Annotated in this window: 45 protein-coding genes, 1 tRNA gene and 1 CRISPR repeat array (1 of these 47 only partly in view); of the genes, 21 read left to right on the top strand and 25 right to left on the bottom strand. The window is 60.0% G+C overall.

Features of this window, described 5'->3' with window-relative positions:
• Positions 1-107: 107 nt before the first annotated feature.
• Both CRI94_RS16090 and CRI94_RS16095 read right to left on the bottom strand, forming a co-directional pair.
• Complete coding sequence (locus CRI94_RS16090; protein WP_098078408.1) at positions 108-3,824, bottom strand: multifunctional oxoglutarate decarboxylase/oxoglutarate dehydrogenase thiamine pyrophosphate-binding subunit/dihydrolipoyllysine-residue succinyltransferase subunit; 3,717 nt, start codon at positions 3,822-3,824, stop codon at positions 108-110.
• Positions 3,825-4,044: 220 nt separating this feature from the next.
• Positions 4,045-5,121 carry an NAD-dependent epimerase/dehydratase family protein gene (locus CRI94_RS16095; protein ID WP_245846232.1) on the bottom strand — a complete coding sequence of 359 codons (1,077 nt, stop codon included), beginning with the start codon at positions 5,119-5,121 and terminating at the stop codon, positions 4,045-4,047.
• A 462-nt stretch (positions 5,122-5,583) separates the two neighbouring features.
• Here CRI94_RS16095 and CRI94_RS16100 point away from each other — a divergent pair, with 462 nt between their 5' ends.
• The gene (locus CRI94_RS16100; protein ID WP_098078412.1) at positions 5,584-6,021 is read left to right on the top strand and encodes a BON domain-containing protein; all 438 of its coding nucleotides are present in this window, start codon (positions 5,584-5,586) and stop codon (positions 6,019-6,021) included.
• Between the two features lie 106 nt (positions 6,022-6,127).
• Here CRI94_RS16100 and rlmD read toward each other — a convergent pair whose 3' ends face one another.
• Complete coding sequence (gene rlmD, locus CRI94_RS16105) at positions 6,128-7,531, bottom strand: 23S rRNA (uracil(1939)-C(5))-methyltransferase RlmD (RefSeq protein ID WP_098078416.1); 1,404 nt, start codon at positions 7,529-7,531, stop codon at positions 6,128-6,130.
• A gap of 221 nt (positions 7,532-7,752) precedes the next feature.
• Positions 7,753-8,448 (bottom strand): response regulator transcription factor, encoded by a 696-nt coding sequence (locus CRI94_RS16110; RefSeq protein WP_098078602.1) that lies wholly within the window; start codon positions 8,446-8,448, stop codon positions 7,753-7,755.
• Positions 8,449-8,900: 452 nt separating this feature from the next.
• Here CRI94_RS16110 and CRI94_RS16115 point away from each other — a divergent pair, with 452 nt between their 5' ends.
• Entirely contained in the window at positions 8,901-9,197 is a 297-nt protein-coding gene (locus CRI94_RS16115; protein ID WP_098078419.1) for a hypothetical protein, read from the top strand.
• Between the two features lie 17 nt (positions 9,198-9,214).
• On the opposite strand, the gene CRI94_RS16120 is transcribed toward CRI94_RS16115, so the two are convergent.
• Positions 9,215-9,694, bottom strand: a complete 480-nt coding sequence (locus tag CRI94_RS16120) for a ComEA family DNA-binding protein (RefSeq protein ID WP_098078422.1) — start codon at positions 9,692-9,694, stop codon at positions 9,215-9,217.
• 258 nt (positions 9,695-9,952) lie between these two features.
• On the opposite strand from CRI94_RS16120, the gene recO reads away from it, so the two are divergent.
• The 3 genes from recO to CRI94_RS16135 all read left to right on the top strand — a co-directional run bounded on the left by recO (position 9,953) and on the right by CRI94_RS16135 (position 12,668).
• Positions 9,953-10,717, top strand: coding sequence for a DNA repair protein RecO (gene recO, locus CRI94_RS16125; RefSeq protein ID WP_098078427.1), 765 nt, complete (start codon positions 9,953-9,955; stop codon positions 10,715-10,717).
• 416 nt (positions 10,718-11,133) lie between these two features.
• Positions 11,134-11,772: a LexA family protein gene (locus CRI94_RS16130; protein ID WP_098078431.1), complete on the top strand. Its 639-nt coding sequence runs from the start codon at positions 11,134-11,136 to the stop codon at positions 11,770-11,772.
• A 272-nt stretch (positions 11,773-12,044) separates the two neighbouring features.
• On the top strand, positions 12,045-12,668 hold the full coding sequence (locus CRI94_RS16135; protein WP_098078436.1) for a class I SAM-dependent methyltransferase: 624 nt from the start codon (positions 12,045-12,047) through the stop codon (positions 12,666-12,668).
• 181 nt (positions 12,669-12,849) lie between these two features.
• Here the strand turns inward: CRI94_RS16135 and CRI94_RS16140 are convergent, their stop codons facing one another.
• Both CRI94_RS16140 and CRI94_RS16145 read right to left on the bottom strand, forming a co-directional pair.
• Positions 12,850-14,295 carry a DASH family cryptochrome gene (locus CRI94_RS16140; protein ID WP_098078440.1) on the bottom strand — a complete coding sequence of 482 codons (1,446 nt, stop codon included), beginning with the start codon at positions 14,293-14,295 and terminating at the stop codon, positions 12,850-12,852.
• A gap of 297 nt (positions 14,296-14,592) precedes the next feature.
• Positions 14,593-14,766: a DUF2256 domain-containing protein gene (locus CRI94_RS16145; RefSeq protein WP_098078443.1), complete on the bottom strand. Its 174-nt coding sequence runs from the start codon at positions 14,764-14,766 to the stop codon at positions 14,593-14,595.
• 257 nt (positions 14,767-15,023) lie between these two features.
• Here CRI94_RS16145 and CRI94_RS16150 point away from each other — a divergent pair.
• Positions 15,024-15,096, top strand: a tRNA-Ala gene (locus tag CRI94_RS16150).
• A 99-nt stretch (positions 15,097-15,195) separates the two neighbouring features.
• On the opposite strand, the gene CRI94_RS16155 is transcribed toward CRI94_RS16150, so the two are convergent.
• From CRI94_RS16155 to CRI94_RS16170, 4 genes are all read right to left on the bottom strand, one after another.
• Positions 15,196-16,875, bottom strand: a complete 1,680-nt coding sequence (locus CRI94_RS16155) for a PepSY-associated TM helix domain-containing protein (protein ID WP_098078447.1) — start codon at positions 16,873-16,875, stop codon at positions 15,196-15,198.
• A gap of 46 nt (positions 16,876-16,921) precedes the next feature.
• Positions 16,922-17,203: a hypothetical protein gene (locus tag CRI94_RS16160; protein WP_098078450.1), complete on the bottom strand. Its 282-nt coding sequence runs from the start codon at positions 17,201-17,203 to the stop codon at positions 16,922-16,924.
• Between the two features lie 61 nt (positions 17,204-17,264).
• Complete coding sequence (locus tag CRI94_RS16165) at positions 17,265-17,612, bottom strand: hypothetical protein (RefSeq protein ID WP_098078454.1); 348 nt, start codon at positions 17,610-17,612, stop codon at positions 17,265-17,267.
• 58 nt (positions 17,613-17,670) lie between these two features.
• The gene (locus CRI94_RS16170; RefSeq protein ID WP_098078457.1) at positions 17,671-20,025 is read right to left on the bottom strand and encodes a TonB-dependent siderophore receptor; all 2,355 of its coding nucleotides are present in this window, start codon (positions 20,023-20,025) and stop codon (positions 17,671-17,673) included.
• A gap of 587 nt (positions 20,026-20,612) precedes the next feature.
• Between CRI94_RS16170 and CRI94_RS16175 the strand changes: the two genes are divergently transcribed.
• The 9 genes from CRI94_RS16175 to CRI94_RS16215 all read left to right on the top strand — a co-directional run bounded on the left by CRI94_RS16175 (position 20,613) and on the right by CRI94_RS16215 (position 34,118).
• Entirely contained in the window at positions 20,613-22,313 is a 1,701-nt protein-coding gene (locus tag CRI94_RS16175) for a potassium channel family protein (RefSeq protein WP_098078605.1), read from the top strand.
• 428 nt (positions 22,314-22,741) lie between these two features.
• Positions 22,742-24,994, top strand: coding sequence for a catalase/peroxidase HPI (gene katG / locus CRI94_RS16180; protein ID WP_098078460.1), 2,253 nt, complete (start codon positions 22,742-22,744; stop codon positions 24,992-24,994).
• A 314-nt stretch (positions 24,995-25,308) separates the two neighbouring features.
• Positions 25,309-26,280, top strand: a complete 972-nt coding sequence (locus CRI94_RS16185; RefSeq protein WP_143815454.1) for a hypothetical protein — start codon at positions 25,309-25,311, stop codon at positions 26,278-26,280.
• A gap of 381 nt (positions 26,281-26,661) precedes the next feature.
• Entirely contained in the window at positions 26,662-27,345 is a 684-nt protein-coding gene (locus CRI94_RS16190) for a M23 family metallopeptidase (protein ID WP_098078469.1), read from the top strand.
• 271 nt (positions 27,346-27,616) lie between these two features.
• A complete protein-coding gene (locus CRI94_RS16195; RefSeq protein WP_098078475.1) occupies positions 27,617-28,543 on the top strand; it encodes a mechanosensitive ion channel family protein in 927 nt (308 codons plus the stop codon).
• A 428-nt stretch (positions 28,544-28,971) separates the two neighbouring features.
• Positions 28,972-29,529: a DUF421 domain-containing protein gene (locus tag CRI94_RS16200; protein ID WP_098078479.1), complete on the top strand. Its 558-nt coding sequence runs from the start codon at positions 28,972-28,974 to the stop codon at positions 29,527-29,529.
• A gap of 55 nt (positions 29,530-29,584) precedes the next feature.
• Positions 29,585-30,508 carry a metallophosphoesterase gene (locus tag CRI94_RS16205; RefSeq protein ID WP_098078482.1) on the top strand — a complete coding sequence of 308 codons (924 nt, stop codon included), beginning with the start codon at positions 29,585-29,587 and terminating at the stop codon, positions 30,506-30,508.
• An 804-nt stretch (positions 30,509-31,312) separates the two neighbouring features.
• A complete protein-coding gene (locus CRI94_RS16210) occupies positions 31,313-33,049 on the top strand; it encodes a L,D-transpeptidase family protein (protein WP_143815455.1) in 1,737 nt (578 codons plus the stop codon).
• Between the two features lie 67 nt (positions 33,050-33,116).
• Complete coding sequence (locus CRI94_RS16215) at positions 33,117-34,118, top strand: D-Ala-D-Ala carboxypeptidase family metallohydrolase (RefSeq protein WP_098078490.1); 1,002 nt, start codon at positions 33,117-33,119, stop codon at positions 34,116-34,118.
• Between the two features lie 454 nt (positions 34,119-34,572).
• Here CRI94_RS16215 and CRI94_RS16225 read toward each other — a convergent pair whose 3' ends face one another.
• From CRI94_RS16225 to CRI94_RS16270, 10 genes are all read right to left on the bottom strand, one after another.
• Entirely contained in the window at positions 34,573-35,688 is a 1,116-nt protein-coding gene (locus CRI94_RS16225) for a Gfo/Idh/MocA family protein (RefSeq protein WP_098078499.1), read from the bottom strand.
• 308 nt (positions 35,689-35,996) lie between these two features.
• Positions 35,997-36,965 (bottom strand): hypothetical protein, encoded by a 969-nt coding sequence (locus CRI94_RS16230; protein ID WP_098078503.1) that lies wholly within the window; start codon positions 36,963-36,965, stop codon positions 35,997-35,999.
• Between the two features lie 411 nt (positions 36,966-37,376).
• Positions 37,377-38,081 (bottom strand): iron-sulfur cluster repair di-iron protein, encoded by a 705-nt coding sequence (ric, locus tag CRI94_RS16235; protein WP_098078506.1) that lies wholly within the window; start codon positions 38,079-38,081, stop codon positions 37,377-37,379.
• Between the two features lie 252 nt (positions 38,082-38,333).
• Complete coding sequence (locus tag CRI94_RS16240) at positions 38,334-39,152, bottom strand: ABC transporter permease subunit (RefSeq protein ID WP_098078509.1); 819 nt, start codon at positions 39,150-39,152, stop codon at positions 38,334-38,336.
• Positions 39,149-39,940: an ABC transporter ATP-binding protein gene (locus CRI94_RS16245; RefSeq protein WP_218919412.1), complete on the bottom strand. Its 792-nt coding sequence runs from the start codon at positions 39,938-39,940 to the stop codon at positions 39,149-39,151. Before CRI94_RS16245 ends, CRI94_RS16240 begins: the two co-directional genes overlap by 4 nt.
• Entirely contained in the window at positions 39,937-41,217 is a 1,281-nt protein-coding gene (locus CRI94_RS16250; RefSeq protein ID WP_098078517.1) for a nitrous oxide reductase family maturation protein NosD, read from the bottom strand. Before CRI94_RS16250 ends, CRI94_RS16245 begins: the two co-directional genes overlap by 4 nt.
• Before the next feature lie 39 nt (positions 41,218-41,256).
• On the bottom strand, positions 41,257-41,790 hold the full coding sequence (locus tag CRI94_RS16255; protein ID WP_179862361.1) for a nitrous oxide reductase accessory protein NosL: 534 nt from the start codon (positions 41,788-41,790) through the stop codon (positions 41,257-41,259).
• A 1-nt stretch (position 41,791) separates the two neighbouring features.
• Positions 41,792-42,508 (bottom strand): hypothetical protein, encoded by a 717-nt coding sequence (locus tag CRI94_RS16260; protein WP_179862362.1) that lies wholly within the window; start codon positions 42,506-42,508, stop codon positions 41,792-41,794.
• A 101-nt stretch (positions 42,509-42,609) separates the two neighbouring features.
• Positions 42,610-44,619, bottom strand: coding sequence for a Sec-dependent nitrous-oxide reductase (gene nosZ / locus CRI94_RS16265; protein WP_098078523.1), 2,010 nt, complete (start codon positions 44,617-44,619; stop codon positions 42,610-42,612).
• 50 nt (positions 44,620-44,669) lie between these two features.
• Entirely contained in the window at positions 44,670-45,077 is a 408-nt protein-coding gene (locus tag CRI94_RS16270) for a c-type cytochrome (protein ID WP_245846233.1), read from the bottom strand.
• 356 nt (positions 45,078-45,433) lie between these two features.
• Between CRI94_RS16270 and CRI94_RS16275 the strand changes: the two genes are divergently transcribed.
• Both CRI94_RS16275 and CRI94_RS16280 read left to right on the top strand, forming a co-directional pair.
• A complete protein-coding gene (locus CRI94_RS16275) occupies positions 45,434-45,952 on the top strand; it encodes an RrF2 family transcriptional regulator (protein WP_245846234.1) in 519 nt (172 codons plus the stop codon).
• Positions 45,953-46,367: 415 nt separating this feature from the next.
• A complete protein-coding gene (locus CRI94_RS16280) occupies positions 46,368-47,621 on the top strand; it encodes a hypothetical protein (protein WP_143815456.1) in 1,254 nt (417 codons plus the stop codon).
• Between the two features lie 204 nt (positions 47,622-47,825).
• Here CRI94_RS16280 and CRI94_RS16285 read toward each other — a convergent pair whose 3' ends face one another.
• From CRI94_RS16285 to CRI94_RS16300, 4 genes are all read right to left on the bottom strand, one after another.
• Positions 47,826-48,473, bottom strand: a complete 648-nt coding sequence (locus CRI94_RS16285; protein ID WP_143815457.1) for a hypothetical protein — start codon at positions 48,471-48,473, stop codon at positions 47,826-47,828.
• 122 nt (positions 48,474-48,595) lie between these two features.
• On the bottom strand, positions 48,596-49,093 hold the full coding sequence (locus CRI94_RS16290) for a hypothetical protein (protein WP_098078540.1): 498 nt from the start codon (positions 49,091-49,093) through the stop codon (positions 48,596-48,598).
• Between the two features lie 123 nt (positions 49,094-49,216).
• The gene (locus CRI94_RS16295; protein ID WP_098078544.1) at positions 49,217-50,083 is read right to left on the bottom strand and encodes a hypothetical protein; all 867 of its coding nucleotides are present in this window, start codon (positions 50,081-50,083) and stop codon (positions 49,217-49,219) included.
• Positions 50,084-50,131: 48 nt separating this feature from the next.
• Entirely contained in the window at positions 50,132-51,415 is a 1,284-nt protein-coding gene (locus tag CRI94_RS16300) for a multiheme c-type cytochrome (protein ID WP_143815458.1), read from the bottom strand.
• Between the two features lie 493 nt (positions 51,416-51,908).
• Positions 51,909-53,949: direct repeats of the CRISPR family, unit length 28 nt; unit sequence GATGACCCCACGCGAGTGGGGATAGACC.
• Between the two features lie 751 nt (positions 53,950-54,700).
• Between CRI94_RS16300 and CRI94_RS16305 the strand changes: the two genes are divergently transcribed.
• The 4 genes from CRI94_RS16305 to cas3 all read left to right on the top strand — a co-directional run.
• Positions 54,701-55,399 (top strand): ABC transporter ATP-binding protein, encoded by a 699-nt coding sequence (locus CRI94_RS16305; protein WP_179862363.1) that lies wholly within the window; start codon positions 54,701-54,703, stop codon positions 55,397-55,399.
• A complete protein-coding gene (locus CRI94_RS16310) occupies positions 55,381-56,745 on the top strand; it encodes a hypothetical protein (RefSeq protein WP_098078554.1) in 1,365 nt (454 codons plus the stop codon). The genes CRI94_RS16305 and CRI94_RS16310 overlap by 19 nt, the downstream gene beginning before the upstream one ends.
• A gap of 129 nt (positions 56,746-56,874) precedes the next feature.
• Positions 56,875-57,396 (top strand): 3'-5' exonuclease, encoded by a 522-nt coding sequence (locus tag CRI94_RS16315; protein WP_179862364.1) that lies wholly within the window; start codon positions 56,875-56,877, stop codon positions 57,394-57,396.
• A gap of 196 nt (positions 57,397-57,592) precedes the next feature.
• Positions 57,593-57,671, top strand: partial view of a CRISPR-associated helicase Cas3' gene (cas3, locus tag CRI94_RS16320; RefSeq protein WP_245846235.1) — the 5' portion only. It continues 2,672 nt past the right edge of the window; 79 of the gene's 2,751 nt are visible here — the first part of the coding sequence; the start codon lies at positions 57,593-57,595; the stop codon falls past the right edge of the window.

Raw genomic sequence — 57,671 nt, forward strand, 5'->3', positions numbered from 1 at the left:
GCCGAAACGCCGCAACGTTTCAACGCTCCAACGGGTGAACGTTAAAACGCCCGCCCCGGCCGGAAGCCAGAGCGGGCATAGCATCCACTCGAATGTTGAGCGTCGGTTTAGGCGTCGAGGCCGAGTGCGGCCATGACCACTTTCTCTTGCTCGTGCTTATGCACCTTGGCGGAGCCGGTGGCCGGGCTGGCGCTGGCGGGGCGTCCGACGTACTGGACCTGCTCCTCGCACGTGCCGTGGATGTCGGCCAGCAGCTCGTCCAGGCGCCAGCGGAGGAAGGACCAAGCGCCCATGTTCTGCGGCTCTTCCTGGACCCAGAACGTTTCCGCATCCTGGTAGCGCTCAAGCTGCTCACAGAGATCCTCTTCCGGGAACGGATAGAACTGCTCGACCCGGGTGATGGCCACTTTGTTCTGCAACTCGTCGTGGTTTTCAAGCTCCTTGACGAGGTCGTAGTAGACCTTGCCGCTGCAGATGAGGTGACGCTCCGTGGTCGACGGATCCGTCTCAGCCGGGATGACTTCCTGCACGCCGCCGTCCGTGAGTTCGTCGGGCGTCGACACGCACATCGGGTGACGCAGAAGACTCTTCGGCGTCATGACGATGAGCGGCTTCTTGACGTCGCGCTTGACCTGGCGGCGAAGGGCATGGAAGTAGTTCGCCGGGGTGGAGAAGTTGGCGACGACCATGTTCTGCTCGGCGCAGAGCTGCAGGAAGCGCTCGAGGCGGGCGGAGGAGTGCTCCGGTCCCTGACCCTCGAAGCCGTGCGGCAGCAGTGCGACGAGGCTGGAGGTCTGTCCCCATTTCTCCTCGGCGGCGCTGATGAACTGGTCCCAGATGATCTGTGCGCCGTTGGCGAAGTCACCGAACTGCGCCTCCCACATGACGAGCGCCGACGGGTCGGCCACTGAGTAGCCGTATTCGAAGCCGAGGACGGCGTACTCCGACAGCAGGCTATCGTAAATCAACAGAGGCGCCTGATCGGGCGAGAGATTATTGACCGGGGTGTACTCGTCGCCGTTCTCCTGATCGATCAGCACAGCATGGCGCTGACTGAACGTGGCGCGTCGCGAGTCCTGACCGGTCAGGCGGATCTTGGTGCCTTCCTGAAGAAGCGACCCGAAGGCGAGGATTTCAGAGAACGCCCAGTTGATCCGTTCCTGCTCGTAGAAGAGGTCATCCCGCTTCGCGAACTGACGCTTCAGCTTGGGATGGACGTTGAAGTCGTCCGGCAGGTTGGTCAGTGCATCGACGACGCGCTCAAGATGATCGCGCTTCGCCCGGGTGTCGACCTCGGGGAGGCGGGCATCCGCCTTGCGGCGTGCTTTGCGCTCGATCGTCGTCTCTGCGTCCTTCTCCTCAAGATCCTTCGTACGGTCGAAGGCCTCCTGCAGGCGGTCGCGATAATCGTCGAGCATCTGCTCGGCCTCGTCCGGCTCCAGTTCGCCGCGGCGGAGCAGGAGCTCCGTGTAGAGCTTGCGGGGCGAGCGCTTCTCCTCAATCTTCTCGTAGAGGAGCGGCTGCGTGAAGGTCGGCTCGTCGCCCTCGTTGTGGCCGTGGACGCGGTAGCACATCATGTCGATGACCACATCCTTGTTGAAGCGCTGCCGGTATTCGAAGGCAAGGCGCGCGATGCGTACGCAGGCTTCGGGATCGTCGCCGTTGACGTGGAAGATCGGCGCCTCGATGGCACGTGCCAGATCCGTCGCGTATGTCGACGAGCGAGCGTCTTCCGGGACGGTGGTAAAGCCGATCTGGTTGTTGATGACCAGGTGGACCGTGCCGCCGGTCTTGTAGCCGCGGAGCTGGCTCAGGTTGAGCGTTTCTGCAACCACACCCTGCCCCGGGAACGCCGCGTCGCCGTGGACGAGGAGCGGGAAGACCTTGTCGTAGTACTCGCCGTCCGTGTTGGACGGGTGGTCGCCGCGCATCAGGTTCTGCTTCGCGCGCACCATGCCTTCCACCGTCGGGTTGACGGCCTCGAGGTGGCTCGGGTTGGAGGCGAGCGTGACGTCGATGTCTTCGCCGTCCATCGACGTGAAGGTGCCCTCGTTGCCAAGGTGGTACTTCACGTCGCCCGATCCCTGCGTCGTGTTGGGGTCGATGCTTCCCTCAAACTCGGAGAAGATCTGCTCGTACGGCTTGCCGATAATATTGGCGAGCACGTTGAGGCGGCCCCGGTGAGCCATGCCCATGACGACCTCCTCGAGCCCCTGATTGGCGGCGTCGGAGAGGATGGTGTCGACGATCGGAATCATCGTCTCGCCACCCTCCAGCGAGAAGCGCTTGTGCCCGATATACTTCGTGTGCAGGAAGCGCTCGAACGACTCCGCCGCGTTGAGCTTCTGCATGATCCGAAGCCGCTCTTCTTTCGAGAGCGTCGGCTCGTCGTTTTGCGGCTCGATGCGGCTCTGGATCCACTTCTTCTCTTCCGGATCGGAGAGGTGCATGAAGGCCGTGCCGATCTTCCGCGTGTAGGCTTCGCGGAGGACCTTCAGGATCTCGCGGAGGGGAAGGCGTTCTTCTCCGCCCAGACCGCCGGTGATGAACTCGCGGTCGAGGTCCCAGACGGTGAGGCCGTACGTGGCGGGATCGAGCTCGGTGTGGTATTGCCACTCGTAGCCGAGCGGGTTCGTGTCCGCCTGCAAGTGGCCGCGGACGCGGTACGCGCGAATGAGCTGCAGGACCGACGCTTGTTTCTCCGTCATGTCCAGCTCATTCTGCTGGCCGGGCTGACCGAGTTGCGGAGTCGAGTCGCTGAGCATGCGGAACGGTTGGTACGGCACGCCCAGATCCGAGAAGAGCTGGTTGTAGAAGTCGTGCTGCCCCATGAGCTGCTCCTCAATGTAGTTGAGGAACGCGCCGCTTTCCGCACCCTGGATGACGCGGTGGTCGTACGTGGACGTGAGCGTCATGACCGGCGAAATACCCGCTTTGCTCACCACGCTGTCGGCGTATCCGCGGTACTCCGGCGGGTAGCCGATCGCGCCAGCACCAACGATGACGCCCTGTCCCGGCATGAGGCGCGCGACACTCATCGACGTGCCGATCATGCCCGGGTTCGTGAGCGTCGCGGTCGTGCCCTCGAAGTCTGAAATCTTGAGGTTGCCGTTCCGCGTCCGGTTGATCAGGTCGTTGTACGTGCCGAGGAACTGGGCGAAGTTCATTGACCCAGCGTCCTTGATGTTTGGCACCATCAGCGTGCGCTTGCCGCGCCGCTCGATGTCGATCGCCAGACCGAAGTTGATCTGCTTCGGCATGATGTGCTGCGGCGTGCCCTCCTCGTCTCGAGAGAAAGTGCTGTACAGCGACGGCTGTTCTTTCAGCGCCTGCACGACCGCGTAGGCGATGATGTGCGTGAACGACACCTTCTCGCCACCGACCTGGCGCTGGTAGTCGTTCAGCAGCTTCCGGTTTTCGAGGAGAAGCTTCACCGGCATGCGGCGAACGGAGGTCGCCGTCGGGACGCCGAGGCTGTCCTCCATGTTCTCGACGATCTTCGCCGCCGGCCCACGGAGCGCCTGCACCTCGACCTTGTCCTCGGCAACGGCTGGAGCGGACGCCGGCGTGATCGGGGCGCCATCCCCGGTCGGCTGCTTTGCCTCGGCAGGCTTGGCCTGCTTATCGGGGGCAGAGGGGGCGGCCGCAGTCTCACCATCACCTTTTGGTGGCGTTTCCTTCGTTGGCGTCGCCGCGACGAACGACTCATCGGGGTGGTAATCAGCAAAGAAGTCCCGCCAGCTTTCGCTTACGCTGCTGGGATCCTCTTGGTATTGCTTGTACAGCTCTTCAATGTAGCCCGTATTGAATCCGAGGGAGCTCACAGTGGACCGGGGGTTTGACGTAAAAAGGGAACAATCACGACCGCTTCAGCACCCATGCGTTACGAGGCATCGCGGGCAAGGATTCGGGCGGGTTCCGATTGGCGGAAGCCGAATGTAGAATTCAAAAGACCGGGAGGTCTGGAAGTGCGGAGGTTTGGACGTGTGGACGTTTGGAAGTGTGAGGGTATGAGAGTACGAGAGCACATGAGCTTAGGGCGTTTTACAGCCAGCCTCGGTCTTTGTACCAATCGATCGTGTTGGCGACGCCGTCTGCCAGGTCGATCTGTTGGTGGTACCCGATTTCACGTTTTGCCTTGTCGCTGGAGCAGATGGTGCAGGCGTGTCGGATCTCCTTCGTCTTCTCGCGATTGAGCGCGGGGTAGTCGCCGGTGAGGCGTCCGAAGAGCTCCGATGCCGCGCCTACGGCGCCGACGAGCGGCGTGGGAACCGGAACGGTGAGAGCCCAGGTATCGAGGGCGGATGTGGCGGCGTCTTTGACGTCGTTCCACGAGTACGCGCGCTCGCTCCCGATGAAGTAGGTCTCGCCTTCGGCGTCCTCGTGCATGGCGGAGTCGACCATGCCCCGGGCGAGGTCCTTCACGTGCACCAGGCTCACCGCGGGTTTCGACGCGGGACCCGCAACGGGGCAGATGTGGCGCTGGACGGACTGAAAGAACTGCAGGATATCCCGATCCCGGGGTCCGTACACGGCCGGCGGACGCACGATGGTGATTGGGAGCACGTCCGCGTACGACTCCGTCATCTGGTGGGCGCTCCGGATCGCCTGCTCCATCTCGGCCTTGCTCCGCCCGTAGCGGCTGACCGGCTGCAGCGGCATGTCCTCGGTGGCCACGTCCGCTTCGCACCGACCGACCGCCGCCAGACTGCTCGTTACCAGCACGCGATCGACGTTCGGTGCGGCATGCTTGACTGCGCCAAGCAGGTTCATCGTGGCCTTGACGTTGGCCTCCTGCAGGGCGTCGTACGTTCGGGCCCGCGTCCGCCCGCCGACATGATAGACGCGGTCGACGCCATCGAGAGCCTCCCACAGCATCTCGATATTCGACAGCTCGCCCCGCACGTACGTGATGCGGTCCGGGGCTTTTGCTCGGATCTCATCCAACCACTTCGGCTCCGATCGGACGAGGCAGCGGATCTCGGAGACCCCGCGACGCAGGAGCTCTTCGACGAGGTGACTTCCCACGAATCCGGTGCCTCCGGTGACGAATGCGGTGCCGGACAGGTCATCACTGCCTTTGGAGGCGGACATCGACTCGTACTGCGCGTAGGTGGTCACGGGGCGGGAACGGATTGGTCAGGAGAAACACCGTATCGCGTAAGCGCCGAGCCGTGGAAGGTTCGGGACTGGAATTGCGAAGCGGGAAGTGCGAAAGGCGAAGTGTTTACATCGAACCGTCGCGCCGGACCATGAGCGCTTACACATCCACACATCCGAACCTTCAAACTTCCATACCTTCAGAACCTGTTTGGTGGATGAATCGGTAGCCGACACGAGCGAAGCGACTGACGCAGTAAACACAGTGGGCGAAGCCCGTGTGGAGCGCTCAGGCGAGTCATGTAGCGGAGCTACTTGGCAAGTGAAGTAGCTGCACAGGGCGAGATCCACGAAGTCGCAGACCAGAGACTGTCCGCCAAACAGGTTCTCAAACCTCCACACCGTTTTCCCTCGGACACATCCGATCGCACAGCCCGTAGGTATTCGCGTGCATCGAACTTTTGTCACCCACCTTCCCAGCTCATGGCCACCTTCGACTTTCCCCGCGAGTACGGCGTCGACCTGAATGCCAAGACGACCTTCGGTAGTGCCCGTGCGATTCAGAAACGGATCGAGGACGTCGTCTCCGGACAGATTAAGGATTTTCTCGTGATGGACGAAGGCAAGGAGGTCACGCTTATCGGGGAGGCGCCGTCGCAAGCTGTGCGCGAGACGGCCATTCTGCTCGCCGGCAACGTGAAGGGCACTGCCCGCGTCAATGACGACGCGTTGATGGTCCAGAACGCGGAGACGAAGCCGGAGGTGTCGTTTCACCGGGTCGAAGAAGGCCACACGCTGGCGAGCATCTCCGAAGCGGAATATGGCGACGCCGGCAACGCCATCCAAGTCCGTCAGGCGAATGATTTCCTGCTGGACGGGAACGAGGAGGTTGAACCGGGGCAGACCATCCGGCTACCGTAAGTGGGGTATGGGCTGTGGGGTTGGGGGGCACGGATTTGTTCAAACCAATCGTATGGGCGCATCGCAATGCGCCCATACGGCGTGTTTTTTACCCCATCCCCACATTTCATTTCCGGGTGCAGCGGACGACGTTCTCGATGTGCGGCGTGTGGGGGAACATGTCGACCGGCTGGACGCGGTCGATGCGGTAATAATCCTTCAGCAGGTCGAGGTCGCGCGCCTGCGTCTGCGGGTTGCAGCTCACGTAAACGAACCGCTCTGGATGGAGGTCGGCAATCTGCTGGACGACCTTCTTGTGCATGCCCGCGCGCGGCGGGTCAGCGATCACCACGTCCGGTCGGCCGTGTTCGGCGATGAAGGACGGCGTGAACACATCCTTCAGGTCGCCGCTGCGGAAGGTGCAGTTGTGGATGTTGTTCATCGCCGCGTTGGTGCGGGCGTTGTCAACAGCCGCCTCGACCATTTCGACGCCAATGACCTTGTCGACGCGCTGCGAGAGGAAGACGGAAATCGTCCCTGCTCCGCAGTACAGGTCGTAGACCCGGTCGGTCGGCTTGAGGTCAGCAAAGTCCCGCGCCACCTCGTACAGCGTCTCCGCCTGGGTCGTGTTGGTCTGGAAGAAGGCGCTGGGGCTGATTGCGAAGCGATACCCGCCGATGACGTCGTAGATGACGCCCGAACCAAAGATCGTCCGCTCGCGGCCCTGCGGGTTCTGCGACTTGCCCTTATGGTTGGTGTGGATGAACGTCGACACCTCGGGGAATTCCTCCTGCAGAAAGGACGAGACGGCTTCGATGCGCTCCTCGTCGTAGCCATTCGTGACGAGGTTGACCATCACGTCGCCGGTGTGCTCACCCGTGCGGATCACGAGATGACGGAGAAAGCCGGTATGGTTTCGGATGTCCCACGGCTTCCAGTCGCGTGCCTTCGCGAAATCCCGGATGCCATTCAGTAGCTTCGGCGTCACGGCCGACGGCAGGTGGCATTCCTGCAGATCCAACACCTTAAAGAAATTGCCGGGCACGTGGAGGCCGACCGCGAAGTCGGTGTCGAAGTCTTGCCCGCTGTCGATTTCTGCCGACGTCAGCCACCGGTCGGCGCTGAAGTCGAAGTCCATCTTGTTGCGGTACCGGTACGGCGAGTCACAGCCGATCACCGGGGGCACCTCGATGCCGGAAAAGTCGCTGTTATAGGCAAACGTCTCCTCGACGCTCTGTCGCTTGGCTTCGAGCTGTGCTTCGTACTCGACGTGCTGCCACTTGCAGCCGCCGCACTCGTCGGCGTACCGGCAGCGGGGCTCCGTTCGGAGTTCGCTGGGCTCGATGACCTCGTCGATCTTCGCCTCCGCATAGCTCTTCTTTTTCTTGAAGACGTACGCCTTCACGCGGTCGCCGGGGACCGCGCCGTGGACGAAGACGACATAACCATCGACACGAGCGAGAGATTTTCCTTTGTCGGCGAACTTTTCGATCTCCAGCTCGATATGCTGGCCGCGTTTGATGCTGGCCATGGGCGTCAGGGTGCTACGGGGAAAAAGCAGGTGGATGCCTTCCTGGAAGCGTGTCCGAGAAGGGGAGCGCCTCACGGCTGCCGGTGGGCTTCGGTTCCCCTTCACTGCGTCAGTTGGTGGCGTGGAAAACGAAAAAAGCGAGCATCCGGAAAAATCCCGATGCTCGCTCGAACGCTATTTATGGGTAGAAACGCAGGCTCTTACTCAACCGCGACAACGAGTTAACCCGCAAACTTGTAGCCGATGCCGTACACCGTCTCGATGAACTGAGGCTCGGTGGGGTCCGGCTCGATTTTCTTGCGGAGTGACGCGACGTGGCGGTCGATCGTGCGGGTCGTGATGTCGCCGCTGATTCCCCATACGTCGCGTAGAAGCTGCTTCCGGCTCACCGTTCGACCGCGGTGGTTGATGAAGTACTCCAGGATGTCGAACTCGAGCGACGTAAACTCGACCTCTTCTCCATCTTTAATGGCGGTGTGGGTGTCGAAGTCGACTTTGACATCGCCGAATGTGAAGGCGTCGTCGTCCACCTCCGAGGAGCGGCTCCGCTCGAGCACGGCCCGGACGCGTGCCGCGAGCTCTTCTGCGTTGAATGGTTTCGTGACGTAGTCGTCCGCGCCCAGGTCGAAGCCCCGGAGCTTGTGCTTGTCCTGTCCCTTGACCGTCAGCATGATGACCGGGGAGTCGACCCCTGCCTTTCGCGCTTCACGGAGCACATCGAAGCCGTCCTTCTCCGGAAGCATCACGTCGAGCAGCACCACGTCGTACGGGGGAAGCGTTGTGATTTGCTGCATCGCTTCCGATCCGTCGGTGGCGCGGGTCACGTCGTAGCCTTTGATCGAGAAGAAGTCTTCCAGGCCGGTCCCGACTTCAGGATCATCCTCAACGATCAAAATTCGTGCGTTCGTGGTTTCCATCGAGGCAAAAGCGGCAAGTGAGAGAAAGCGCGCAGAACCTGCTTGGTTGATCAATCTACAACGTCGCATCGCTCGGGGCGGAGCAATCGGGTGCCCTCGAGTTCGCCGAAGATATTTCCCCAAACAGGTTGTTATCGCATCGACGGCCGGCACCGCGGAATCACCGGCAATCAATAAGTGAAAGTAGGAAATAGATCCGGTAGATGCAGGCCGATTACGTCGTCATACGGCGAAACCCGCACCGTCCTGTCAGGATCCACGCCACATGTTACTCCACTAACAATGGAGCATATCAGACAAGCCTCAATTCATGGTGGATTCGTCCGTGGCTCTGGTTCGCATCGCTACAGGCACGAACGGAAGCTTCTCGCCGTCGTTTATGCTTTGAACCGTACGCTGCGCCGCAGTGTGCGATTGTTTTTACGGATACAGCGGTTTCCCCGCGCAAGCCTATGGATGGCAGCGTACTTTTTGACCCTAAATATCTTCCGATCATTCTGGCCACGCTGATCGGATTCAGCATTCTGGCGGCCGCGCTACTCGTGCCCGTGTGGAGATTTTTGGAGCGGGAGGAGAAGGTCGCAGAGAAATGGACGCCCGACCAGATCGCAGAGCACATCGAGAACATTCGATCGGAGTACGAGGAGAAGGAGCAGGAGCAAGCCCCCTCGGAACGGGCTTTTTCGGATGTCGGATCACAGGCCCCGGCGGATCCAGAGACGCCGGCAGATAAGGCATCGGATCACTGAGTCAGAGGGCCGATCGTTTATGGCGTATCCACGACGATGAGCGGACGAACGTCCTCAAGCGTTTTCGGGCCAATGCCTCGTACGGCCGTCAGCTGCTCGACGCTTGTAAACCGACGCTTTTTCCGATACGCGATCACGCGGCCGGCCAGGGACGGACCGATCCCCGGTAGCGACTGAAGTTCGGCTGACGAAGCGGTGTTCAGGTTAATCGTGCCCGGTGATTCAGCGACTGTATCCGAGTCGTGCAAGTTCTCCTCCTCGGGTGGCCCGGAGGTGCCGGATTCCGTGAGATTCGCCTCGGCTGTGAGTGCCGCGGTCGTGTCCGCAGCATCCAGCGAATCCGTAAGAAGGAGGCTTCGGTCGACCGGGGGAACGTTCTGCTTCTGAACGTACTGGATGACCAGTCCGGTGAAGAAGAGGGCGAGAACCGACAGAATCGCCAGGGCTTCGCGTCGGGTGATGGCGAGCCGCTGTTGAAGGAGGTGAAGCCAGTGCATGGGAGGCCAGTTGGAGCGGGAGGGCGGAGCACGAGTAGGATAATGTTATCGTGCGTGCTCCTTTATCTAGACACATCGAGGCCCGGTATCATAACATCGGGGCGAGTCTCGATGGGGTTTGTGCTCCCTGACGCCGGTGTGATTGGAACGCTGGTCCGTGGAAGGCTGGTTACCTCAAAACAGATGTGTCTCTACGGCTTGCTTGCGCAGTTAAAACGAGCGCTCGTGCATTCGCCATTCTATATCGTGTAATGACCCATGGCCAAGCGTGACATCATTCGGAGTCAGGCCATCGTTTTGCGGGGCATGGACTACAGCGAGACCAGCCGGATCGTGACGCTGTTCACGAGAAAGCAGGGCAAGATCAGTGTAATGGCGAAGGGCGCGCGTCGGACGAAGAGCTCGTTCGGGTCGACGCTCCAGCCGATGGCGTACACGCAGGTCGTGTACTATTACAAGCCGACGCGGACGCTGCAGATGTTGACCGAGAGCAGCCACGTCACCGCGTTCCACGACCTGAATCGCCGCCTTGAAAAGATCACGATCGGGTTACGCATCGTGGAGCTCGTCGATGCGCTCATGGAAGAAGAGGACCGTCAGCCGTCCGTCTTCGCCCTCGTCCTACAGGCCCTGGATGCACTTAACCGGGCCGAGGAGCGGATCGACAACCTGTGGCCCTTCGTGCAGTTACGCATCGCTCGTGCGCTCGGTGTTGCACCATCGATCGACCGCGAGAACGTCGAGGCCGTGACCGATGCCGGCGGGATCCTGTCGCTGGCGAACGGCGGGGTGTACCCACGGACCGCCCGCCCGAGTCACGCCCGAACAGCCTCTCGCGCCGCACTTCGAGCATTCGCTATTCTCGCTCGAGCCGACATCGACGTCATCCTCCGCATGGACCTGGACGAGCAGACCCGAGCGCGCGTCCACCGGCTCGTCGCCGAATACATGGAGTTCCACTTCGAGTCCGCGTACCCGACCCGCAGCCGCGACGTCATCGCCCAGCTGAAGTCTGGGGGATGAGGTTTGGACGTTTGAAGGTATGGAAGTATGAGAGTGTGTGGGTGTGAGAGCGAGAGAGGAGAGGGCGAAAGGGTGAAGGGGAGAGAGGGGTGAAGTGTGGACGTTTGGAGGTGTGAACGTGTCGAGGTTTGGGAGCAAGAGAGGCGAGCGAAACGAGAAACGGGTTACAGCGATGATTCGAAGCGGCCCAGCACTATCCCCAACTCTGAACCTTGAACACTGAACTTTGAACCCTCCGAAGGAGACGCGCTTGACCTTTTGCGGTGGGGTGGCTACTCTTACTGTGTGGATCATATGTTCCGGGCTGCAACGCCGCCAGAGGCCGGTTTTTTGTCTCTTGTCGGTTTGGGCAGCGGTCGGCTTCTGGGCCGGCCATTCCGTTCGCCGAGTCGTGCGACAGATCACGCCGTCAACCCATGGGTCGAAAAAAACTCACCGCCAAGCAGCACGAGTTTCTGCAGTTCCTGATCGATCACACCCAGGAGCATGAGGTGTGGCCGACGTATCGGGAGATTATCGATCACTTCGGGTACCGCTCCCCGAACAGTGTCACGCAGAATCTGAAGGCGCTGCACCGGAAGAAGCATCTTGTCCGCGACAGTCAGGGATACCACCTGGCTCCAAAGCATCGGGACGACGAGGAGGACACCGGCATCCCGGTTCGGGGCATCATCTCTGCCGGTACGCTGCAGGAGGCCGTCGAGGCGGATCTGGGCACGATCACGCTCGACATGATCTTCCCCAACATCGATCGCCTCTTCGCGATTCGCGTCTCCGGTCAGTCGATGCAGGGCGCCGACATTCGCGATGGCGACTACGTGCTTCTCATCGACGACGACATCCCTGAGGGTGGAATCGGGGCCGTGCTCTACAACGGGGAGACGTCACTGAAGCGCGTGTACCATGACAAAAACGGCCTCCGGCTCGAGCCCTGCAATCCGGAGTACGACGACATCCACATCCACCCCGATGTCTTCGAAGAGGTAACCATTCTCGGTCGCTACGTCGGCCATGTCAACGAGCGCGGCATTTTCAAGCGTCGCTCTGCCGCGTAGGCGAGATGGGGAGGGGGAGCAAGGGGTAAGGGTGAGGGAGAGAAAGAGGGAATGGGGGAATGGGGGAAAAGAGGCTTGATGCGAGTGCTACTGCTCGATTCGGGCGCTGAAATTAGGTCCTTTTCCTCGAGGAGACTGCTAACCCGAATGCCTTCAGGCGTGCAGGACGCAGGTTTTCCTGCCGAAAGAGTTCTGAAAGCTTTAGATGTCTGCCCTGAAGCTTGTGAGCGCGATTGGGAAGTCCTGTCACTGTCACTTCATCTCGACGTCTTATGTCTATTCCGAACTGGTCCTCTCATGTCCGTCGCGGTGGGGGATTCTGGAGTGACGGTCGGTGGTATGATCTTCACCTGGAGCGCCGTATGCCGCTGGCGCTGCCGATGCTCGAAGAGTTGCGGGATGCTCTGCCACCTCTGCCGGCAGGGACGCGGGTTTGTGACCTGGCCTGTGGCACGGGCAACGGCGCGGTGACCGTGTTGAGCGCGTACCCAGAGGTCCACATCACGCTCCTGGACGAGGACCCCGACCTGCTCTCGGTCGCGCGGGAAAAGGTGGATCCGCTTACGCTTGACGTCGAGGTGCTGCAGACAACGATCGATACCGACGGTGAAGCAATCCCCGGTGGGCCGTACGATGTGGTCATTGCCTCCCTTGCCCTCCACGCCATTGTCGGACACGACGTTGAGCGTGCGGAGGCCGAGTCTCGCTATGAACTTCTCTTTCGCAGCATCGCCGACGGTTTGGTCTCTGGCGGACACTGCTTCGTCGGCGATCACGTCGGCACACTCCCGCTCTTCGCCCAGCTCAAAGCCATGGAGCGCGCCGGCTTTCGCGACGTCGACTGCGCCTGGCGCCAGGACGACTTCTTCGTCGCTGCAGGAAGGCTCGGGGAATAGCAATCGGGGGATGAGGTATGCGCTGTGGGGGAGGAGAATACGCTCTTGATCCATAACTCTGGCGTTCGGCACGATGGTTCTGGGAAAATCCACGGTCCGCAAAATTAACGTTCCTACGTTCACACGTCCATACGCTAACACATCCACACATCCAAACCTCCAGATGTCCACACCGAACGGATCACCGTTCTCCTCGGATGCGCTCGTAGGTTTTCTCCAGGTCGACATACGGCTCGGGGTAGTCGGCGCCAATGATGCAGCCGTACTCTTTCTGTTCCTCGCGGCTCATCGTGTGCGGCTCGTGGATGTATTGATCCGGCACGTCGGATAGCTCGGGCAGCCAGTGGCGGACGTAGTCGCCGTCGGAGTCGTAGCGCTGCGCCTGTTTGACGATGTTGAAGTAGCGGGAGCGCGGGTCATTGCCGACGCGGGAGTTGTATGCCCAGTTGCCCCAGTTGCTGGCGACATCGTAGTCGACCAATCGTGACTCGAAGTACGCCGCGCCCATGCGCCAGTCGAGCTTCAGGCTCTGGGAAAGCATACTGGCGACGTTCTGCCGGCCGCGGTTCGACATGAAGCCCGTCGTATTGAGCTCACGCATGTTGGCGTCAATGAACGGGATGCCCGTTGTCGCCGTCGCCCACTTCTCGAACGACTCGTCGTGGTAGGTCCAGTCGATGTCGTTGTCGTTGAGTCCGCCGGGGTGGAACAGCTTCGGCCCGGCCTTCCAGGTGACGTACGTGAAGAAGTCGCGCCAGATGAGCTCGAAGACCATCCAGTAGGTCGACTTATTGCTGACGCGCCGGTCCTCGTAGCGCTGGACCTCCTCGTAGATCTGTCGCGGCGTAATGCAGCCGTGCGCGAGCCACGGGCTGAACTTCGACGAGTAGCCTTCGCCCAGCAGGCCGTTGCGCGTCGCCTTGTATTCCTTCAGGTGATCGTCGCGCCAGATGTATTGCTGAATGCGGTCGAGGCCGCGCGTCTCGCCGCCCTTCCAGGGGAGCACGCCCCGCTCGTCGGCCGTCGCGTTGCCCTCGACCCCGAGATCCTCATTTGTCGGTATGGTGCCGGGATCCAGGTCCTCCGGCAGGGGGGCGAGCGTCTCCGGCGGATCGATTGTCGGGCGCACCTCCGACTGCTTCTGCAGCTTCTTCCGGAACGGCGTGAACACGTCCGGCACGTCGTCCGCGCTCTCGAACGGCGCATCGTCCAGGTGGTAGAGCGTCTTCCCCCAGAAGTAGGCCGGCTGTGCGTTGGTGTTGCGGAGGGCCTCCTCAACCGCGTTCTCGACCTCCTTTTCCTCCGTGCCCACCTCCTCGAACATGTACACGTCCGTCGCACTCGTCTCGCGGACCAGCTCGGGCAGCACGTCCTCCGGTTTCGCATGGCGCACCACGAGGTCCGCACCCAGACCCTTGAGTGACTCCCGCAGGTCGGCAACGCTCTCCCGGAGAAAACGAGCGCGGATCGCCCCCGTCTTCGGCAGATCGAACATCGTCGTCGCGAAGTGTCGCGGGTCGAAGCAGTAGACCGGGATCACCACATCGTGGTGCTCCGCTGCATACGACAGCGCCTCATGATCGCGAATGCGAAGGTCGTTCCGGTGCCAGACGATGGCCGTGGACATAGCTTGTAAGTATGGACGTGTGGATGTTTGGAGGTGTGAATGTTCGGGGGGGCGGTCTCGTAGCGAAGAGAAAGACCTTCATACTTCCATACTTTCAGAACCTGTTTGGCGGATGGATCGCGGGAATATACGCATGACCGTTCATTTCTATCGGAGGCCTGTTGGGATCCTTTCGCGATGACGCCGCAGACACCGGTGCGCGAGAACAGCTAATCCTCGTGCTACGAACGTCGGGAGGACCGACCACCGGGAGGTCCGTACCTTTAGATCGCCGAAGGCTGTCCGCCAAACAGGTTATCAGCCTTTCACTTCTTTTCGCCAGGGGACGTGGTCGCGGTTCTTGTTGCGGCGGCAGCGCTGGGAGCAGTACTTGACGTTTTCCCAGTCGTCTTCCCATTTCTTTCGCCACTTGAACTCGCGGTTACAGACCGGGCAGGTCTTTGTCGGGAGATTGCCTTTCTGGTGACTCATCGTGTGCAAGTCGGTCCTTGACGTGGGCAGAGAGCGCAACGACAGTGGGGGTCAGAGGTGCCTGTCCGCGCGAGGATCTTACCGGCTCGTCAAGACCTACCTGCTGGTGCAGCTTTCCGCGGGTGGTGCCCCCGTTCATTGATTTCTCACGGCGTCGGCGTGGCCGGTGCGGATGCGTGCCGGAACAGGGGAAAAGAGGCAGCGTTTGCACAGCCGACTTATGACGACGCTCCGCCCACCGCGGAGACGATCCAGATGGGGCTATAGCTCAGTTGGTAGAGCGCTGCAATCGCACTGCAGAGGTCAGGAGTTCGAATCTCCTTAGCTCCACACACGAAACCCCCGCCCGAACGTCTGTTCGAGTGGGGGTTTCTGTTTTCGTCTCGGTTCTTGCAGCGTTGGACTGCGGGCCTCCTCGGGAATGTGACCTCAGGATCGTTCTTCGTCGGAGGGGGAGGCTGTCGCGCTGTTGGAGAAGAGATCCTCCGGTCGGAGAGTGGGCTGAGGAGAGGAGGAGGCTTTGGCGCTTACGTTCTGATTGTTCGTTTTCGACGTGTCTACCTGCTCAGGGTCGTCCTGACGATCGTCGACGCGAATGCAGATGGCCAGTGCGATCGCTGCGACGCCGCCGAGGAGAGATCCGACGTCGACGCCCACGACGGCCCACTGCCCGGCGGCCCATGCGTCCCAGATCCACGCCCCCGTCGTCCATCCGTTGGCGATGGGGACGAGGAGCCACAGTCCTCCGCCCACCTGGAGGAGGCGGCGGTGAGAACGTGCCACGATGGGCTGCAGAAGGGCATAGACCACGAACAAAACCCATGTGCCGAAGAAGACCGCATTCACCCACCACCCGGGCTGGCTCACAGAGGCGGGAAGCCAGCGGTCGGTGAGAAACAGTAGGGCCAGTGCCGGCAGCATTCCGGTTGCGACGCCGGCGGTCAGGCGGGCGAGCATGCGGTGGATCCAACGGTTCTTTGCGCGGCGCACCTCCAGCCACGTCAGGTTGCCCGTCAATATCACGCTGCAGGAGGCGATGCCGAGGAGGAAGAAGAGAAGCTTGAGCGCCTGTCCCCCAAACTCGGCGAAGTGGAGCATCTCCATGCTCTGGACGGCGTCGTTGAGCGCACCGGCTTCGCTCGGAGCTTCCCGAAGAAGCACCTCCCCGGTGCGGGCGTGGAAGACAACCGATCCGGTTCCGCCGAAGACTGTCCCATCGGTACGGCCGAGCACCTCGACGCGCCCGTCCGGTTCGTCGACGCTATGCAGGATCATCGTCTGGGGAGTGAAGTCGTCCCATGCACTTGCAGCGCGCGTGGCAAGCTCGTCCAGTCGTTGCGGCGAGTGCTGCGCCGTCGCGACCGAGTCGACCGTGACCGTCGGGGCGTAGTATCCGGCTTCCCGGTAGAACTCGCCCACGTTGCCCCCAAAGAGAAGCGAGGCGTACGGAAGGGCGATCAGTCCCACGAGTCCAAAGTAGGCCCCCGTGAAGACGTACATCGTCTGAAAGGGCAGTCCGATGGTCCCGAGGACTTTGTGCGCGTCGGCCCAGGCAACGCGCAACTTCTTCGTGGGGCGGAACTGCAGAAAGTCCTTCACGAGCCGATCGATATGAACGGCGGTGCCCGTGGTGACGGCAAGCAGACCCAGTAGCGCGACGAATCCGCTAAGATACAGGCCCCACGTGCCGAGCTGAAAGAAGAAGTGGAGGTAGTATAGGAGTCGTGTCACCGCTCCTTCGTCCGGATTGGATACCCAGGCTCCGGTAGTCGGGTTGACCCACACGTCGTGCGAAGCACCCACGGTCCCGCCGGTCAGATACATGTAGAGGTTTGCATGCTCCGCGCCCGGCAGCGTCATGTATACGTAGGACGGATCCCCATCGCCGCGGCTGAGCGAGTCAAGAACCGGCTGCGTCAGGGTCGTGAGCGATTGCGACTCGCCAGGCGTATGTCGAAGGGACGGTTCCTCCCATTGACGGATCTCCCCGCGGTACAGAAGCAGGGCGCCGGTCGCAAAAATGACAAACAGGGCCAGGCCAATGACGATGCCCGCGGCGGAGTGGGCATCCCACAACAGTTTATATGCCCGAGATGGAAGCTTCGGCATTGAGAAACGTCGGGAGCGTAAGGGTGAGGACGACAAGAGATACGGCCTACAGAAAATGGATGCTGAGAAACGCCCAAGCGCTCAGAAGGAGAGTCGCTCCAGCGAGAACCACCCAGGCCCGCACGGACGTCCGAGCGAGAACGGCATAGCAGCCTGCGCCCACCCACAGAGGAAATCCGGCCATGATGCCGATCGCCATCCCGGTGCTATGGGCAACCGGCAGTGCGGTGACACACAGATAGGAGAAGGCCACAAAGAGGGCCGAGCTTGCGAGAAGAGAAGCACTTCCCCGCCCGAAGGCTTCTGCAGTGGTCCAGTCATACTTCATTGGAATAGGGGCCTTGCGTGCGACATGCAGGCGATAGAAACAAAAAGAAAAGGCAACTGCATCAGAGCCACGTGCCGATCACAGCGATCACGAGGGCGAGTGCTGAACTGACCTTCACAAAGCTGCTCGCAAGAGGGGCAGCAATCACCAGCAGCGACAGCGACATCATCACCGCAGAAAGCCACACCAGAAGCCCGGCACCGACGGGATAGATCACCGCGAACCCGAGTCCGCTCAGGCCAAGCAGAGCCAGACCGCCTCGATGCATCCAGCGTGGCGACCGTACGCCGCGACGTTCCCCCTGCCCCGGGGTCGCTGGGGCAAAAACGATGGAGGAGGACGTCGACGGCGAAGCCGCATAGCACAGAGCGGCCGCGATGTATGTGAGACCGAGGAAAGCGGCGGTCATGCTAGAGAGTTCGGGTGAGAACCGACGGTGCGAGAAAAAGGTGGGTATGGTAGCCGGGCTACCAGCGGTAGCGAAGGCGAGCCGTGATCGTGCGCGCTGCGCCATAGGTAGCGTAGTCCTGCGCTCCGCTCACGAAGGTTGAGGCGACGTACTCGTTGTCGAACACGTTATCCGCATTGACCTGAAAGCGAACCCCGTTCCAGTCGTAGTGAACGGTCGCGTCCACCAGTGTGACGGACGGTGCCTCCAGGGTGTTGGGAACGTCTCCGAAGCTCGGTCCAAGATACCGAACGCCGCCACCGACGCCAAGCCCCTGCAGTGGTCCTTCCTGAAGCGTGTAATCTGCCCAGAAGGAGCCCATCTGCTCGCGGACTTGCACAGGCCGCTCGCCTTCTTCTGCCGCCACGACACTTTCGGTGATCTCAACAGCCTGTCGCGTGTAGCTGAGCGTGAGGTCGAGACCGACGCCAAGGCTGGCGACGCCTTCCACCTCGATACCCTGAGAGTTCGCTTCACCCGTCTGTACCTGCTGAAACGATTGCGGGTCGACCTGGAGGAAGTTCTGACGGGTGAGGTCGAAGAGCGCAACGGTCAGGAAGCTGTTTCGTCCGGGCGGCTGGTACTTGGCGCCGACCTCCCACTGTTCGCCGAGGGCGGGATCGAACGGCTCTCCGTTCGCATCGGTGCCAAGCTGGGGAAGGAAGGACTGTGAGTAGCTGGCGTACGGGTTCAGGCCGATCTGCGACGTGTACACGAGTCCGGCCCGACCGCTAAACTTGCGGTCGCTTTGCTCCATCTCACTATCGGACAGGTTCATGACCGTCTCCGTCCGTGCCCAGTCCATTCGCCCATTGAGCGTAAAGATCAGGCGGTCGTAGAGCGTCGCCTGCTCCTGGAGATAGACGCCGATCTGGCGCTGCGTGATGTCGTTGTCAGCGAACGGTGCAGGATCCGCGATGGCTTGACCGTACGTCGGGTCGAAGACGTCGATGGACGGCGCGCTCCCGAAATTCTGCTTCGAGCCGACCGTGATGCGCTGAATGTCTGCGCCGAGGAGGAACGTGTGATCCGCCGGCCCGGTCGTCAGGTTCGCCTGCAGCTGGTTATCGATGGCGAGGCCGTCGAGGTCGCCGAAGCTTTCAAAGAGTGACCGGCTGAGTGTCCGTTCGTCGTTGGCGAGCCCGGCCGCGCTGCCGAAGACGGTCACATCATCGACGTCCACGGAATAGTAGCGAAGCTTCTGGTCGACGCGCCACGTGTCGTTGAATGTGTGCTGGAACAGGTAGCCGGCCGACCACTGCTCCCGGTCGTACTGGTCGACGCCCGGCTCACCGAGATACCGGTTGACGGGGATCGTGCCGTTCGGGTTCGACTCCAGCGTGCCCGAGACCGGGAGTCGCTGCGAGGGCCGCGTCTCATCGTTCTGGTACCGCCCGAGGAGGGTCAGCTTGGTTGCGTCCGTCGGCTGCCAGCTAAATGCGGGAGCGACGAAGATGCGATCGTTGGGAATGTTGTCAACCTGCGTATCCGCTTCTCGAACCAGACCCGTCAGCCGGTAGGAAAACGTCCCGTCTGTACCGATCGGGCCGCTCAGGTCGAGTTGTCCCTGCCAGCGGTTATACGTGCCGGGTTCAACGACAACCTCTCCAAACGGCTGCTGGGTCGGGCGCTTTGAGATGAAGTTGACCAGCCCGCCCAGGCTGCCTGCTCCGTACAGAACCGAGGCCGGGCCTCGCGGGACCTCCACGCGCTCAGCGCCATAGGGCTCCGGGCTGTAGCCGACGGCAAACGACGGATTCCGCAACTGAAGTCCATTGCGGTAGAGTCCTGATGTCGTAGCGTCGAACCCGCGAAAGCGGAGGAAGAACGTGCGCGGTTCAAACCCGAACGTCTCGCCCTGCGTGCCCGGTGTGTACCGGAGCGCCTCGGATAGCCGGTCGAGACCCCGAGCAGCGAGCTGGTCGCGCGTGATCACCGAAACGGACTGTGGCGTTTCCGAGAGAGGCGCGCCAATCTTGGTTACGCTGGACACGTCGCTGGCAACGTAGCCGCCGCGCCGCCCCGTCACGCGGATCTCGCTCAATTCGACAGACTCTTTGGACAGTTGAATCTGCAGCGTCGTCGTCTCGCTCGTCTCGACACGAAGGGAACGCTCCGTCGTGGAATATCCGACGAGACTTGCGCGGACCGTGTACGTCCCAACGGGGACGTCCGTGATCGTAAACTGCCCGTCATTGCCGGTTGCGGCACCGAGCGGCGTATCGACGATCCCGACGTTCACGGCCGGGAGGGGCTCGCCTGTTTCCTCTTCGACGACGGTTCCAGTGATTGTCCCTTGCTGGGCATATGCCGTACTACTTCCAGCCAGCAATAAGACGACGAAGACAATTAGAGTGGAGAAACGAGAAGGCACGGTAAGCTATCGTTATTTAGACTAGTTCTAATCTGTGGTCTCTTACGATACTGTATGCGGCCCCGGTTTTCAATTTTGTCACTTCGATAACTGTATTAAGACAGATACCGATCGGTGCGACGGTGCCCATCACCGCCCTCGGCATCAACGAGGCGAGCGGCTGTATGTGACATGAGCGTTCAGGTCAGCACCAACAGGTCCCAGAAGAAGCATCGGATCAACATTTTCGCTTACCTTAGTTCTCAGTAATAAGGGCCGGCGGATGCCTGTCCCGGTCATGCAGCGAGTGATTTCCCAGTTGTCATCAGCCGGAGGTGTTCAGCTGAATACGGCCGGTATGACCTCGACGTCTCGACCGCGTGCTCCAGCGTATAGGTATGACATCCTCCGAATACGATACCACTAGACTCTACCTCGGTGGGAACTGTAGACTTGATGCGATCGCCGGGCTGCCGTGTTCGACATATCATTTGTATGTTTACCCTCCGGTCGATTCCGCCGCGACGTACGTTCGAGTCTCTATCCTTTCAGGATTCGGTCTCGTGGTCACGGCTCGCTCAGGCACGCAGTTTCCCCATTTCGTCTCCATGAAGACCCTCAGCACGCAGCTCTCCTATTTTCTGCAGAATAAGGAGATCAGGCAGAATCTCCCCATTCTGCTGAAATACGTCGGCTTTCTCGTGGTTGTGATCGTCGTATTTACGGTCCTCTTCCACTTCATCATGCTCTACGCCGAGGGGGAGGAGCACTCGTGGATCACGGGCCTGTACTGGACGCTCACCGTGATGAGCACGCTCGGGTTCGGAGACATCACGTTCCAGAGCGACATCGGTCGGCTTTTCAGCGTGATCGTCCTCATCACGGGTATCGTGATGCTGCTCATCGTGCTGCCGTTTGCGTTCATACGGTTCTTCTATGCACCCTGGCTCGAAGCACAGGTCCGGTCGCGTGCACCGCGCGAGCTGCCTCCGGGTACGGAAGGTCATGTGTTGCTGGTGGCCCGCGATGCCATTGCGCCCGGTCTGATCAAGCGATTGGAGCGAAGCAATATCGATTACGCGTTGGTCGAGCCGGATCCGTCGGTCGCCTCCGCCTGGTTCACCGAAGGTCTGTCGGTGGTCGTGGGGGAGATCGATGACCAGGAGACGTATCGCCGCCTGCGGGCCGACCAGGCGCGACTCGTGGTGGCGAACCGCGACGACATCGTGAATACAAACGTCACGTTGACCGTGCGTGAGGCAGCTCCTCATGTGCCCATTGCCGCCGTGGCTGACAACGAGGATGCGATCGATATACTGGAGCTCAGTGGCGCCACCCATGTATTGCCGCTCAAGCGCTGGTTGGGCGAGCAACTGGCCAACCGAATCAACACGCAACACGCGGGTCTGCATGTTATCGGTGAGTACGAGGACCTCAAGATCGCAGAGCTTCCGGTGCACCGGACGCCGCTTGCCGGAAAGACCATTCGCGAGACGCAACTGCGCGAAAAGACGGGCGTCAGCATTATCGGGGTCTGGAAGCGAGGACGGATGGAGGCTGCTCGTCCCGACACGTTGCTCACCGACCAGTGCGTGCCGGTCGTGATGGGCAGCGCCGAGCGACTTGAAGACCTCGACATGATGCTGTTGATCTACGACGTGAATCCGAACCCGGTGCTGCTCATCGGAGGTGGCATGGTGGGATCGGCCGCCGCCCGGGCGCTGACGGATAAAGACGTTCCCGTCCATCTCGTCGAGCGCGATCGCCGTCGCTGCCGTATGCTGCGTGGCACATGCACGAAGGTGTTTCACGGCGACGCCTCGGACTACCACCTGCTCCACGAGGCCGGCATCGACAGGGCGCCCTCGGTGCTGCTCACCACCAACGACGATGCCGTCAATGTGTACCTGACGTCCTACTGCCGACGGCTGAATCCAGAGTTGCGGATCGTGAGCCGGATCACGCACGAACGGAATCTGGACGCCATCCACCGTGCGGGAGCAGACTTCGTGCTGAGCTATTCGACCTTGGGCGTCGATGCAGTGATTTCGATCGTGAATGGGCGCGAGCTCGTCGTGCTGGGGGAGGGCGTCGACCTTTTCTCTCGCGAACTGCCCCGAACCCTGCACGGCACGACGCTGGGAGAGAGCGGTATCGGTGCGAAAACCGCACTCAACGTGGTGGCCGTCAAGCACAACGGACAGGTCATGACCGATCTATCGCCGGACCTGCATTTGAAGGAAGGCGATACCCTCGTGATGGTCGGGTCCGACGAGCAGATGGACGCGTTCGTTGATAGGTACGAATAGGCATGTTGGTGCGGGGGGGCGATTCGGACGGTGCACCAAGCGGAATGTTGGGGGCAAAGAGGTATTGGTCTTCGAGCGGGCAGCGCCCCGGATATTCTAATCGCTAATTGACGAAAACGGATTGACGGACCGGCGTCTACGCCTGATATTATTTCAAGCGGCAGATCGGCTCGGTCTCGACCGACAGTAGATTCGGTCGACGAGATGTCGCAACGGTTATGCCCCTTCCTCGGGTGGCCCCAAATTACACCGCGAGCCCCGTTCGTTTGGTGCGAGTGCGTTACTAGACGGAACGAACGCGTCTGCGGTCGGCGTTTCTTGGTGATCGCCATGCTGTGTGAGCTGTGAAAGGCGCCCAACGTCGACACTCCACAGACGCCATCTCCGGTGTCTCGCCTCCTATCCCCTTCATCAATCAGTACGACTTTATGTCAAAGGACCCAACGTCACACGACGCTCACGCGGAAGGTACGAGTGAGAGCGGCGGCTGTCCGGTGGTGCATACCAATGGTTCGAGTAGTAAGCGGGCGAGTGCGCCGGCAACGAACCGTAACTGGTGGCCCGATACACTCGACATCGAGATCCTCGACCAGAACGCCCAGGATGTGGGCCCGTGGCTCGGCGATTTCGATTACGCGGAAGCGTTCAGCGAACTCGATTATCACGCCCTGAAAGAGGACATCCACGAGGTGATGACTACCTCGAAAGAGTGGTGGCCGGCCGACTACGGTCACTACGGCCCGCTCTTCATTCGCATGGCGTGGCACGCCGCGGGTACGTACCGCACGACGGATGGCCGCGGCGGCGCCTCGGGCGGACGTCAGCGCCTCGCGCCGCTCAACAGCTGGCCGGACAACGCCAACCTCGACAAGGCTCGCCGCCTGCTCTGGCCAGTGAAGCAGAAGCACGGCAGTAAGATCTCGTGGGCCGACCTGATGGTCCTCGCCGGGAACGTCGCCCTCGAATCGATGGGCTTTAAAACGTTCGGCTTCGGCGGCGGTCGGGAAGACGACTACCAGCCCGACAAGTCGATCGACTGGGGCCCGGAGAACGAAATGGAGACCTGGGACCGGTTCAACGAGAACGATGAGCTGGAGAACCCGCTCGGAGCGACGGTGATGGGGCTCATTTACGTGAATCCGGAAGGACCGGAAGGCACGCCCGATCCGGAGTGGTCAGCCAAGCGCATTCGCCTTTCGTTCGGCCGGATGGCCATGAACGACGAGGAGACGGCGGCCCTCATCGCTGGCGGACACACCTTCGGCAAGGTCCACGGCGCGAATACCGACGACCACGTCGAGGCGGAGCCAGAAGCTGCACCCATCGAGCAGCAGGGCTTCGGCTGGAAGAGCTCGCACGGCTCCGGCAAAGGCGCCGATACGATCACCAGTGGCATTGAAGGTCCGTGGACCGGAGATCCCATTCAGTGGGATTCGGGCTACCTGGATAACCTGCTCAACTACGAGTGGGAGAAGCACAAGGGCCCCGGCGGCGCATGGCAGTGGAAGCCGAAAAACGATGAGCTGAAGGAGACGGTACCGGATGCGCACGATGCATCGAAGAAGGTGGATCCGATGATGCTCACGACGGATATCGCGCTGAAGCGGGATCCGATCTACCGGGAGATCATCGAGCGCTTCCAGAAGGATCCGGCGGCGTTCCAGGACGCCTTCGCACGCGCCTGGTTTAAGCTCCTTCACCGCGACATGGGGCCGAAGGATCGCTACCTCGGGCCGGAGGTACCGGAGGAAGACCTGCTCTGGCAGGACCCGGTGCCGGCGGTCGATCATGACCTGATCGGAGACGAGGAAATCGCCGAGCTCAAGGAGATGATCCTTGCCTCGGACCTGTCGATCTCGCGCCTTGTGAAAACCGCCTGGGCCTCGGCCGCGACGTACCGTGACAGCGACAAGCGCGGTGGGGCCAATGGTGCCCGCATTCGCCTCGAACCGCATCGCAATTGGGAGGCCAACGAGCCGTACGAGCTGTCCCGTGCGCTGATGGTTTTCGAGGGCATCCAGAAAGACTTTAACAAGTCGCGTTCGGGCGACGTACGCGTCTCGCTTGCCGACCTGATCGTCCTCGGCGGGTGCGCGGCGGTTGAAAAAGCCGCGGCCGATGCCGGCTACGACGTGGAGGTGCCGTTCGAACCGGGACGCACCGACGCCACACAGGAGCAGACGGACGTGGAGTCGTTTGAACCGCTCGAGCCGACAGCCGACGGATTCCGCAACTACATGGCGGACAAGCCGGCACAGAACTGGAAGCCGGAAGAGTTTCTGGTCGACCGGGCCGATCTCCTGAACCTCACGGCCCCGGAGATGACCGTTCTCGTTGGCGGTATGCGCGCGCTGAATGCCGTGCACAAGAACGCCGAAGGCCACGGCGTCTTCACCGACCGACCGGAGACGCTCACCAACGACTTCTTCGTGAACCTGCTCGACATGGAGAACAAGTGGGAGCCGGTTTCCGAGGACAAAGAGATCTTTGAAGTTCAGGACCGTGAGACGGGCGATGTCAAATGGACGGCGACCCGTGCGGATCTGATCTTCGGGTCCAATTCCCGCCTGCGGACCATCGCGGAGGTGTACGGAGCCACCGGCGGCGAAGAGAAGTTCGTCCATGACTTCGTCGACGCCTTCTCGAAGGTGATGCACCTCGACCGGTTCGATCTCGCGTAGATCCACGGCGAGACATTCGACGGAAACGAAAAGCCTCGGCCTTATGGTCGGGGCTTTTTGTATTTGAACTCTAGCTTCAACACAGGTCGCTCTTCATTCCAAGTATCCTCTGCAGGCCTCTCTTTGTCGTCACCTCTGGCGCCCATGGATGATGGTGTCGGATCGACTGCGTGTAGGGTATAATATCGCTGTTGGTCTTATTAGTCAGCGTTGCGATATACGACATGCTGCCGTCCAGAGAGGATATGACAGGCATTTCTGGTCGATCAGATCAAGTGGTAGCAATTCATTCCTGACTCAAACCATAAGGCCATATGTCGTCTCCTCTATCGTTCTCTTTCGCCCGCGCTCTAAGCATCGTCTGCCTGATGGCGGCGGTCATTCTCGTATCTGCCTGCGACACGGAGCCGTCGGCCGTAAGTACTCTTTCTGATGCACCGGATAGTGAGTCGTCTCCACTCGTGACGGGTGATAAGGCCCTTGCCGACCTAAGTAGTCATAAACTGGTTTTGGGTGTTGCCGAATATTTGACCGACCCCGCCTCCGGGGAGGCCGGGCGCGTGGAGTGGTTCCAGAAAGACCTGGGCAACGCCAACCTCGGCCACGACTTCGTTTACAACGATCCTCGTGCTACGTGGGATGATGTGGATGACCTGACGTTCGCAGTCAAGCAGGGCGCAACGTCGTCTGACGCCAATCTGACGAATCAGTCCTTCTGGTTCGAAGAGAGCTTCCGGATCTGGGAGAGCGAGCAGTGCTCCGGTCTCGTGCTCGAAGAAAACGTCTCGACGGGGAATACCGGCGTGATCGAAACCTTTTTTGCCGGGGGTGGGATCGATGTCAGTCTTATTGAGGCGGATGTGACTCAGGTTGGTTTTCGGGGCGTCGGTCCGCTCTTCGCTCCCGGTTCTAGCACGCTTGGAGTCGCCTATACGCTGTTTTGGACGGATGCCAGTGGCAACCTGACAGATATCGACGGGAACGGGAAAATCGACGCCGCTTTCCGCGAGATCTACTACAATGATCAGTATACCTGGGCCGACGATGGGACCGAGGGGCCGCAGGCAAACGGCACGTACGTCTTCGACTTCCCGTCGGTAGCGATCCATGAGGCCGGCCACGGGCTCAGTGCAGCGCACTTCGGGTCGATCGGCGTGAAGGACGGGTTCCTGTTCGCGAAGCCGCGCGCGGTGATGAATGCTGTCTACGGTGGAACGCTTCGCGATCTACTGGGCCGAGACGTGGGGAGCCACTGCAGTAACTGGGCCGAGTGGCCGTACAACTAGTATCGACTCCTAATGCAGGATAAGCATTGCATCGCTTGCGTGGTGGTGCGATCGACGAGCGCCCGGGCCCATTGGCTTGGGCGTTCGCATGTTATGGGGAGAAAGTCGAAGAGAACCCAGGACATTCGGGTGAACTGAAGAGCACCGCCCGCCGGTTCATACATGACGCGGCACCCGAAAACGGCGAGAGCGCACGTCGAGGAAGGCCGACCATCCATCCGGTATCGTCGCTTCTTCCATCAGTTCACAAAGCGTATCGTACGGGGGACTTGTCGTGGCGGCAGAGAGGCCCGACCTCTTGCGTGTAACAACAAAAATTTCGCGCTCGTGATAGCTTACGAACTAATCGTCTACTGAACTGATGAAGTGTACTGCGTAGATATGAATCATCTGAATGTCCCATTCGATCACAAGCTTCTGCGCTGGGCCGCTGTGGTGACCTTCCTCCTATCTGGACTATTCGCCGGGCCCGCGCGGGCTCAGTACGGACTGAACCCGACGCCAGACACGCTGACGCAGTCCGTTCTCATCCACCCACCGATTGACGCGACCGGCGAGGGACTTTCGTTAGCGACAAGCGAGCATACGTATAAGCCACATCTCCGTCTCGGAGACCAGCTCGGGCGCGACTTTGGCGTGGAGAAGCTCCAGGAAGATGGAATCGCACGCCCGTACACGCCGGGCACTCGAGGCAAGCAAAATGAGGACTGGTACGGGTGGCGACGAGACGTCCTCGCTCCGTTCGAGGCGACGGTCGTTCGTGTGACTGAGCCCGATACGACGAATCAGCCCGGGACGATGAATCGGGAGGCTCAGCCGGGATTCATCGTGTTCGAGACGGATGATGCCTCCCTGGTCTATGCTCACGTACGGGAGATTGAGGTGGAGAAAGGAGACACCGTTCAGCCGGGGGATGTCGTCGCTAAGGTCGGAAACAACGGGAATTCGCGGGCGCCGCATGTCCATATCGGTGCGTGGACGGGCGAGGGGTCGCTGGGTGGATCGAAAACTGGAGGTACGCCCCTTCAGATTCAGGTTGATCTCTACGCGTCGGAACGGAAATGAGGCAATCTCTTCGAATCCAATCCAATGGGACAAATGGGGTGATGAATCGAGCGACCGGATCGGAGAGATGAAAGCTGTTCTCCGATTGAGAGTAACGCTGTAGGAAAAGGCAGAGGTATGCGCCGCTACTGCTCAACAGTAGCGGGTATGCATGGTTGGATTTACATGCTTCGGCGGCAGGTGCACGACCACGTCGTCTAAATTTAAGACCGTCTCTTCTGACTGTACGCCGACCTACGCTAGCGATTTCGCCTCACGCTTCTCGCTCGACATGGAATGGCAGTCATTTCTCGAAAGCGCGTACCGGTGGCTCATCACGACCGGCGCGGAAATCCTGGTCATTCTCCTGGTGACGGTCATCGCGCTGCGGCTCTTGCGTGCGTTAATCGACCGCTTCAACCGATCCCTTGAGAATGGAAAGCGCGACGGAGAAGCGATAAAGCGAGCCGATACCCTGAGTTCAGTCATCCGATATGCGGCCCAGATCATCATCTGGGTTATCGCGGCGATGATGGTCCTTGGCGCACTAGGTATCGACATCGGTCCGATCTTGGCAGCGGCCGGTGTGCTCGGTCTGGCCGTTGGATTTGGGGCGCAGAGCCTCGTTCAAGACGTCATCAGCGGCTTCTTCATCCTGCTGGAAGATCAGATTCGCGTCGGGGATGTCGTCGATATCGCCGGAAAAGGGGGCGTCGTGGAGCGGTTGAATCTTCGCATGGTCGTGCTCCGCGATCTCTCTGGCAACGTGCACTACGTCCGCAACAACCAGATCGACGTGGTGACGAACATGACGAAAGAGTTCTCCTACTACGTCTTCGACATCGGAATTGCCTATCGGGAAAATGTCGACGAAGCGATCGAGATCATCCAGCGCGTGGGGGCGGACCTGCGAGACGACCCCGATTACCAGGACGATATCCTCGATGACCTGGAGGTGCTGGGGGTCGATCAGCTTGGTGACTCGGCGGTCGTGATCAAGGCGCGCTTCAAGACGAAGCCGATTAAGCAGTGGCGCGTTGGGAGAGAGTACAACCGTCGCATCAAATCGGCCTTCGACGCAGAAAACATCGAGATTCCGTTCCCCCACATGACGGTCTACATGGGCGAGGACAAGGACGGCGCCGCTCCCCCGATGCACGTACAGCTGAATAATGATGGGGAGAGCCAACCATCCGGTAGCACGACGGCGCAGGGGTAAAGTCCGCAGGCTAGCTGCCGGATATTTTCACAGGTGCCTGCGTCAATTTCACATTCCCCTGTCGCCGCTGCTCCCCAGTGCGTGGGAGTATGAGGGTATGGGCGTGTGAGAGTTCGACGTGTCTCGACGTTCAGGCCTCGCCGAAGCGCATGAGACCCTGCGAGGTTCGTTTCTCAATGTCGCGCGAAGACATTCCGTTTTGAAATCAATCTGCCCGGTAGCTAGGTCCGCAGGTAGAGTTTGGGTTTAGCTCGAACATCGGGGCACCCGATGGGGCCGGAAGATGACGCAGACGACGCACCGGCTTCGTAGGTAGAAGATGTCTGTCTACTGGATGATGAGACGGGGCCTGTAGTTGCGATGCCTGAACGTGGTGTCTTGCGTGCTCGCGACGGCTGATATTCCTCATACACAGCGATAACGGCACCATGATCGACTGGGGTTGGATTTCGGGCACGAGCACCGCGAGCCTGATGGTTTTGCTATCAGGGATCGGCATTTACTTTGTCCTGCTGGTGCTCACCCGATTTACCGGGTTGCGGAGCTTCTCGAAGATGTCGAGCTTTGACTTCGCGATCACCGTTGCGATTGGCTCGGTTGTCGCCTCGACGATCCTCGCAAAGAGCCCATCGCTTCTCATCGGGGCGGTCGGGTTAGCGGTTCTCTATGGGATTCAGTATGTCGTCTCGACCAGTCGTCGGATGACTGAAACCGTCGAGCGCATGGTAGATAATGAGCCGCTTCTCTTGATGGCCGGGGAGGAGGTGATCAGCGATCACCTGGATCAGGCGCGGATGACGGAAGACGACCTCCGGTCCAAGCTTCGCATGGCCGGTGTAACGACACCCAGCGAGGTGCTGGCCGTAGTTTTTGAGACGACCGGAGACGTTTCGGTGCTCACGACGAGCGACGAGGTTGACCCGTGGATCTTCGAGGAAGTGCGCGGATGCGGTCGTATCGATTTTTCTCAGGCGAAGAGACAGTAAGGGCGCTCAGGTACGGGACGCTGGCCGAGACTCTCCTCATTCACGACGCGATTCCATGCGAAAGGCTGGCTACTTCCTCCTCGCTCTCCTCTGTGGCGTCATCATTTATGGGAGCGTCGTCGAGCCGAGATACCGTCTCCACGAGAAACCGGTCGAGGCTGAGCTCCCAGGCTTACCCAGAGGCTGGGATGGCCGTCAGATTGCGCTTCTCGCGGACTTTCAGATCGGGATGTGGGCGGGCAACACCGGAGTGATTCGAGACGCGGTCGATCGTGCGATCCGCGACTCCGTTTCGCTCGCGCTTATCGCGGGCGATTTCGTCTACAAGCCCGACTCCTCCCGCGTGCGGCGGGCCGTTGATATCATCCGTCCGCTCGTGGATGCTGGCATTCCGACGGTCGCTGTGCTTGGAAATCACGACTACTCGCTGGCGCACAACACGCCGAAGCGTATCGATCAGTACGCTGCGTATCTCGAGGCGCGACTCGAAGGCATCGGCGCGACGGTTCTGCAAAACGAAGCAACGCCCGTGACGGCAGGAGACGATTCGCTGTGGGTCGTCGGCGTCGGCTCGGTGTGGGCAGAGCTCGCAGATGTGGACATGGCGATGGAGTCGCTACCGGAGGGCGCGCCGCGAATCTGGCTTATGCACAACGCGGAGGCGTTTCGCGAAATACCGGCGGAGCAAGCGCACCTTGCTTTTGCCGGCCACACGCACGGAGGGCAAGTTCGCCTCATCCCCGGAAGGCAAAACTCGTGGCTCGACATCGTTCGTAAAGGCGAGATCATTGGTCACGGATGGGCGGCCGACTCCCTTGGCGCCGCGCCTAATCGCATCTACATCAACCGGGGCATCGGTTTCTCCACCATTCCGATGCGGATCAACTGCCGTCCCGAGCTGACCAAAATTACGCTTCGTCGCTCGGATGATGTCGTGCCGACGCGCGGGCCGGACGAGTCCGACCTGATGGGTTCATAACTTGTCTGGCGGATGGATCGCGAAAAAGAAGGGCAGGATGCTATGCACCGGACGCTTTCATTAGACCCTGTGTTAATTCAGCATTCCTCGGCGCAGCTGTTCCGAAATGGACGGGAGTATGTGGGTATGGGAGTGTGAGAGTGCGTCGTTTTCGGCGGTAATACTGAATCCAAATGATCGTGTCCGGATGCCGTGCCTTGGCTGTGGGGGCGACTCGATCGAAAAAGAGGAAGAGACGCAGAAATCAACGTTTTGTGGCACCTTCACAACCTGTTTGGCGGATGGGTAGCGAAAACGGAAGCGCAGTCGTTTATGGTTAAACGCAGGCCTGAAGGAGGCCTTTCGCAATGACGTAGTTGACCCGGCTCGCGAGATCATCCAAGCTTTGGATTGCGAGCGGAGCGAGGACCGACCGGCGGGAGGTCCGTACCGTTGGATCGCCGGAGGCTGTCGGACAAACAGGTTCTCATAGCCTTCTACGTTGGCGCATGAGCGGAATGTTGACCCATCCGATGCACATCGAGTCGGCGTTGCGCATGGGGGCTTGTAGCAAGATACCGGTTGGAGGAGGGACGACCAGGCGGGCCGATGGGGCAGGGGAAAGTGGCTCGTTCGATGTGCTAATGGGGTACCTCGTATCGCCCCTCCACCGGACTTCCGAAACGAAGGCGTGAAAGGGTGCTTCCGCGTCACAGGAAGCTTTCATTGTCGTCGGAAAAGGAGGATCACGCGGCGCGTCACGTCATAGAGCAGCCTCATGACCGTGAGTTCGCATCGACTGCCCGCGCAACGATCCTACTGCTTTTGAAACGTCTCCATTCGAAACGACTGATATCGCTTGGTACGGTCCTCGTCATAGTTACCGTGCTTCTTGCAGGGTGCCAGGATGATTCTCCACCGCCACTCAAGCGGGTTCTCGATGATGAGGTGCGCACCTACGATGGGGCTCGCGACAGTGTCGTACGGCGGGCGTATGTTCAGCATGAGTGGCAACCCGTCTGGTTGACGAAAGACGGGCCGACGCCAGAAGCTCGGGCTCTTCTTCGTCAATTGTGCGAGGCTCCGAACGAGGGCCTGCCCCGGGAACGATACAACGCGCAGGGGCTCATCGATACGTTGCGGTCTGCCTACATCGACCCGGTAGACGACGACAAGGCGCAATCCGATTCGCTCCGCCGGGCCACGCTCGCCTCCGCAGACATTGCGCTGACACGCGCGTTCTTGCGCTATGCGAACGACCTGAGCGTGGGCCGACTCAATCCGGAGGACGTGCAGGGAACGTGGCACGTCGACCAGGACCGTGCGGCGACCATCGACGTGTTCGAGCAGGCGATGCAGGAGGGCGTTCAACAAACACTCGACGACATCTCTGCTCGTCACCTCGATTACGTCCCGCTGCGTCAGGCCTTCAATCGCTACCGGCAGATTGCGCAGAACGGCGGGTGGCCAACGCTTCCGAGCGGGGTCACTCTCGCACCGGGCGACTCCAGCGAAACCGTGACGCTCCTCCGACGACGTCTCGCTGCAACCAACGACCTTGAGGCGACGGCGAGCGACTCCGCCGCGGTCGCGACCGTCTATGATGGTGCGGTCGAGCAGGCGGTGAATCACTTTCAGCGACGCCATGGACTGGAGATTAACGGCGTGGTCAACGACGCCACGCGAGCTGCACTGAACGTTAGTGCCGACGAACGCGCACGACAGCTTGCTCTAAACCTTGAGCGGCATCGCTGGCTGCCCGAAAACCTGGGGCAAGACTTCATCTTCGTCAACCTGATGGACTTTCGCCTGAACGCATTCCGCGAGGGGGAAGAGGCCATGGAGATGCCCGTCATCGTCGGGGAAAAGGACAAACAAACGACGGCGTTCGCTGACACCATGAGCTATGTCGTCTTCGGTCCGTACTGGAATATCCCGAAGTCCATCGCTATCGACGAGATCCTTCCCAAGGTGAAGGATGATGAGGAGTACTTGGCGCAAAACGACTACGAGGTCGTGAACGCTGCGGGGGACGTGGTCGACGCGTCGCTTCTGAGCAAGGAAGCACTGGAGCGTTATGACGTGCGTCTTCGTGAGAAACCCGGGCCGGGCAACTCGCTCGGCTTGGTCAAATTCATGTTCCCGAATGACCACGACATCTACCTCCACGACACGCCCGCCGATCACCTGTTCGATGCGAAGACGCGAACCTTCAGCCACGGTTGTGTGCGCGTCGAGAGCCCGGATCAGTTTGCGGAGTTTGTCCTCCCCGATGATTGGACGGAGGAGAAGGTTCGGGAGGCAATGAACGCGGACGAACGAAAACGCGTGCGGCTGGAAAAAAGTCTTCCAGTTTACCTCGTCTATCTAACGGCCTGGGCAGAGCCGGACGGCGCCGTACACTTTCGGAGCGACCTTTACAACCACGACGACGAGCTCCGCCGGGCCTTGGATGAGCCAGAGCAACGCCCGAAATCCTGTGCGCAGCTCGACTCATTTCTACAGAAACTCGACGAAGCCGCGAACGAAAATGACGGTCTTCTGACGAGGGTCTTTCGCTAAGCGTGCTCTACGCGCGGACCGTATCTGCTGACGCATCCTCGGCTCTTTCGATCTCCCGCTTCCCGCTATGCTACGCGCCCTGAGCTGCCTACTGGTTCTGGCTTTTGTGTTCATCGGACCCACCGGTGTCTCGACCGGGCAACCGGTCGCGTTCGACGAAGTGGGTCCGCTCACCCCGCGTGAGGCCGAAGCTGAGTCCGACTTCATGCTGCAGGTGGATGACGATGTCGTGCCGTACTCGGTCATGGCCACGTTTGTGATGCCGGGTGAGACGCTCCCGCTGGACGTTCTCCTACCATCCGGAACGAATGACTTCACGGCTCGCGCAGAGGCAGGAGACTTGGATGCCAAATCCGGACGCCCTGGATGGACGTGGACGGCGCCGGAGAAGCCGGGTCTCGTGCCGATCGTCGTCGAAGATGCTGTGAGCGGCGAGCAAATTCGCATCAACGCGTTCGTTTTGACCCCGTTTGATCACGCGAGTAACCGACTCGGGGAGTATCGCATCGGAGCTTACGAGGCGAAGCCGCTTCGCAACGACCCCGCCTATCAGCGGCCGGAAGGGTTTGTGCGGGTGACTAAAGAAAACCGAGACGTGCGTGTCAGCCCTCATTTTCGGCTGCGGCAATTCCTGAGCAAGCAGGTCGACCGTGAGAGCACGTTTCCGCAGTACACCCTCGTTCGCGTGCCGCTGCTCTTGAAGCTGGAGATGATCCTCGATGAGGTCCAGGAGGAGGGATTCGACGTGGAGACTCTGCACGTGATGAGCGGTTTTCGCACGCCCTATTACAATCGCCTCATCGGCAACACGACATCGTACAGCCGACATCTATATGGCGGTGCGGCGGATGTCTACGTGGATGCGAACGGAAATGGGATGATGGACGACCTGACGGGAGACAACCGGGTCACGCGAGCCGATGCCCGCTTTCTGGCGAACGTTGTGGAGTCCATGCGGGACGAGTCATGGTACGAGCCGCTCGTGGGTGGGCTCGGCGTCTATGGCCCGGCGCCGCACCGAGGCCCATTCATCCACGTCGACACCCGCGGCCGCCCCGCCCGCTGGTAGGACGGTGAGGTGTGAGGTTTGAGGTGTGAGGTGTCGGCGTGCGGGCCATTCCATTGCGGGTGATGCGTCAGTGCCCGATGTTGCGTACGGTGAGACCGTGTCCTTCACGTCGCGCCTCGTTTTTGGCTTACGTGCCGCCGTTGGAGCATGGGCTCTCTTTTTTCCATTTGAATCAACGTCGCCGCCGTATCTTCTGGTGGAGGCTGCTCTCATCGTTTTGAGCGTCGTGTTAGGCTTTACCATTGAGCAATGGCACCAGAGTAATGACGTGGAATTGCGTGCGCAGCGCGCGCTCGTTTCCTTCCATCAGTAGATCGAAAACAATCGCGCCTAACTGGAAGACGCCCTCGCCATCTACCTAGAGGCCGTTGAAGATGTTCTTGTTTCACCGTAGGAATTGGCAGCGCTTGTTGAGCCTCTCGATGCATTCGTGCGGGGCACCGGCCGGCATTCGTCACGAAAGGTCGATCCACGCTTCGCCGTTGTCCGACGATTGCATGATGGCGCGCACGATTCGGATGTCGGTCAACCCCTCCGTACCTGGGACGATCGGGGCGGTGTCGTTCTGGATAGCCTGCGCGTCATTGTCCATCTGGCGGGCTTGCTGGTCTCCGCCGGCGGGCGGGAGGCGCGTGCCGTCGCTTGTGCGGCCGCGGACGCCGCTGTACGTCTGGAAGGGCCGCAGCTGGTAGGACCCGTCCGCGCACTCGACGTCCAGGTAGTTCGTCGACTTGCCGAAGCTCGTCTCCCCGCGGGCGGTCACGCCCTCGGGGAATTTCATTTCGAAGGTGGCGAACTCGGGCACCTCGCTATACATCTCCTCTCGCTCGGACCAGAGCCGCCCTTTCACCGAGATCGGTTCCATCTGGGTCGCGTACCGGGCAGCATTGATAGGGTATACGCCCATATCGTAGAGCGCCCCGCCGCCGAGTTCTGCGTCGCGACGCCAGTCGTCCGGGTTCGGGTGCGCCCCGTTGTAGCCCGCGCCGGTTCGCACCGAGGTGGCGGCGCCGTAGGTTTGCTCCCGGGCGTAGCGCATGATCGTCCGGTTGTTGGGCTCGTGCTGGAGCCGGTAGCCGACGGTGAGCTGCACGCCGTTTCGGTCCGCGGCGTCGATGATCGACTGGCATTCCTCTTCGTCCATGGCCATGGGCTTTTCGCACCAGACGTGCTTCCCCGCATCCGCGGCTTTGATGGCGTCACGGGCGTGAATGCCGGGTGGCGTGACGATGTAGACGACATCGATGTCGTCGTTATTCGCTATCTCCGGCAGCGTCTCGTAGCTGTAGACGTTCCGGTCGGGAATATCGTACTTCCGCTGCCAGCGAGGAATCTTGCTCGGCGACCCCGTGATGATGCCGCGCAGTTCGCAGCGCTCCGTTTCTTGCAGTCCCGGTGCGAGTTGGGTGGTGCTGTACGTGCCGAGGCCGCACAGTGCGACGCCAATTGGTTTCTGCCTCTGGGGAAGGAGGACTGCCGGTGCGCCGACGGCGCCCAGGGCCAGCGCCGAGCCGGCCTGCTTCAGAAACGTGCGCCGGGAGGAGGACCGTGAGCTGGAGTCGTCTGGCATAACGTGCAGCGTCAGATAGTGGGGAGCGTAGCGATGGAGGTTCGTGCACACGCGTATTTAATACAAAAAACCGCGCCATCGCGTTGCGTCAGGCGTTCCGTTCGGCATCGTCACCTAGCTCCGATTCCGATCCCACCCACCATCCACAATCTACCCATACCAAAAACCCCGGCGCCGCCGCTCCGGCCTTTCGCCAGAGGACACCACCGGGATTTACTAAACCTCTCGGATGTCGAAATCGCCAAAAGGACACCCGAGATCGGCAGTTCGAAATGGGATATAATCAACGGGGAGTCTGTGCGCAGGGATTACCTGATTTCATCAACGGGCTGCGTAATAGATCGACTCACGCCTGGCTTTTGCACGTTGACGGAAGAACGATTCGGAGAGGAAGTTTGGAAGCGAAATATGTGCTTCCTGGCCGGTTGCTTCGTCGCCACGGGGGCCTCGACTTGTGTATAAGTATACTCTTGCTTCGACTGCCCCCCGTCGAATCGATCGGGGTAAAATTTAGTCGCGCGTGTTCCGTCTGGGTTGTACGTATATTCAATATCAAACGTCTCCCAGCTGACGATCTCGTCACGAGTAGCAGCTCTGGGCGTCTTCTCTTTACCCTTCACGGCACGCTGTGCATCGTCTCGATCTGTCACCCAGAGCGATGAAAACTCAAACCAGGATTGCTCGTCGGGATCCCACTGTTCGTACGTTTCTGCCACGTTGAGGCCCTCCGAATCCTTTTCGTGAATCGTGAGCCGGTCCATGTTCTGCCAGCGACCGTTTACCATCTGCTCCTTTAGTATCTGGACTTCACGGTGTTGGTCATCTCGATCCTGGATTGTCGTCCGATGTTTCAGGCTATTCGAGCTTTGAAAATCCTTGATCAGGACGTGTGGTTGTCCGTTGGTGTCGTGCGACTCAACGCGCTGGATATATTCCAGTGTTAGTTCAGGATACTCGGTCGCCCACGTGCTCCACCGGACTCGTTCCTGGAGTCGTCCCTGGTCGTCGTACCGGAGCGTATCTCGGTGCGCTGAGTTGTAATAAAAGCTTCGGTAGGCTTCTGTGTGGAGGCGTCCTTCACTGTCGTACCCCCATGTTTTCTTCCACCTCAGTTCCCATGTTGAATCAGGGTCGCTCCGGTAATAGATGGCGCGCTCCGTGAGAACTGTGCGTTTCTCTGTCTCCGTAGGATTCGTGCTGTCGCACCCGACGAGAAGCAAAAACCCACTGACCAGTAGTATCGGAAGGTACAACGGATGCAGATAGCTATGAAGCATGGGAACGACGCGTACAACGAGAAGGGTGTAATAGAGTTGAGCAAAATGTCTAATGTAATATGCTGGTTTTAACGCTCGGATGCGAGTGTAAGCACATTCGATTCAATAATTATTGAATCAGTGTCATCAAGTAATGTATGGTTGATCATCTGGGACGCTTCTGAAAGTGGAAATTTATTCAGAAGGTGATCCATGTTGTTTTGCATGCCCCAAACAGCAGGGGTGCACCGCAATGCGCCTATTTGGCAGCGTCGCCCAGCTCCGATTTTGATCCCACCCACCATCCACAATCCCTATCCCTCGATCGACGAAAAAAACCCGATGTCGTCACTCCGGTCTTTCGCCAGAGGACAACACCGGGGTCACAGACTCCTCACGAATCAGAGAGCCGAAACGGTTTCTTGAGAACTGCTAGTTCAAGATGGCCCGCGCACGGGGAAAGAGAATGTGGTTCTCCTTGTGTACGTGCCGGTGCATGTCCGACTCGAGGTCCCGCAGTCCATTGATGAGCGCCCGGAACGTCGGGCAGGCCCATTCGGGGGGCGTGTAGTCGTTGCTCAGGCGACGGAGTTTCTGAAGAGCATCGCCTGCTTCGTCGTGCTCCTCGATCATCTGGTGGAGCGGATCGGTGTCGAGTTCGCTGGTGTCGGGGCCGTTCGATCCTTTGGCGGCCGCCTGAATTAGTGGGAAGACGATCTCCTCTTCCTTGCGCATGTGGTCGACGAGCTCGTCGCGCAATTCGGTGAAGACCCCTCTCGCTTCGCTCACCCAGGTTGCCTCTTCGCCGTGCGCCCATTCGACGCGCTCGAAGTGACGGCTGAGACGCGGGAGTTCAGAGCGGAGGAAGTTGTGATGCGACCCGATAATGTGTTCGATCAGCTGATCGAGCGGACGGTCCGTCCACGTCTCTGCGGGCGTCTCGTCAGGCCCGCTCGGCGTACTGACCATCGCTACAACGGCATCCGGGTCGAGGTCTTTTGCTTCCGCTGCTTCACGAAGCGAGCGACCGCCCCCGCAGCAATAGTCGATTTTCAGGGCGTCGAAGACACGGGCACGATCCGGGCGTTCGGCAACAAGATCGCCCACGGAAGTGTCGAGAAGATTTGGGACTGACATAGTGTTGAGATTTGAGGAATGGGAGGGTGTGAGAAACGGCGAGAGGGTGAAAGGACGAAACGAGAAGGCGAAATTTGGAGTGCGGAGGGCGAAATGTGGCGACAGGTACGAGAGGGTCCGCGGGGTATGTCGGCTTTGGAAAAGTGGGGACCGATTGGTGGCGCCGATTCGGTATCGGAGTCAACCGGATCCGCAATCCTCAATCCGCAATCCCGAACCATTTCGCAATTCGCCCTTCCCATTTCGCAGTCGCTAAAAGTCTTTTTTCTGGAAGCCGCGCAGGGCGATCGCGAGCGGGATGACAACCCACAGCGCCAGGGCACTGAAGGAGAGCGCCATGCCCCACGCGCTGCCGAAGAACTGCTCGAAGATTGCGCCGGTGTAGCCCATCAGGGCGGAGATGTCGAACTGCAGCATCAGCAGGACGCGGCCGAGGTCGATCGGATTGAGCATCGTAAGGCCGATCATCGGTTTCTCCAGCGGATAAGCGGTGTAGGTGCTAGCGATCACGAGCACGAGTCCGTCGTAGATCACGGCAAAGAACAGCCAGCCGATGACCGAGACGGCGAGGCCGCGCACCTTGTCCTGCACGTACGTCGAGACCAGCGCGGCCAGACCGACGAACACGAACGTGAGTATGACGCCGATGCCGAGCAGGAGCGCGAGCTCCACCCCGTTCCCCGCGACGGCACCGCGCAGGACGAACGGAAGTGCGACGCCGATGACGAAGCTGGCTGCGAGCGGCACAGCGAGGCCGGTATACAGGCCAAAGAAGAGGCTCGACCGGCGAACCGGCTGCGACAGCATGAGCTCGGTAAACTCCCGGGCGTTGTACAGATACATCGTCCCGAAAATGGCGCACACCAGCGGGACGAGGAACAGAACAACGTTCATTAGCCCAAGCAGGACCGATTCGCTGCTGCCGCTGAAGCGGAAGAAGCCCTCCGCGGCGAGAGCGAAGAAGACCGCGTAGGCGAGCACGCCGTTGTTGCGCAGGACATCGCTCAGTTCGTACGAAAAGATTTTGGCACTCGAGGAAAGCGCCGATCGGGTGGTGGAGAGGGCCGTCATATCTGGTTGCCTTGCATCAGGTGGGCGATGGCGCGTTCGAGGTTGTGGCAGCCGGTCGATTGCTTGAGGTCGTCGATCGGCCCGTTGAACTGAATGGTGCCGTTGAGCAGGAATGCGAGGTGGTCCGCCAGTTCTTCCAGCTCGCTCATGACGTGCGAGGTCAGGATGAAGGTGGTACCGGCCTGTCGCTCCGCCTGGATTTTGTCTTTCAGCACGCTGCTGGCCGTCGGGTCGAGACCGGCGGTCGGTTCGTCGAGGATGACGAGGTCAGGGCGAAAAAGGAACGCCGTGACGGCATTGACCTTCTGCCGGTTGCCGCCGGAAAGCGTCCGGATCGGCTTATCCAGCTCCGGTGCCAGGTCGAAGGCATCGATGAGCTCCTCGTCGGTATTTTCGGGGTTGCCGCGCAGATCTTTCAGCATTGCGATAATCTCGCGCGCCGTCAGGTTTTCCGGAAAGGGGGCGCCCTGTGGCATGTAGCCGATCCGCTCGCGGTATTGCCAGCTTCCATCGAGCGTCGTCCCGTCGATCGTGACGGTGCCGGCGTCCGGTCGCACGAGGCCAAGGATGCACTTGATGAGCGTCGTTTTTCCAGAGCCATTCGGTCCGACGATAGCGGTTATGTCCCCCTTCGCTACGTGCGTGGTCACTCCGCGGAGGACACGTAGATCACCGAATCGTTTTTTGAGGTTCTGAAGGTCAATCATGGAAGGGGCAGGTGCGGGCCGAGGCACAGGCCGAAGGGGCGACCGGTCGGCCGTTTGGGTGCGGAGGGCAGAGAGCGTCATGGGCGGAGAGGGAGGCGGTGCATGGAGGGGCGAGCGTCGACGAGCGTCTCGGGCGTGATCGTGGGGACCACGCGTTCGGCGGCATCAAGCAGGTCGACGAAGAGGCTGCGCATCAGGATGATGCTCGGCTCGTTCTTCTCGATGAGGTAGGCGAAAAGGCGCACGGGGCGATAGGGCACGTCGCCCACGCCGTCGCGGTCAAGATCGTAGCCGGTGTAAGCGCTCCAGTAGTTGCCACGGAACGTGTTCGGGTTCTGCTGGCTGTTTGTCGTGACATCGAAGGAGTTGCCGATGAAGTTATTTTGGGCAAACAGGTTGTCCTGCGAGTTGGCCAGCACCTTCGCGCCCCAGCCGTTATTCCGGAACGTGTTTCCCGTTACCTCCACGCGCGTCGAGTTTTCAGAATAGACGCCGATGGTGTTCTCGATGAACTCGTTGCCGGAGATGGTGCTGTCGTAGATGTCCTTGAGCAGAAGTCCGTAGGCGGCGCTTCCCCAGTTGCGGACGAAGCGGTTCCCGATCATCTCGACGTGGCGCGTAAACATCACGGCTACGCCGGCGCCGTTCTCGCGAAACAGGTTGTTTTCGTACCGGCAGTGGTCCGAGTACATGAAGTGGAGCCCGTACCGCAGATTGTCCTCACTGTGGTTGTTGGTGACGGTGCTCTCTTCGACGAACTCGAAGTAGATGCCATCGCGGTGGCCCCTGACGGTGTTGTTTTCGATCGTCATGTCGCGCGAGTACCAGAGCTGGATGCCGTTGCCGGCCATGGACTCGCGGTCCTGGTACGCCTGTAGCTCATTGCCTGCGATGCGGCAGCCCTCGGATTTGCCGATCCAGATGCCGAAGAAGGCGTTGTCGAGCCGGTTATTTTCGATGACGCATCCTCGGCTCTGTTCGACTTTAATCGCGGCGCGATCTTCCGTGAAGCTCGTGCCCACGTTGCGGAGGTCGAGGCCTCGGATCGTCACGCTATCGGCGCGGACGTGGATCAGCTGCCGGTCCTCCTCGCCGTCGATGACGGGACGCCCGGTGCCTTCGAGGGTTAGGCCGGGCGTCTCGATCACGATCGTCGGCTCGCGGTACGTGCCGGGGCGAACGGTGATGTGGGCGCCGGGTCGGGCCTGTTTGATCGCCTTGGAAATGGTCCGAATCGGGCCATCGGGGGAGACGGTGAGCGTCTGCGGCGTCGGTTGGGCCTGGGCCGGACCGACAAGCAGAACGGCGGCAGCCAGGAGGGCGATGGCAGCTCGAATGTCAGGGAAGCATCGTCGCATGAGAGGGAGGGCGAGGATATAAAAGGAGGGGCGGATCCGCTACGAACCGGAAAAGGGCATCTGTCTGAGTCCGGTGTGGCCGGTCGGCATGCTGTGGTGCCCGCTCGTGTGGGAGGAGTCGGCGTTCCGTTCGCGGACCATCGTCCTGAGGTGATCCCATTTTGTCACCGTGCCGCCGGTGGAGTCGGCAACGGTTTGGGGGGAGGATGCCGATGCGGAGAAGGCGGCCACATTCATGGCCATCGGGCTGCGGAGCGTTCCCCCCTGTATGAAGAAGGCGTCGTCGACATTAATCAGTGTGCCGGGCCGTTTGTAGTCCGAGACCCAGAGCGAGTGGATGTCCACCTTGTTCGGACCGGTGTTTTCGTTCACGAAGCCAGCGAGGCACTCGACGGAGTCGAAGGTGTAGGTCTTGCCTGTGGTCGTGACGAGCTCAGCGCCGTATCGCGCATCGGCAATGGTCATTCGGCAGAAGGAGCAGGCGTCGTTGCCATACCGGATGGGTTCCGGCTCCGGCGAGCACCCGAGCAACAGGGCCGTAAGTGCGGCAAATAGAAGCGAGCGTAGCATCATGTCAGGCCACCGATGTCGACGAGGAGGAAGCAGAAGAGGCCGAGGGATGCACGTCAATGGAAGCATCCGTGCTCGCAGGGGCGGACGACGGCGCTGTGTCCGTATCCGAGGCGTTTTGATCAGGCGTGTCCGCCCAGAATAGTTCGAAAGCCGTAAGGCCGCATGCCGCTGCACAGGAAAGCATCATGATGATGCCGCCGATAGCAGGCCAGGAGCCGGCGGTGATGTTGAGCATTTGCTTCGTCCCGAGGATCGGCGGCATGTACGACATGCCCGGCACCTTGATGGCTGCCTCCGGATTCAGGTCGTGCCCGTAGTCGTAGGCCCAGATGTAGAAGTCAACCATACCGGCGATGGCGAAGAGGAGGAAGAGGGTGGCCCAGAGGGCGAGCGCCCAGCGCCGGTTGATGAGCGCGACGCCGAGACCGAGCACCATGAGGCCGGCGATGATCCACGGCATGTAGACGAGCTCCGGAATCGTGTCCGGGTCGATCTCTTTCATGCCGATGTAGTGATTCAGGCCGTTGATATTTTGGAGGTCGTTCGGGTTTTCACCGGTGACGGTGTGGACCCAGATTTCCATCCCCAGACCTTCGGGATACTGCGGCGCATCCAGCGAGATCTGCCAGATGGGAAAGATGTAGACCGCCACGAGGGCGATCGCTGCGATCGCTACGGCCCATCGCGTGCGGGATTGGAGGGGAGCGGACCATTGCATAGAACTGTGGGGAGAGGTGAATGAAGGTGAGCCTTGTACACCGAGTCTGCCGCCGTCCCGGCAGGTTGTGCGGACCTGCCGGGTGGGAGCAGAGAGATGTGTTATTTAGACAAGAGCTGAGAGCCGGGACGCTCCTGGCCGGCGTTCGAAGCGAGCGGCACGTCCGATCCTTCCGGGGAGACGCGGACGTAGCCCTGCATCTCCTGGTGAAGCGCGGAGCAGAAGTCCGTGCAGTAGAAGGGGAAGACGCCGGTCTTCGTGGGCGTCCACTTCAGCGTGCGCGTCTGGCCGGGCATGACCAGCACCTCGGCGGTGTTGGCGCCCTGGACAGCAAAGCCGTGCGGGATATCCCAGTCCTGCTCCAGGTTGGTCACGTGGAAGTAGACCTCGTCACCCAGCTTGATACCTTCGATGTTATCCGGAACGAAGTGGCTGCGGATCGCGGACATGTAGACGTGAACCTCGTTCCCGCGCCGTTCGATACCGGTTTCGTCTTCGTTCAGTACCTTGTACGGGTTGCCGTTCTCCGTCTTGATGTCGTAGATCTTCCGCTGCTTGTCCTTGATCATGTCCGCCGGGATCGCCTGGGCGTAGTGCGGCTCACCGGATGTCGGGAAGTCGAGCAGAAGCTTCATCTTGTCGCCGCTGATGTCGATCAGCTGTGCGGAGTGCCACAGTTCGGGACCTGTCGGCAGGTAGCGGTCCTTCGTGATCTTGTTAAGCGCGACCAGGTACTGCCCGAACGGCTCCTGACTGTCTCCACCCGGAATCATGAGGTGACCCGGGGAATAGTAGGTGTCGATTCGGTCGACGACCTCCGTTTTCTCGATGTCCCACTTCACGATCTCAGACGAAATGAACGCGGTGGTGTAGGCGTATCCCTTGCCGTCGAACTCCGTGTGCAGCGGTCCGAGGCCCGGATTTTCGACCTCACCATGCAGCAATTCGTTGTAGTTCAAGACCGGAATTCCGTCGATGTCTTTCGCAAAAGACTCGCGCTCGATGGCGTCGATCATCTTGTCGAATGCAAATACCGGAATGATCGTCGAGAGCTTGCCGCCGGCAATGATGTACTGGCCCGTCGGATCGACGTCCACACCGTGGGGCGATTTTGGCGTCGGCAGGAAGTAGACCATGCCCGGGTTGTCTGCGGGGTTCAGCACGCAGACCTCATCCCGCATTTCAGATTCCGCCAGACCGGTATCGTGGTTGACGTGGTTGTGGGCGTGTTCGCCCGGCACCATGCGGCACTCCCCATTGTTGGCGTACTCTTCCGCTTTGCGCCAATTCACCGCCGCGATGAAGTCCTTGTCGTTGCGCGAGGCATTCTTCTCGAGCATCGTGTTCGCTTCCTCGCTGTTGTAGCTCGTGAAGAAGGACCAGCCGTCGGACGGGCCTTTGCCTGCGTGGGAAAGGTCGTAATCATATCCCGGTACGAGAATCTGGAAGCTGACCTCCATTTCGCCGGGTTTGTCGGCGCGGATGAAGGAGATCGTTCCGTTGAAGTTTTCCTTGTAAGAGTCGATGGAGACATCCTGGTTTTGCAGGTTCTCCTCGTCCATCGGAATGCTAAAGCGCGTTGCCGCGGACACGTACTCCGAGTTCGGCGTGACGAACGCAGACGCGTGGTTACCTGCAGAGTTTGGGATTTCGAGAACTTCCGTCGTCTCGAACGTCGTCAGGTCGACGCGTGCGATTCGCGGGGTATTGTTCTCGTTGATGAAGAGCCACCGGCCGTCGGGTACACCGTCGGTCTGCGAGACCTTCGGATGGTGCGCATCGCCCCATGGCACGAAGCCAAAGGACGTCTGGAGGAGCGGACGGGTGTCTTCGGAATAGCCGTACCCGTTCTCGCCGAACTGCGAGAAGACGGGCACGGTCTTCAGGTGGCGACCGGACGGGAGGCCGTAGATGCCGAGCTGGCCGCTATACCCGCCGGACATGAAGGCGTAGAATTCATCGTGTTCGCCTGGCGCGACGTAGACTTTTTCGGCCGCATCCGAGTTCGACGCGTCCGTTGAGCTGGTCGATTGGCATGCGAACGCAAAGGAGCCGGCAATCAACAGCAGAGCCGCGCCTAAGGCCGTTCGTTTAATGGATTGGAAAGACATGGTGTGGGAGAGATTGGTGAAAGGTGGGAGGATCGATGGGGCGTTGGAGGCTACTTGGCCTGCTGCCGGAAATACTCGAGCAGTGCGCGGGCTTCCTCGCGTGACAGGTTTTGATTTGTCATCATCACGCCGTATTCGGAGAAGAGCTTGCGGGCTTCGGGATGGTTCTGCACCATTTCCTCGGGGGCAAGGATCATGTTCATGATGAAGGCCGGATCGCGGCGTTCGGTGATGTCGCCAAGCGCGGGGCCGACATGCTCGCCGTCAAGCAGGTGACAGGTCTTGCAGCGCACGTCGAAGAGCTCCTTGCCTTCGGCGGCGAGCTGGTCTTCAATCGGACCGAGATCGACCGACTTGACCGGACCGACCGTCGTGGTCTCGTTTGAAGCCGAGCCGTTTGCCTCTTCCGAAGAGTCAGACGAAGAGCCGCCGCAGGCCGCGAGGCTCAGGGCGAGCACGAGAAGGAGCGGGAGGGTAAGCAGTCGAGTCATCGCAGGTCACAAAACAGTGGGAGGGAGGCCAAAGGGAGAGCAGGAGATCGTGGTCTCGCCCGTTCTATTCGGTTTTCAGAGTCTCCTATCCGAATAAGAGGTATTGGTTGCACTTGGAGTACGAAGAAACGACGAAGGGGCGGATTTAGGCCGGCTATTTTGCTTGTGGGGAGATTCCCCACGGATCGAAACGTCTCAATAAGGACTATGAAAGACGAATTGGAAACCGGCCTCATCGGCGTTTAGGCAGAGTGAAGCTAAAAATTCCTGGGAACCCGCGTCCCTTCTTTTAATATAGACATGCGACTCCGAATTAAATTGGTATGATTCATTCCTCCCTTCGTCTTCTCCAGTCGATCATGCTTCTCTCGAAAGGATGTGAACACGGTCTGCGTTCAATGCTCTACCTATCTCTCCGCGAAAATGGGGAGTACGTGTCCATCCGAGAGATCGGCGATGCCCTTGACATCTCATCCACGTTTCTGACGAAGGTCTTCCAGGAGCTCAATGACGCCGGTCTTGTCGACTCGCGGCGGGGACGGTACGGTGGCGTGACGCTCGCCCGCGAGCCGGATGGCATTACGCTGTATCAAATCGTCGCTGCCGTGGATGGCGAGTCGCTTTTCACGGAGTGTGTGCTGGGTCTTCCAGGCTGCGGCAAGGAGAAGCCCTGTCCGTTGCACCGAGAGTGGGCACGACAGCGCGACCAGCTTGAACTGATGTTTCGGCGGATGACCATGAAGGAAATGGCCGATCGCGCCATCGACCGCAATATTCGCATCACGGCCGAGGCGATCATCGACGAGATGATGGCCTCTGAGGATCGGGAGGAGCAAGAGTGAGCCACAGCTGGGCGACCGGGTGTGGGCTTTACGTCAGAGCTGGAACGGAGGGCCCACACCTTCTTCGATGGGGCGGGGCGGAATAAAACCAAACAAGCGTCGCACGGCCGTGCGACGCTGTGTTGCCCCTGTTGAGCGTTGACAATCTGTTTGGTAGATAGATCGAAAAACGGACGAGCCGTTGTTCGAGCAGATTCATAGGTCTGCTCCTGATATTTTCGCGATGACGCAGGAGGCACGGTACGCGAGATCATCCGAGTCTTGTATTGCGAGCATAGCGAGGACCGACCAGCGGGAAGTCCGTACCGTGGGATCGCCGAAGGCTGTCCGCCAAACGGCTTCTGCTAGGTTCACCTCAGCCCGTTAACACTTCGACACCTTAGCAACACCCCATCGTAGACCGGTTGTTATGTCCATGTCTTCCCCTTCTGCACCGGCGATCGACCCCGAGTCCAAATCCACAGCGTCTGTTCGGGGGCGCCAGACGAGTCAGTCGATGGCCGTATGGCTCGGTGCCCTGCTCTGCTTCGTCCTTGCAGGAAGTACGGGCGCGTTTTTCCGGGCCGCGCCATGGTTTGGATGGACGGCAGGCTTCGATCTTGGTAACGTGCGGCACGCGCATTCGCATCTGATGTATTTCGGCTGGGTCATGCCTGCTGCCATGGCGATTCTGGCGACGCACCTGTCATCGCGCCGAATTCGCACGCTGGGATGGGCGACACTCTGGCTCGCCGCGCTCTCATATCCTCCGTTTTTTCTGTACGGATACGGGATGGCCACGGTGGGTAGCATGCAGCTCCCACTCTCCGTCATTCTCGCGACGGCCAATTTACTGGCGTGGTACGTTCTAGCCGGCTTTTACGTCATGGAGCGGGGAAAGGCCCCGGACGCCGCCCGCGGATTTTGGGATGGGGCCGTCGGATTGCTTGTGCTCTCATCGATCGGCGCATGGGGGCTAGGCGTGGTGCAGGCGATTCGGCCCGAGAGTTCCTTCTGGTTCGCCGCGGCTTTGCACCTCTTCCTCGATCTTTTCGCCCACGGCTGGATTCTGTTATTTGTCCTCGGGTGCGCCGCTCTCGCGCTCGATTCCTCGGCATCGCTGCTCCTGCGTTGGAGCCGGCGCCTCCTCATCGGAGCCGTTCCGTTTACCTTCGTGCTCAGCATCCCACCGTCGCTCGTTCCGCCCTCGTTGAACGTCGTCGGTGCCCTCGGCGGGTTGTTCGCCGGCATCGGCGCCCTCGGTGTTCTCGTCGCGCTCCTGAGAGCATGGGGGCAGCGCGATGACGGTGGGTTCTGGCTGCCCGGCCTGATCGCGTTCCTCGTCGTCGCCCTCGCCTGGATTGGCATGAGTATCCCCGATGTGGGCGCCTGGGGACTCGACGCCGGCCTCCGCATCCCGTACCTGCATATACTGCTGCTCGGAGGCGCCACGCTTGGGCTCTGGTCAGCCGCGCGGGCCACGTGGGGGCCAGGAGCTACGCCGGGGCATGGCCTCTTCGTTGTCGCCTCGGTGTTGCTCCTTGTCTCCCTCTGGCCGCTGACCGGGATTTTTCCCGGCGCCTGGCGTGGGAGCTGGGTGATGCGCGCGGTACTCGCGGGAGCGGCAGCGCCGGTTTTGGCGGCCGTCTACACGGTCGTCCGGCTGGGGGTGACGGCTCGCTCCACGTGAGCCAATACGTGCATTTCGCAGCAGCCGCCAGATTGGCTCTGGTTATCCGCGAGACGCGATGATCTGTTTCCATTACATAATAAATTGCCCTCGTCATCTGTCTTCCAGAGGACGAGGGCAGCGCGATGCAGGACGGAGCGCCCAGTCGTTTACACGGTTTCTGGCACGCTCCAATTCTCACTGAATGAGTGGGTGAACGGCACCTTATTGCTCGATTTTCGAGATGTCTACGTTAGCAGGATCGGTCTCTTCAGAGGTTTCTTCGCTTCCGGTTTCCGACTCATCTTTTTGGACCGGAGCGTCAGCCGCTGCCTCGTCGTTTTTCTCTTCCCATTCTCGGTATACGTAAATGGCAATCATTTCCGAGTCATTATCCGACGGCGTACCGAAGAATGCTGCGGCTATCTGCTCACCCGTGCCAGCCTCTTCGTAGTTTCGAAAGAGGACGCCATTCGCTCCAATTGCAGCAGCTTCCTCACGGGCTTTTTCGAAAAGATCCTCTTGGTCAGTCCACCCTGATGAGCCGGAGAGATCGATTAATGCCATTTTTTCGAACTCACCCTCAATGTCTTCTTCTTCGAGATAGACCTTGACGATTGAAGGGGGAATGGGATCGCGTTCCGTATTATTCAGACGCGATACGCTAGACGTAACACAGCCTGTCAGACCGACGCAGAAAAGAAGAAGGTAGGTGACGAGTGTACCGCGCATTATACTAGAGTTGTGTATTTGTACATCGAGGATATTTAGAATGTATATGGTGACCTCGGAAATTTTAGGCTTCGAATAACAAATACTATTGAAATATTTGTGCCTCCTCTTTCTGTAAAAGCGGGGTGCATATCTGTCCAATGGTAATAAGGCTTAAAGATCCTACTCCTTCATTGATGCCTCTTTGGTCTGGCGGTTGATTTCTGCCAGGCACAGGTGTTCTCAAGAGAAATATTATTTATTCTGAGTCCGAGCAGATGAAGTCATTTTTGGTCATGCGTGAACAGGATGCGCATGCCTTTAACGAACGACCAAATGCCGGCTCCTCCGGCGAAGGTGCCAGCGACAATCATCGGCACGCCGATGGCGTCAATCGGGCTATTGGAGCGAAGGGCGAATATGCCACCGACGATTAACATAACACTGCCGCTTATTCCTAGCAGTCCGACCATCGTGTAGGCAACGCCGTCGATACGCTGTTCGCCGAAGGGCGCGGATGAAACCGACGCGGTGTAGAGATCTGAATGCGGATCGCAGACCCAGGTCTGCTGTGCCGTGGACCGGCTCGTCCCCGAAAACGCAGGCGAAGGAGGCAGAGGATTGACGATGCAGACCGCTGCAGGTTGCTCTTCAGCCCGTTCGGACTGCGCGTACGATTCTCCCGGTAGGAAGATGAGGCCGCCGACGAGGAGAGACAGGGCGAATCGTACGGTCGAGTAGAGGTCAACCCGAGATGAATGAGCATACGAAGGGCAGGCCATCAGTCAGAACATGTTCTGAACGGTTCGTCGAATACAGGTGTAAATATACCCATGTACTCGACGGCAATCTACCCGTGTCGCTGTGATTCTGACGGTGGTACGGTGTCACTACGTTGACCCGTATCAGGCTAGCTCTTCGACCGGTCCGGGGGCGCGGACCGCCTCGTGCAGGCTCCACACACCGAGGAAGCTGAGCACCGCGAGATCGACGAAGAGAAGAGGCGCAAAGACGGGAGCGCCGAAGACAATCTGATCCCAGAGCGTGGCTCCGCTCGGCTCGGTCCAGATCGGGGCGATGTGCAGGAAGAAGCCGAGAACGCCGACCCCAGCGTTCGCGCCGAGGACGATGTACGCGAAGTGGATGTCGCGATCGTTCGGCCGCTGTAGCAGAAGCATGGCCAGCGAGCCAACCGCGAAGGCGGCAACGATCACGGGGATCCATTCCGTCGCATAAAAGAAGGCGTTTTGGGCGTGATCGGCGAGGCTCAGGGCGAAGTTGCCGACCCAGCCGCCCCACGCCATGAAGACAACCCATTGTGCCCACTCGACGCTCGCTCCATCAAGCCGCCGGTTCATGATCAAGAGAAGTCCGAGTCCGGCGAAGGCGAGAGGCGCGATGAACGGCGCCGAGTAGACCAGGCTCTTCAGGGTGGTGGCTTCGAAGAACCAGGCTTCCAGGTGCCATCCGAATCCAATCACGCCCACGGCCACGCCCATCCATCCGACCACCTCGCCCGTCCACCAGGAGGCCCTCGGAAATCCGGATGAGCGCCCCCACTGCATTCCCACGCTGACGGCCAGAGCGACCGTGCCCGCAGCCGTGTAGACCAGCGGCACGTATTCGCCCCAGTGCGCGAACTCGTTCAGGGAATGCGCAACGTAGATATCGGCAATCAGGAAGCCGATGTTCGACAGCACGAACGCCTCGAGAAGAAACGTTCGATTCGAGAGTATCGGATGGTCGAACCACGAACGGGAGTCGTCGGACATAGCGGGTCGAGAGCGGAATCTCAGAAGGGCGAGAGCCGGGCGCAGTCCTTACTCGGAGGACGCGGCGGCCGGCTGTGGCTCCTCGTATCCGATATCGTACTCGTCGACCGAGATGCCATTCTTCTTTGCTGCATCGCGGAGCTTGACCCAGTAGTGCAGGAGCTCATAATTGCCGTGCCACTGGACGTAGTCGGCGCCATTCATAAACGCACCGTGCTTCGCTGTCCGTCCGTAGTAGTGCCAGAAGTCAAAGATGGCGAACTCGAGCTCCTCGTCGAATGGCTCCTCCGAAAGAACGCCCTCGTCGCGAAGCTTTTGAACGAGCGACATGTACGTTTCGACCTTCTCGTTTGTCGCTCGTACAACGGCCTCTGCGCCTTCGTAATACTCGTCCGTGTGCTGTTGTGTGTGGCAGTTTGCGCAGGCCTCTTTCATCGCGGCCTGTCCCTGTGCGTAGGTCGGTCGTTTCTCCGAGACCGGCGCGAAGAGCCACCAGGAGAGTCGCTCGGTGACGTCATGTGTGGCTGAGAGATTGCCTTGACCGCTCATGTGGCACGTGGCGCAGGTCGGCGCGGGCATATCTTCCACAGTGAGTTCGGACGGGTCCACGTCCATATTGAATTCGTCCTTGTACGTCGAATAGATCACGCCGTGCTTCGACTCGCGGTAGATCTCGAGCTGCGAGTGATCCGGTCCCATGTGGCACGACCCGCATGTTCGTGGCTGACGCGCAAATTCGACGGAGGCACGGTGCCTCGTGTGGCACTGCGTGCACTGCCCGATGGAGCCGTCGTCGTTCGGTTTTCCGATCGAGTGACAGCCTTCGCACCCAACCTGGGTTGCCGCTTCGCCCTCAAGACGGGCGAGTTCGTTCGGCGGACGCTTGACGGCCCCCTCGTGGAATTTCTCCGACCGCTCGATCTGCTCCTCTGTAAAGTCCTTTGAGCCGTGAACAGCTGCCCAGGCCGGAGCGCCATGACGGCTCCGCGTGAATTGGCGATAGGCGTCTGCGTGGCACTGCTGACAGTTTTTGGACGTCAGAGACTGGCTGATTTCGAATCCACGGTGCTCCAGAACCTCTTGCCCTTTCTGAGGACGGTGGCAATCCAGGCAGTTGACGCCCTCCTGCACGTGCGGACTCCGCTCGTGGGCTGTGACGATTGCCGGCGTTTCCTGTCGGTGGCACGAGGCGCACTTTCCGGTTGCCTTTACGAGCTCGGCCGTGGGCTGCTCGGTTTCGATGGAGGGTCGGTTGGCCGAGAGGAAGAAGGCGGCGACGACCAGACCGCCGGCGATGACGACGGCGAGGAAGATCGAACGGAAGGAGCTCATGGCATAGAGGAGCAGGCGGACAAAAAACACGCGAGCTACCGGAGATGCCGAAGAGACCGTTCCCGGGCAAAAGGAGGCCTCGCTTATTAACCGGTAGATGGAATCCAGAAGGTGAGGGGAAGCAATGTATGTGATCCGTTACACAAATGCAGATTTCGTGATGGCGCGCAGTTCATAGAAAGCCTGCACTTCCCAGAGCTTCACGACTTGGTTCGAGACGGGTGCACAGGGTTTGGGGGATGGGGGAGAGGGAGAATGGGGGAAAGGGAGAATGGGGGAAAGGGGGAGAGGGCGTGATACTTCATTTTGTCTCTGGCGAAGGTGTGACACCAAATTGTCACAGCTAGACAATCTCGAAGAGAAAGGGGGAACCGGTCGGGTGACGAGATGGCAGTAGCAACGGCTTCGTTAATTTCGCGCCTCGCTCGCCAGAAACAGCGATGTGCAAAGACGCGGTTGCATTTTGAGGTCGATACTGACATTTTGCGGTAGGGATGACCCCACGCGAGTGGGGATAGACCCTTCTGGGTCTTGGCCCGCAAGCACGTAAAACGGATGACCCCACGCGAGTGGGGATAGACCGCAGATCCTGCGCTCGCATATGCGCCTCACCGTGATGACCCCACGCGAGTGGGGATAGACCCTTGTAGGGAGCAGCCATGTTATTGCGTGTTAGGATGACCCCACGCGAGTGGGGATAGACCGCGACTGGAAGAGCTTGGCATTAGCAATACGTCGATGACCCCACGCGAGTGGGGATAGACCTCATATCAGTCAGTCGGTCATTGGAGTGCGTGCGATGACCCCACGCGAGTGGGGATAGACCCGCGAGAGTGGCCGGTTCTAGATGCCCTCCTGTGATGACCCCACGCGAGTGGGGATAGACCCTCTGCGATGGACTCATCCGTGATGCTTCGGCCGATGACCCCACGCGAGTGGGGATAGACCCCATTGCCAGCTGTAGCGAGGGTGCGGGCGCCTGATGACCCCACGCGAGTGGGGATAGACCCAGCCACCAGGCCAAACAGGCAGCCGAGAAGCTGATGACCCCACGCGAGTGGGGATAGACCCTCTTGATTGATTGACTGGAAAATGCCCAGCCGGATGACCCCACGCGAGTGGGGATAGACCCCAGACGGTGCATAGCGCGTGCTTATTTACAGCGATGACCCCACGCGAGTGGGGATAGACCCTCATTGTGATCCGTGGTTGTTAGGATGCGCGTGATGACCCCACGCGAGTGGGGATAGACCCCGGATGCTCGGTGCTGAGGCAGCTACGGCGTTGATGACCCCACGCGAGTGGGGATAGACCTGATGCTGCAGCCACGCGCGCGAGTCTGGACTTGATGACCCCACGCGAGTGGGGATAGACCTCTCGGGTTCGGGGAGAAGGCCAGCGCGAATCAGATGACCCCACGCGAGTGGGGATAGACCCACGTCGGTCGGCTGCCATCCATCTTCCTCCGCGATGACCCCACGCGAGTGGGGATAGACCCCCGCTCGTCATGGCCGTCATTGGCGGCGTGATGATGACCCCACGCGAGTGGGGATAGACCGCCTTTCAGATGCTGGAAGCGCAAGGGCTCACGGATGACCCCACGCGAGTGGGGATAGACCCCTGGGCACGCAGGATCTGCGCGCGCTCAAGGTGATGACCCCACGCGAGTGGGGATAGACCCCAGACGTCGCCTCGCCTCTGGGGCCTTCCGGTGATGACCCCACGCGAGTGGGGATAGACCGATCCCCGCGTCCCAGGTCGGCTTTAGCCTGTCGATGACCCCACGCGAGTGGGGATAGACCCCTGGCGGACATACTCCCCAGAGTCCCGCCCGAGATGACCCCACGCGAGTGGGGATAGACCCCGAGGAGTTCGGGGATGAGGTGCAGCTAGAGTGATGACCCCACGCGAGTGGGGATAGACCCCATATCCCCGCCGAAGTTTCGCTCGGCAACGAGATGACCCCACGCGAGTGGGGATAGACCCGCCGATGGCGAGAAGGTGGGCGACTCCATTCGGATGACCCCACGCGAGTGGGGATAGACCCGTGAGGGACATGCTCCGCGCGGACCCGAAGGCGATGACCCCACGCGAGTGGGGATAGACCCTTGGTGCACCCAACGGCACGAAGAACCAATCCGATGACCCCACGCGAGTGGGGATAGACCCGGACTCGGCAAGTCGGGGCTTCTGACGATCCTGATGACCCCACGCGAGTGGGGATAGACCCGTCTGTGCGCCCGTCTGCATCGGTGGCGTACGGATGACCCCACGCGAGTGGGGATAGACCCGATAATAGCACACCTGAGACGATGAGCCAAAAGATGACCCCACGCGAGTGGGGATAGACCTGATATCGTGCATCCTTCTTCTGCTTCTCGCTTGATGACCCCACGCGAGTGGGGATAGACCTCGTCGCAGTGCCTGCACTGTACGCACCATCAAGATGACCCCACGCGAGTGGGGATAGACCTGGCGCGTGAGAGACGGGGTGCGCGCTCGATGCGATGACCCCACGCGAGTGGGGATAGACCCAATTTGAGGTATGGGGAATGGGGGAAAGGGGGATGAGGAGGAGCCGAGGTCTTGGTCAATGTTTGTGTCGGATGAGGGGGGACGTTGTCCCGTCTTTAGCGTGACTGAGGGCGCCATTTTGCTCGAGTCTTTTCTCGGGTCGGCATAGTCCGTTTTCTTTCTATGAACCACTTCGCATTTCGCCCTTTGCAGTTCGACTTCGCGCAGACCCCACGCGAGTGGGGATAGACCCGATTTGAGGTATGGGGAATGGGGGAAAGGGGGATGAGGAGGAGCTGAGGTCCTGGTCAATGTTTGTGTCGGATGAGGTGAGATGTTGTCCCGTTTTTGTCGTGATCGGGGCGTCCTTCTGCTGGAAACCTTTTCGGGTCGGCGTGCACCGCTTCATTCCTATGAACCACTTCGCGTTTCGCATTTAGCATTTCGCCCTTGGCTCACTTCGCCCTCGATTCACGCGAATCCCCAATCCTCAATCCACATCCATAAACCATCCCGGTTGCGTGCCGAGCCGCTACGATCTGGCTTAATCATCTCCCACCGCAGAGTGGATCGATTGATCGACGCACGATCCAACGTCAACGTTCAACCGCGAAACGTTTACATGCACTAAACCAATGGTTCAAACACTGACTGCACTGTAGTGTATGTGCTGGGTGTTTATATTAAGTAGCTTATATTTGCATGGGAAAAAGAGACGCATATCCGTCAATTGTGGCATGGGGTCTGTCAAAGCATTTTGGTAAAACCGACGTGCTAGACAACTGCGACCTGGAAATCAGAGGAGGAATGTGTTTGTGCGTGCTCGGACGGAATGGTGCGGGGAAGAGCACGCTCATCCACCTACTTGCAGACTTGATCGCCCCGGATTCTGGCGGCGTGCGGATCGATGAGCTGAGTTACGCAGACCATTCGGTCGAGATTAAGTCGCGGCTTGGCGTGTTTCCGGAGCAGAACCCGGCGATTCCCGAGCTGACCGGCGACGAGTATCTTGAATTCGTCGGCCGCCTCCACGGGTTACCCGAAGCAGATCGGGTCGAACGGTCGGCAAGCCTGATCAAGTTCTTTTTCGATGGCGCGTATCCCACGGACACTCGTATCAAGAACTACTCAGCGGGGATGCGTCAGAAGATCGGCTTGATTGGAGCCTTGCTCCATAAGCCGTCCCATCTGATTCTCGACGAGCCTTTTGCGTCTCTCGATCCGCCCTCGGCCATGCAGCTCGTCAACCTCTTGAATGACTATCGGTCTTCGCAGCGGACGATGCTGATTTCCTCCCACGATCTTGCCTACGCAGAGCAAGTGGCGACACACGTGACGCTTCTGGAAGGCGGCCACCTCTCCGAGCCTCAGCCTATCGAGAGTCTAGCAGAGGGGACGGCGGGACAGCGTCTGCTCGAGTTCTTTGGCGATAACCACGAGTCCGTTCCGGAATGGCTAACCCAAGCTTGACATCGTTGGGGCTTTTTATCGCTCGCAAGCAGCTCGCCGCCTACGGGAACCACCGGCTCCGAATCCTCACCCACGCGTTTCTTGCCCTGACGGCCGTGGGCTATGCGGTCCTTTTTGCTCTGCTGATTGACCGTCCACACATCTTGGGCGCTAGCAGTCAGACCATGATTGCGCTACTGAATGTCGGTGGAGCGGTCTTCGTGCTCATTTCCGGATGGTTTCCCAGCGTCAAGCGACGCCAGCACATCATCCATCCGGTGCATCCGATCGGGAAGTGGCGTGCCGCGTCTCTGGAAACAGGATTAGCCCTGCTCGGCTTCGGTGCCTTTTGTGCGGCAGCCGCCCTGGTGACTATCAGCGTTGTCAGCGCGACGTACGGTCTGCCGGCGGCCATCGTGACCGTTCTGTGCTGGTGGGGCGCATTCACGGCGGATCGTACCTTGCGACTCCTGGTGCAGCGGTCGGCAAAAGACGACAGAGGTGCAGCAATTGCTTTCCTGTTTTCCGTTGTGGGATGGGGTCTCGCGCTCGCTCTCCTTTCTTGGAAGGGGATGTCAGTAGCAGTTATCAGCATCCTCACTCTTGCCGTACCGGCGGAGACCGCGGCGGCCCTGCGACTCGAGGGACTTCTTCGAACGGCAACGGCACGCGGAGGCAGGGACACGACCCAATCCACCCGGATCGGTGCGCACATCGCGACTGTCTACCGCACCCGACCGGTACGCATTTCTCTCGGCGTCGCGTTCGGGACAAAAATAATGATGCTGATACTTGATATCGTGTCGCGGACGAAAGGTACGCCCCTCCTGGGGGGCGAGTGGTTAACGAACGCTTGGTTGGGTACACCATTTATCTATTTTACGTTCGTGTTTGCTAATACCTATGGGCACGTTCGACAACTCTGGCTCACAGAGTGTATCCATGCAACAGCGCGCCCGAACCCACTGTGGCGGTACATCCAGATCGTCGCGCCGGTGATCATCGTCGATATTTTCGTAAGTGCAGCTTACTTCCGGGCGACGCAAAGCCTCCATCTTGAAACAGCAATTTTGTATACGACGACGCTGATCCTACTCGTCGCGACAGGGTTTATCGCCTCGATTTATCTGCCTCGGTTCGTGGAGAAAGTGATCTCATTTACAAATCCTCAGAACTCCGTTTCGATGCTTGTCACGCTACCCGTGGCAGCAACTGTGGGTGTCAATGCTCTTCTCGTCGCATCCGGACACTATGTTTTAGCCGCTGGGCTCGTGACGTTGTTGATGGGGGGCACCTGGGCAGTCGGTCGGGTGCAGTCGAGATTTTTGGCACACCGGATGTACGCCCGGCTCTTCACCGAAGACTGAGGTGCGGAGCGAGGAGAGGGGATTAGGGACAAAGGCGAATCCCCAATTCGAAGTTCGAAATTCGCAATTCCAATTGAGTCAATGCGAGGAACCGAACGATCATTGTGCCGACCGTCCACGCCGCTGGTCGTGGCTCCCCTCCGGTTTCTCGACATCGAAACCTCGGGGCTGCGCGCCGACCGCGGGGCACGGATTACGGAGATTGCGTTGCTGTCCGATCGTGACGTGAAGCTCGACTGGTGCTACGACGAATGTGGCGAGATCGGATCGGAGGCTCACGATGTAGCGGTGCACTCACAACTCGCTCATCTCGTTCGGGGCATGTCGGAAACCGTTATCGTCGCGCACAACGCTCCGTTCGACCTTAAATTTATCGCGTACGAGGCGCGGAGACTTGGCGTACGGGGTCTGGACGTTCGGGTGATCGACACGCTCGCACTGTCGCGACGGCTTCACCCGGACCTCCGGAACCATCGGCTGGAGACGCTGGCGGAGGCGTTCGGGCTTTCCGCTCCCGGTCCATTCCATACCGCGATGACGGATGCTAATGTCACGCGCTCCCTCTTTCAGCATTTACAGACGGACGGAGCGCTCGACACGCTCGGTGACGCAGGCATTCGGCGCCTCCGGTGGTCGGAGCCGATGGAATAGGCGGGTGGTCCTCGGCGGCGTGGACGCGGGAGGGACGTGTCGGGTTGGCCCGCTACGTCTCGTATATATATTACAGGCGAGCAATTAAACGAAACAAATAGTTGGTGGTATAGACCGCTGCCACATACCTTGTTTTTGATCAAGCACTCGTGGGGGCGCTGCGCACGGCTCCTTCCTTCGTACGAGAAACCAGTAGATGATGGAGGGACGTCCTGATACGACGCAGTTCTGGGCGAAGCTGGAATACGGAGACGATGGTAGACGTGCGTCTGATA

This window comes from Longibacter salinarum (genome assembly GCF_002554795.1).
Taxonomy (GTDB): domain Bacteria; phylum Bacteroidota; class Rhodothermia; order Rhodothermales; family Salinibacteraceae; genus Longibacter; species Longibacter salinarum.

What these genes read in the sequence shown, in the direction of transcription:
- CRI94_RS16255 (WP_179862361.1), bottom strand. Translation starts at nt 41,790, where the DNA reads ATGATGCTACGCTCGCTTCTATTTGCCGCACTTACGGCCCTGTTGCTC.
- CRI94_RS16165 (WP_098078454.1), bottom strand. Translation starts at nt 17,612, where the DNA reads ATGACCGCCGCTTTCCTCGGTCTCACATACATCGCGGCCGCTCTGTGC.
- nosZ (WP_098078523.1), bottom strand. Translation starts at nt 44,619, where the DNA reads ATGTCTTTCCAATCCATTAAACGAACGGCCTTAGGCGCGGCTCTGCTG.
- recO (WP_098078427.1), top strand. Translation starts at nt 9,953, where the DNA reads ATGGCCAAGCGTGACATCATTCGGAGTCAGGCCATCGTTTTGCGGGGC.
- CRI94_RS16145 (WP_098078443.1), bottom strand. Translation starts at nt 14,766, where the DNA reads ATGAGTCACCAGAAAGGCAATCTCCCGACAAAGACCTGCCCGGTCTGT.
- CRI94_RS16140 (WP_098078440.1), bottom strand. Translation starts at nt 14,295, where the DNA reads ATGTCCACGGCCATCGTCTGGCACCGGAACGACCTTCGCATTCGCGAT.
- CRI94_RS16185 (WP_143815454.1), top strand. Translation starts at nt 25,309, where the DNA reads ATGTCGTCTCCTCTATCGTTCTCTTTCGCCCGCGCTCTAAGCATCGTC.
- CRI94_RS16230 (WP_098078503.1), bottom strand. Translation starts at nt 36,965, where the DNA reads ATGCTTCATAGCTATCTGCATCCGTTGTACCTTCCGATACTACTGGTC.
- CRI94_RS16135 (WP_098078436.1), top strand. Translation starts at nt 12,045, where the DNA reads ATGTCTATTCCGAACTGGTCCTCTCATGTCCGTCGCGGTGGGGGATTC.
- CRI94_RS16280 (WP_143815456.1), top strand. Translation starts at nt 46,368, where the DNA reads ATGTCTTCCCCTTCTGCACCGGCGATCGACCCCGAGTCCAAATCCACA.
- CRI94_RS16310 (WP_098078554.1), top strand. Translation starts at nt 55,381, where the DNA reads ATGGCTAACCCAAGCTTGACATCGTTGGGGCTTTTTATCGCTCGCAAG.
- CRI94_RS16240 (WP_098078509.1), bottom strand. Translation starts at nt 39,152, where the DNA reads ATGACGGCCCTCTCCACCACCCGATCGGCGCTTTCCTCGAGTGCCAAA.
- CRI94_RS16260 (WP_179862362.1), bottom strand. Translation starts at nt 42,508, where the DNA reads ATGCAATGGTCCGCTCCCCTCCAATCCCGCACGCGATGGGCCGTAGCG.
- CRI94_RS16100 (WP_098078412.1), top strand. Translation starts at nt 5,584, where the DNA reads ATGGCCACCTTCGACTTTCCCCGCGAGTACGGCGTCGACCTGAATGCC.
- rlmD (WP_098078416.1), bottom strand. Translation starts at nt 7,531, where the DNA reads ATGGCCAGCATCAAACGCGGCCAGCATATCGAGCTGGAGATCGAAAAG.
- CRI94_RS16300 (WP_143815458.1), bottom strand. Translation starts at nt 51,415, where the DNA reads ATGAGCTCCTTCCGTTCGATCTTCCTCGCCGTCGTCATCGCCGGCGGT.
- CRI94_RS16215 (WP_098078490.1), top strand. Translation starts at nt 33,117, where the DNA reads ATGCTACGCGCCCTGAGCTGCCTACTGGTTCTGGCTTTTGTGTTCATC.
- CRI94_RS16250 (WP_098078517.1), bottom strand. Translation starts at nt 41,217, where the DNA reads ATGCGACGATGCTTCCCTGACATTCGAGCTGCCATCGCCCTCCTGGCT.
- CRI94_RS16245 (WP_218919412.1), bottom strand. Translation starts at nt 39,940, where the DNA reads ATGACGCTCTCTGCCCTCCGCACCCAAACGGCCGACCGGTCGCCCCTT.
- CRI94_RS16200 (WP_098078479.1), top strand. Translation starts at nt 28,972, where the DNA reads ATGATCGACTGGGGTTGGATTTCGGGCACGAGCACCGCGAGCCTGATG.
- katG (WP_098078460.1), top strand. Translation starts at nt 22,742, where the DNA reads ATGTCAAAGGACCCAACGTCACACGACGCTCACGCGGAAGGTACGAGT.
- CRI94_RS16115 (WP_098078419.1), top strand. Translation starts at nt 8,901, where the DNA reads ATGGATGGCAGCGTACTTTTTGACCCTAAATATCTTCCGATCATTCTG.
- CRI94_RS16290 (WP_098078540.1), bottom strand. Translation starts at nt 49,093, where the DNA reads ATGGCCTGCCCTTCGTATGCTCATTCATCTCGGGTTGACCTCTACTCG.
- CRI94_RS16225 (WP_098078499.1), bottom strand. Translation starts at nt 35,688, where the DNA reads ATGCCAGACGACTCCAGCTCACGGTCCTCCTCCCGGCGCACGTTTCTG.
- CRI94_RS16155 (WP_098078447.1), bottom strand. Translation starts at nt 16,875, where the DNA reads ATGCCGAAGCTTCCATCTCGGGCATATAAACTGTTGTGGGATGCCCAC.
- ric (WP_098078506.1), bottom strand. Translation starts at nt 38,081, where the DNA reads ATGTCAGTCCCAAATCTTCTCGACACTTCCGTGGGCGATCTTGTTGCC.
- CRI94_RS16120 (WP_098078422.1), bottom strand. Translation starts at nt 9,694, where the DNA reads ATGCACTGGCTTCACCTCCTTCAACAGCGGCTCGCCATCACCCGACGC.
- CRI94_RS16275 (WP_245846234.1), top strand. Translation starts at nt 45,434, where the DNA reads ATGATTCATTCCTCCCTTCGTCTTCTCCAGTCGATCATGCTTCTCTCG.
- CRI94_RS16110 (WP_098078602.1), bottom strand. Translation starts at nt 8,448, where the DNA reads ATGGAAACCACGAACGCACGAATTTTGATCGTTGAGGATGATCCTGAA.
- CRI94_RS16295 (WP_098078544.1), bottom strand. Translation starts at nt 50,083, where the DNA reads ATGTCCGACGACTCCCGTTCGTGGTTCGACCATCCGATACTCTCGAAT.
- CRI94_RS16130 (WP_098078431.1), top strand. Translation starts at nt 11,134, where the DNA reads ATGGGTCGAAAAAAACTCACCGCCAAGCAGCACGAGTTTCTGCAGTTC.
- CRI94_RS16195 (WP_098078475.1), top strand. Translation starts at nt 27,617, where the DNA reads ATGGAATGGCAGTCATTTCTCGAAAGCGCGTACCGGTGGCTCATCACG.
- CRI94_RS16205 (WP_098078482.1), top strand. Translation starts at nt 29,585, where the DNA reads ATGCGAAAGGCTGGCTACTTCCTCCTCGCTCTCCTCTGTGGCGTCATC.
- CRI94_RS16175 (WP_098078605.1), top strand. Translation starts at nt 20,613, where the DNA reads ATGAAGACCCTCAGCACGCAGCTCTCCTATTTTCTGCAGAATAAGGAG.
- CRI94_RS16160 (WP_098078450.1), bottom strand. Translation starts at nt 17,203, where the DNA reads ATGAAGTATGACTGGACCACTGCAGAAGCCTTCGGGCGGGGAAGTGCT.
- CRI94_RS16190 (WP_098078469.1), top strand. Translation starts at nt 26,662, where the DNA reads ATGAATCATCTGAATGTCCCATTCGATCACAAGCTTCTGCGCTGGGCC.